The sequence below is a fragment of the Pelomonas nitida genome (assembly GCF_043555975.1).
GTDB classification, from domain to species: domain Bacteria; phylum Pseudomonadota; class Gammaproteobacteria; order Burkholderiales; family Burkholderiaceae_C; genus Pelomonas; species Pelomonas nitida.
Genome location: NZ_JBIGIA010000005.1, coordinates 1 through 55,752, shown reverse-complemented (window position 1 = coordinate 55,752; position 55,752 = coordinate 1). Strand labels below are relative to the sequence as shown.

Sequence of the window (55,752 nt, the reverse complement as noted above, 5' to 3'; positions counted from 1 at the left end):
CGTTGGAAGTGCCGTAGTGGCATTCGAAGACGGGCACGCCGTCCACCTTGGTCTGGATCAGCGGGTCCAGGTCCAGCTCGATGAAGTCGCCTGGCTTGAAGGCCAGCAGTTGCTCCACCGTGGCCGGCGCGGTGCCCAGCTCGGCGATCAGCTCGACTTCGGCGGCCTGGATCTGCGTCTTCATCAGGTTGATCCAGCGCCGGTCGGGCTCGGCGGAGTCGCCCACCGTCGTCGAATACAGCACGTCGCGGATGGGTTCCAGCGTCGAGTAGGGGATGCAGAAATAGATCGTGCCGCTGGTCTCGCCGATCTCCAGCGTGAACGAGGTCGACACGACGATCTCGCTGGGCGTGGCGATGTTGGCGAACTGCGGCTGCATCTCCGAGCGCTGGTACTCCAGCTCCAGCGGGTAGATGCCTTTCCAGGCCTTGTGGTACTCCTGCAGGATGACTTCGACGATGCGCGTGATGACGCGCTGCTCGGTGGGCGAGAAGTCGCGGCCCTCGATGCGGGCGTGGAACTTGCCGATGCCGCCGAACAGCGAGTCGATGACGGCGAACACCAGCGTCGGGTCGCAGACGATGAGCCCGCTGCCGCGCAGCGGCTTCACCGACACGATGTTGAAGTTCGTCGGCACGACGATCTCGCGCAGGAAGGCGCTGTACTTCTGCACCTTGATGCCGCCGATGGCGACTTCCGGGCTCTTGCGGATGAAGTTGAACAGGCCCACGCGGATGTTGCGCGCGAACCGCTCGTTGATGATCTCCATCGTGGGCATGCGCCCACGGACGATGCGTTCCTGGCTCGCGAGGTTGTACTCGCGAATGCCACCAACCTGCTCCTCCTCGGCCTCGAGCTTCTGGCTCTCGCCGGTGATGCCCTGGAGCAGTGCATCGACTTCGTCTTGGGAAAGGATCTGCTGGTTCATGGCTGAACCTCAACGGACGGTGCCGCCGGGCCGCCCCACGGCGACGGCCGCAGCCCCAAGGCATACGAACCTTGGGTGCGGGCAACGAAGAAGGCCGGGGTCGACATGTCTTACTGCACGATGAAGTTGGAGAACAGGACCTGCGTGACGGGGCTCTCGACGCGCACCCTTTTCTTCTTCTTTTTCTTCTTCGCCGCATCGCCCGCCGGGGCTTCGTCTTCGTCGTCGTCGAGCTCGATGCCCATCGGGCGCACCGATTCCCGCATGATGTCGCGCGCCAGCTTTTCCTTGCCCTCGATGGTCAGCAGTTCGACGGCGGTCTTGTGCGACAGCACCATCAGCACATTGCTGCGGATGGCCGGCATGTAGGCCTTGATCTGATCGGCGAACTTCGGGTCGTCGACCTGCAGCGTGACGCCGATCTGCGCGAAACGGTCCACGTCCTTGTCAGCCAGGTTGACGGTGAACGGGTCCAGCGGCACGAAGGTCGGTGGGTGGTCGCTCTTGACGTGGGCCTTGGGCTTGGGCGCGACCTCGGCCGCTTCGGCCCCTTCCTCGCCGTCCTCGGCATGGGCCTTCTTCTTCAGCAGCATGAATGCCGCCGCACCGCCCACCAGCACCAGCACCAGTACGGCGGCCAGGATGATGATCAGCTTCTTGCTGCCGCCACCCTTGGGCGCGGCCTCTTCGGCAGCCGGCGCATTCGCCATGAGAACTCCTTGAACATCGGCGCCCTCCGCACATGCTGGGCGCTGCTATGTCGGATTATTGACTTCGGTGTCGTGGGGCAAGCGTGGATTAGCTGCGGCCTGGCGTGGCTATTTCCGCGTCCGTGGATGTCTGTTGGCGCCGCGGGGCGGGTGGCGGGGGTCAGGCGAAGGTGTCGAGCAGGCCCACGCTGCGCCGGACGGGGGCTGCTGTGGCGTTGCCGGTGGCCGCGATGCTGCCGCCGGCGCCGCGTGTGCTGCGGCCTGGGCCGCTGCTCGACGAGCGATCGTTGCCAGGTTCCGCGTCGCGACGAGACTGCTGGAACACGCCGCCGCCCGACAACGTCAGCCCCTGGCCTTGCAGTGCCGCGGCGAGGTCGGGCAGGCTTTGCTCCAGCGCCTGGCGGGTCTCGGCCTGCGCCGCGTGGAACGACACCTGGGCCTGGCTGCCGTCCACCGTGATCTGCACGGCCACGGGGCCCATGTCGGCCGGGTTGAGCTGCAGCTCGGCCTGCTGCACGCCGTCCACCGCCATCAGGCTGATGCGAGTGCCCAGCTCGGAGCCGAAGCCGCCGTCGTGCAGGTCGGTGTGCACGGCGGCATGGTGGGTTGCCGGCGCGGTGCCCGGTGTGTCGGCGGGCACTGCCGACGCGGGCATGGCCTGGGCCAGCGCGGCGGCAAAGCTCGGCGCACCCGTCTGGCCGGTGACGGCGGCGGGCTCCCCGCCTTGGCGCTCGGCGGAGGCGCGGGTCAGCGGCTCGGCCGCGCGCTGATCGGCCGAGTGCGCGGTGAGTTCGGCCAGCTGGGCCGATTTGGCCGCGTCGGCCCGCTGCTCGCCCGCCTTGGCGGTGCGTGCATCCGCCCGGGTGTCGCGAGGGCCTGCCGTTGGCGCGCCGGTTTGCTCATCGGCGGCGTCGGCGGCTGCCCGGGCCTGGCGGGTGTCAGGCCGGGCGGTCGCGTCGGCTGGCTGGGTGTTCAGGCCAATGAGCTGCGTGAACTCCTTGAGCTGCGGCGTGGCGGTGTCGTCTTGATCGTCGTCGCTGGCGCTGACGGCGTCGTCGGCCCCGGCTTCGGCCCTGCCGGTTTCAGAGGGCTTGGCCTCGGCCTTGGCGGTGCCGTCGCCAGGGGGCTTCGGCGTTGCAGGCTTGGGCGGTTGGGCGGCCTGGCGGCGCTGGGCGGCGACGGTGGCGTTGGTGTCTGGCGAGCGGGCCTCGGGCTCGGGGCTGGGCGGCGGTGGCGCGGTCTGGCTGGTCAGGAAGTGCGCGAACGCGGGGGCGCTGCCGGCCGTGTTCGCCGGTTGTGGCGCCGGGCCGGCTGGTGGCAGCGACGCAGCGGGCTTCGGGGTGGTGATGGCGGTGCTGGCGAGCATGGTGTCAGGCGTGGGCCGTGCGGCGCAGGTGGGCGCGGGCGGCGAATTCGTCGGTGGCCCGCTGTTCGCGGCGCTCGGCGGCCTTGGCGGCTTCGGCCTGGCGGCGTGCGATCAGCTGGCGCAGCGCGGCGCAGCGCAGCTCGGCCTCGCGCAGCGCCTCGCGGGCGCGCACCTGGCGCTGGTCGGCATGGTTGGCGACGTGGTGCTGCGTCTGGACGGCCTGGTCCAGCCGCTGGCCGAAGCTCTGGTAGCAGCCGACGATGCTCATCGTCGTGCCCTGGGCGAAGCTCTGCGTCCAGCGCTGCTGGTAGTCCTGGCGATAGCCGGCGAGCTCGCCGTGCTGCGCGCGCGCGGCCTGCGCCTGCAGGCCGGCGGCGTGCAGCACGCGGGCGGCCGCGTCGCGTTCACCTTCAGCACGTTCGAGCAGCAGGCTCAGCGTGTCGGTCCCGGATCCGTTCATTCAGCTACTCCAGCGCAGCACCGGAGTTCCGGCGCCCCATTCGGTTATCGGCGCGCCCGACCCGCAGGTTTAGGCGCCCTGGACCACGGCCTGCAGCTGGCTGACGCTGGCGTGAAGAAGTGCCGGGCTGTGCATGTCCTGCTGCAGCAGCCGCGTCATGTCGGCGTGCAGGCGTACGGCCAGATCCAGCTCGGGGTCCGCGCCCGGGGCGTAGGCACCGAGCTGGATCAGGTCGCGGGCCTTGTTGTATTTCGCCAGAAGTTGGCGAAACCGACGCGCGGAATCGACCTGGTTTTGGGGTGCAACACTGGTCATCACCCGCGAGATGGAGCGCTCGATGTCGATGGCCGGGTAGTGGCCAGCCTCGGCCAGCTCGCGGCTCAGCACGATGTGGCCGTCCAGGATGCCGCGCGCCGAGTCGGCGATCGGGTCCTGCGGGTCGTCGCCCTCGGTCAGTACCGTGTAGAAGGCCGTGATGGAGCCCTCGCCCGGCAGGCCGTTGCCGCTACGCTCCACCAGCTGCGGCAGCTTGGCGAAGCAGCTCGGCGGGTAGCCCTTGGTGGCGGGCGGCTCGCCGATGGCCAGCGCGATCTCGCGCTGGGCCATCGCGTAGCGGGTCAGCGAGTCCATCAGCAGCAGCACGTGCCGCCCCTGGTCGCGAAAGTGCTCGGCGATGGCGGTGGCGTAGTGGGCGCCCTGCATGCGCATCAGCGGCGGCGCGTCGGCCGGTGCGGCCACGACGACGCTGCGCTTGAGGCCTTGCTCGCCGAGGATGTCCTCGATGAATTCCTTCACCTCGCGGCCGCGTTCGCCGATGAGGCCCACGACGATGACGTCGGCCTGCGTGTAGCGCGCCATCATGCCCAGCAGCACCGACTTGCCGACGCCGGTGCCGGCGAACAGCCCCAGCCGCTGGCCGCGGCCGACGGTCAGCAGCGCATTGATGGCGCGAACGCCGGTGTCCAGCGGCGTGCGCACCGGGTCGCGGTCCATCGCGTTGATGGGGCGGCGGACCATGGGCTCGTTGTGGATGTGGGCCAGCTCGCCGCCGCGGTCCAGCGGATGGCCGTGCGGGTCGACGACGCGGCCCAGCAGGCCGTCGCCCATGGGCAGGTGCAGCCCGCGGTCCTCGCCGCGCCGCCAGGGGTGCAGCGGCTGGCCCAGCTGCGGCGCCAGCGGCGGCAGGTGGCGGGGCACGACGGTGGCGCCGCTGGACAGGCCCTGCACCTCGTCGGTGGGCATCAGGTAGGCACGGTCGCCCGAGAAGCCGACGACCTCGGCGTTCACAGGCGCCAGGCCGCGGCGCGGGTTGTTGCCGCTGCTGGGCATCTGGATGCGGCAGACCGAGCCCAGCGGCACCTTGATGCCGGTGGCCTCCAGCACCAGCCCGGCCACACGCACCAGCTTGCCTTGCGACTCCAGTGGTGCGGCGTTGGCGGCCAGGGCTTCCAGGTCGGCCAGGTAGCGCTGCCAGCGTTCGGCGCGCGGCGGTGTCGTGCTCATTCCTCTTCCTGGCGGCGGTCCTGCCAGATGGACTGCTGGCCGATGGCGCTGACCGCCTGCTGCCAGCGGGCGCCGATGGTGGCGTCGACGCTGGCGATGTCGGCATCGACCTTGACGCCACCGCGCACCACGTCGGCATCGGGGATGAGCTGGGCCTCGCGCGCCTGCAGCTCCTGGCCGGCGCCTTCCTGCACCAGCGGGAAATCGTCGGGGTGCACGCGCACCCGCACATGGCGGGCCGACAGCTGCAGCGCCTCGACGGCGTCATGCGCCACACGGGCGATCAGCTCGGGGCGCTGCTCCAGCTCGCTGCGCACGACCTGCCGGGCCAGCTCGACGGCGATGCGGGCGACGGACTGCGCCATGTCGCCCTCCAGCGCCTGCAGTTCGGCGTCGAAACTCTTCACGACCTGGCCCACCTGGGCGCTGATCTGCTGGGCGAAGCTGTGCTTGAAGGCGTCCAGCGCCGCCATGCCGTCACGGTAACCGTCCTGGTAGCCGGCCTGGCGGGCGGCCTGCACCAGCTCCTGCACGCTGGGTTCGGGTGGCGGCGGGGGCTGCTCCGGCGCGGCCGCGGGCGGCGGCGGTGGGGGCGTGCCGGGGCGCATCGGCGCGAACGGGGAGGGCGCCGGGTCGCCGAGGTTGTCGAGGCTCCAGGCCTTGGCGCCTTGCACCTCCTCGCCGGGGATGAAGCGCGCATAGCTGCCGCGCCGCTCGCCTTCGCGGCGGTCGGGCGGCGGGACTTGCCTAGGCGGTTGTCGTGTGACCATATCAATGACTCCGATCCGCATCGTGCCGCATTTCGGGCCGAGCGCCGGGCCGCTCCCAAGCCGGCCCGCCATGGCGATGTGCTTGCGGCTTGATGCCGCAAGCATCGCCGTCCCCTTGGGGGCTGAGGCCGGACACAGTGCGCCCTGTGGGCGCGCTGTGCCTGCCGAAGCTCTGTGGCTGCCGGCCGCAGAGCGGTCCCGGCCAGGAACGCCCGCGTTCAGCGGTGCGGGACTGGACGAGGGGCGTCATTGCTATACGAATTGGTCGTCGCCGCCGCCGGCCAGCACGATCTGGCCTTCGTCGACCAGGCGACGCACGATCTTGAGCATTTCCTTCTGTTCGGCCTCGACCTCCGACAGCCGCACCGGGCCGCGCGTCTCCAGGTCTTCGCGCAGCGTCTCCGCGGCACGGCTGGACATGTTGCGGAAGATCTTCTCGCGCAGGTCGGCGCTGGCGCCCTTGAGCGCGACGATGAGGCTCTCGCTCTGCACTTCCTTGAGCACGGCCTGGATGCCTTTGTCGTCGATCTTGTTCACGTCGTCGAACGTGAACATGTTGTCCATGATCTTCTGCGCCAGGTCGGAGTCGGCCTCGCGGATGTAGTCCAGCACCGAGGCCTCGACGCTGGAGCCCATCATGTTGATGATCTCGGCCGCCGTCTTGGCGCCGCCCAGCGAGCTCTTCTTCATGCGCTCGCCGCCGGCCAGGATCTGGCTCATGACCTCGTTGAGGTCTTTCAGCGCGGTCGGCTGGATGCCGTCCAGCGTGGCGATGCGGATCAGCACCTCGTTGCGGCCGCGCTCGGTGAACAGCTTGAGCACCGAGCTGGTCTGGTCGAAGTCCAGGTGGGCCAGGATGGCCGCGATGATCTGCGGGTGCTCGTTGCGCAGCAGCTCGGCCACGCTGGCGGCGTCCATCCACTTCAGGCTCTCGATGGAGGACACGTCGCTGCCCTGCAGGATGCGGTCCAGCAGCAGGTTGGCCTTGTCCTCGCCCAGCGCCTTGCGCAGCACGGCGCGCACGTACTCGTCGGTGTCGGTGACCAGCGTGCTGTGCGTCTCGGCCACGACGTCGAACTTGTCGAGCACGTACTCGACCTGGGCACGCTTGATGACCTTGAGCTTGGCGATCGTCTCGCCCAGTGCCTGCACTTCCTTGGGCGACAGATGCTTGAAGACCTCGCTGGCCTCTTCTTCGCCCAGCGACATCAGCAGGATTGCGGCGTTTTCTGTGCCTTTGTCGTCCATATTCAAACCTCACGCCCCGCAAGCGTAGTGCATCGCCTCTCTGGCCGCGCGCATCGCCGTCCCCTCGGGGGATCGGCCGGGCGCGCCCGCATTCAGCGAGGCGAGACCGGACGAGGGGTTCACAGTCACGCAGCCTCTCCCGACATCCAGTCGCGCATGATGTTGGCGACCGCAACCGGATTGTCGCGGGCCAGGGCGCGGGCACGCTCGAGTTTTTCGTTGTGCAGTGGGGCTTCCAGCTTGGGCATGCCATCGGCGCCGGGCAGCAACTCGACGTCGTCCACGACCTCGTCGACGGTCTCGGCCGGCTTTTCCTCCGGCGGCAGCGGCGCGGCGGCCTTGATGGCGGGGCGGATCATGCCGAACACGGCGATCAGCGCGATGGCGACGAAGGCCAGCGGCACGATGGCGCTGCGTGCGAGGTCCAGCAGCCAGGGCTGCTTCCAGATCGGCACGTCCGTCGGCTCGGTCTTGTCGACGATGAAGGGCGCGCTGACGACCTTGACCGAGTCGCCACGGTCGGCGTTGAAGCCCATGGCTTCCTTGACGAGGTCCGTCAGGCGCGCGATTTCCTCGGGCGGCACGGGCTGCGTGGTGGTCTTGCCCTTGGCGTCGGTCTGCGTGCGGTGGTTCACGACGATGGCCGCGTTCAGGCGCCGCACGTTGCCGACCGAGCCGCGCGTGACGCGCACGGTCTTGTCGACTTCGTAGTTCGTCACCTGCTCGCGCCGGCTGCTGTTCGTGCCGGCGCCACCCTGGGCGGCCTGCAGCGGCGCGCTGGCACCGTTGATCGGCGCCGTGGCCGGCACGGGCGGCTGGTTGGTGGCGGCGCCCGGCACGCCGGTGGGCAGCGCGGCGTTGGCGTTCGTGCTCTCGCTGTTCTGGCTGGAGCGCACCGTGGCCTGGGTGTTGGGGCCCTGGTTGGGGCGGTATTCCTCGGCGGTGGCCTCGGTTTGCGAGAAGTCCAGGTCGGCGGTGACGGTGGAGCGCAGGTTGTCGCGGCCCACCACGGGTTCCAGCAGCTCGAAGATGCGCTTGTTGAAGCCGGCCTCCACCTGCTGCTTGAACTGCAGTTGCTGGGTGTCCAGCCCGGTGGCCGTGTCGTTGGCGTTTTGCGAGAGCAGAGCGCCGGTCTGGTCGGAGATGCTGACGGCCTTGGGGTTCAGCTCGGGCACCGCGTTGGAGACCAGGTGGACGATGCCGGCGATCTGGTTGCGGTCCAGCGTGCGGCCGCCGCGCAGTGTCAGCATGACGCTGGCGCTGGGCTTTTGCTGCTCGCGGAAGAAACCGTTCTGCTGCGGGATGGCCAGGTGCACGCGGGCGTCGGCCACGTCGGGCATTTCCTTGATGGTGCGCGCCAGCTCGCCCTGCAGGCCGCGCTGGAAGTTCAGCCGTTCGGCGAACTGCGTCTGGCCGATGGAGGACTTGTCCATCAGCTCGAAGCCGGCGGCGCCGCCGTTGGCGCTGCCCTTGGGCAGACCCTGGGCGGCCAGCTTCATGCGCAGCTCATAGACCTGGCCGGCCGGCACGAGGATGGTGCCGCCGGCCTCGTGCTTGTAGGGCACCTGCATGGCAGACAGCTGGCCGATGACCTCGCCGCCGTCCTTGTCGGCCAGGCCGCTGTAGAGCGGCCGGTAGTCGCCCTGGGACGACCACAACGTGATGGCCAGCACCGAGCCCGCCAGCGCCAGCAGGCCAGCACCCATGGTCAGCTTGCTGCGCAGCGGCAGGCCGTTGAGGCGCTGCACGAAGTTGGGCTGTCCTTCGGTCGGCGAAATCATCACCGGGGCGTTGACAGCGGGGGCGCTCAGGGCGTTGTCCATCGAGGGGTGGGCGACAGGGAAGGTCGGGATTCGACCGATGGCGCAAATTATTCGGGCCCGCCCCCCTCAAGAAAGCGCCGAAGTGGCCGACCCCACCCCGTCATCTCCGCGCTTCGCGCCCGTGACTTGCTGCCACAGTGCCACCCCATGGACATGAAGCTGCGCCCCTTCGACTTCGCCCAGGCGGCCGCCCGAGCCGGCCTGGCGGTGAATGGCACGCCGCTGTCGCCCAAGCCTGCGGCCACGACGGGCGCGAGCTTCGGCGACGCCATGACGCAGGCGCTGAAGAACGTCAGCGCCCAGCAGAACGAGGCGTCGCGGCTGCAGCGCGAGGTGCAGCTGGACAACCCGACCGTGAGCCTGGAAGAGACCATGGTCTCGATGCAAAAGGCGCAGATCGGCTTCCAGGCCACGCTGCAGGTGCGCAACCGCCTGGTCTCGGCCTATTCCGAGATCATGAACATGCAGATCTAGGCGGTTTTCGGGCTTTGGGCGCGCTCCAGGCCCAAAGCCCGACAGCCTCCTGGCGCGGCGCTGACGCGCTCAGCGAGCGGGGTTCAGCAAGTTCCCTTGCGGGAGTCGGAGCCGCAGATGGTGGGCCGGCCCAGCGGGTTGAGGTCCAGGTAGAGCTGCTGGTTGCGGTCGTTGGAGAGGCCGATGCGCGTCCAGTCCAGCGCCCGCCCCAGGCCCGCCTGGAAGGTGACGCCCTGGCCGGACTGCAGCAGCGTGCCCTTGTAGTCGTGGTGCGTCAGGCCACCGACTTCGCAGCGCGGCTGCCCGGTGGCGCAGTCGCACGGCGCGGTGCGGCTGTAGCCCCAGCACCATTGCGGCCCGCTGTGGAAGGTGACGTAGACGTTGCGCCCATCGTTGACGCTGAGCTCGCGGGCGCGGCGCAGGTCTTGTTCCAGCAGCTCGGCCACGTGGCGCAGGCGCTGGCGAGCCAGGTAGCTGACGTAAGTCGGCACGGCCGCCGCCACGATGATCGCCAGCACGGCCGTGGTGACCACGACCTCGATCAGCGTGAACCCGGGCTGGCCAGCGCGCTTCATGCGTCGAGCTTCAACAGCCGGCGGCGCTTCTGCGTCTGGTCGACGTAGAGCTGCAGTGCCCGCATCGTGGTGGTGTCGAGGTCGACGAACGCGCAGCCCAGTTGCAGCAGGCCGCGGACCTCGCCGGAGATGGCGCTGGCATGGTGAGGCAGCAGCGCGACCTGCAGTGTCGTGGTGCGGTCCAGCTCCAGCGTGACGCCGCCACATGCCTGGCCGATGGCCAGTGGCACCGCGCCTGCCAGGCCGGCGGGCAGCGCCAGCGCCACGCCGCCGATGCTCAGGTCCAGGACACGCAGGGTTCGTGCAGGCTGGCTGCCACCCGGCAGCGTGACGCGCGGATAGATGCTGCCGGAGGGTTGCACGCGGAAGGACTGGCGGCGCTGGAAGCGATACAGCCGCGTGGGCACCCGGCTGCGCAGCACGGCGCCTTGGTCACCGCTGACGAGCACGGCGTTGTCAAGCTCGAACTGCAGCTTGATGGTGCCCAGATAGGCCACGGCCGTGATCTCGCCGCCGGCTACCAGCGCCTGGCTGATGCCGCCGGGGTCGGTGCCGAGTTCCACGCCCAGCACGTCGGTGTCGGCGTCCAGTGCGCACACATGTCCGTTCAGGCTGTGACCGGGGGGCGCGTTCAGCATCACGGACGCTCGCTCGCGCTGCAACTGCCTCAGATAGGCCTGGATCTCGGCGATGGACGTCACCCGCAGTTCTTCGGGTGCGGTTTCAGGGAGAGTCATGCGGAAGATCGTAGTCGCGCGGGTCGACGCCCGCTGCGACCCGGCGTTCAGTGAACCAGACGACTCTTGCCTTTCATCACATGGTCGAGGTCTTCGAGCCAGGGCTCGGCGAGGTGGCGGATCTCGGCGTCGTTCAGCAGGATGCGCTGCATGATGCGCGTCTTGAGCTGCGACTCGCCCGGCGCCAGCGGGCTGGCGTTGGCGGCGGCCTTGAGCTGGGAGATCAGCAGCACGCAAGCGCCTTCGAGCTTGACGACTTCGTCCCAGTTGCCAGTACGCGCGGCGGAGAGCATGTCGGCGCTGGCCTGCTCGATGGCTTCGTAGTAGTTCAGCAGTTCAGAGTTCATTGCAGGTTCACCGGTTTTGTGGCGGAGGGCGGCGCTCATGCGGCGCGGGCGGCGTTGCCGAGGGCGGCGGGCGTGTTGCCGATGGCGGCCCAGGCTTCGCGCACCGGACTCAGCAGGCGCTGGCATTCCTCGATGGCGGCCACGTCACCCCGCAGGTTGGCCTGCGTCAGCCGCATGCACACATAGCCGTAGAGCTCGCGCAGGTCGGTGGCCAGCTGGCCGGCCGACAGGTCCAGCCCGGCGCGCAGACCTTCGTCCAGGATGCGAACCGCACGGGACAGCGCGCGACCCTTGAGCTCGACGTTGCCGGCCTGGATGGCCTGCACGGCCTGGGCCATCGCGTCGAAGGCGCCGTCGAACAGCATGGCGACCAGGCGGTGCGGCGTGGCGGCCTGCACATCGGTCTCCAGGCCAACCTTGGCGTACATGGAGGCGCGCTGGTTGCGTGCTGCGAAGGGGGAGGACATGTTGCCGTACATGGGAGTGGGGTGGTGGCGTCGTCGTGTTGACTGTTTTTCGGCCATCTCCGGGGAGAACTTGAGCCGGGGTGTCCCCGGACATGCACTCGACTGTGAAGTTTTTTCTCCGGATTGAAATGCGCCGGCACCCGCGCCGCTGTGGCAGGCAAAAAAAAGCGGCCCGAAGGCCGCGTCGCGTGGGGCGTGGGGCGTCGGGCGCCTCACTTGTTCATCTGCGTGATCTGCTGGTTCAGGTAGTTGGACAAGCTGCCCAGCTGGCTCATCTTGGTGTCCAGCGCGGCGTACTGCGCGCGCAGCCGCTTTTCCATCGACGCCGAACGGTCGTTCAGGTCGTTCACCTGCTTGTTGTTGCTGTCGATGTTGGCCTGGATGCCCTTCTGGCGCGTGGAGACGCTGCCATCCACGCCCAGGGCCTTGGTGACCAGCGTGCTGATGCGAACGGCGAAGCCGTTGTTGCTGTCGTCGTTCTTGTCGACGCCCATGAAGAACTGCTTCAGGTCGCTGAGGTTGGTGAGTGCCTTGTCGAGCTTGGCGCCCGCCGTGGGCAGGTTGCCGTCGGTGCCGGGCGCCAGGCCGATGTCGGCAAGGCGGGAGAGGCTGCCGCCCAGCGAGGTCACGCCGCCCGCCAGGCCGCGCAATTGGTTTTGCAGGCCGATGGCGGTGGCATCGCCTTGCAGGCTGGACGCGCGCGCCGCCTGTGCCGCAGCGATGGCATCGCTGGTCATGTTGCTGGTCAGCGCGGATGTGTCGACCTTGGTCTGGTTGCGCAGCAACTGGTTGACGGCGTTGTAGGCGGTGGTGAAGTCGGTGATGGCCTTCTTGATGGCGTCCGCATCCTGGGTCACGCTGAGCACGACCGGCGTGGTGGGCGGGATGGTGCGCAGCAGCGTGATGTTGAGCCCGTCGATGGCCGAGGTCAGGGAGTTGGTCTCGGAGCTGATCGGCAGGCCGTTCAGGATGGCGCGCGCGTTGGCCGCCGGCAGCGTCTGCGTCATCTGGCTGGCGGAGGCACTGGGGTCGTAGGCCAGTTGCGACAGCCCGGTGGCGTCGCCGTTGGCGCCGTCGGTATCGCTGACGGTGACCCGGAACCCGTTGGTCTCGCCGCTGTTGCGGGAGGTGAGGGTCAACCGGGAGCCGGTGGCGTCGGTGACGATGGAGGCCAGCACGCCGGCGCCGGCGGCGTTGATCTGGTCGCGAATCTGCGTCAGCTGGTCCTGCCCCGGGCCGATGGTGATGGTGACCGGGGTGGTGTTGGCCTTCGACGTGAAGGTGGAGGCGCCGGCGCCGTCCGTGCCCCAGCTGCCGAGTTCGATGGTGAGGGTGCCCTGGCCCACGGTGCTCGTGGCGCTGGAGAAAGTGCTGGAGGCCAGGGTCTGCGGTGCCGCCAGCTGGCTGACGCTGATCGACGTGCTGCTGATCGCCGCGCCGCTGGACGCCGTGACGCTCACGGACGTGGCGTCGCTGGACGTGGCCTTGGCGCCCGCCCAGGTGTCGGGGTTGGTGAGCTTGTTGGCGGCATCCTTCAGCGTCGACAGATTGCTCTGCAGCGTGCCGTAGGTCGACAGCTTGGTCTTGAGACCGCTGGTTCGCGTGTTGATGTCCGTGATCGGCTGCTGCTGGACCGCCATCAACTTGGTGATGAGCGATTCAACGTCGAGGCCGCTTCCGAGACCGAGTGATGAGATGGTGGCCATGGCTCAACAATGCAAAAAAGGCCGATATGCCAGGGGGATATCGGCCTGAGTTTTCCGGAACTTTAGGCCCCGGGCTGAAATTTTTTGAGATTTTCAGCGTTGCAGCAGCGACAGCACCTGCTGCGGCAGCTGGTTGGCCTGCGCCACCATGGCGTTGCCGGCCTGCTGCAGGATCTGGGCCCGGCTCATGTTGGAGGTTTCCTGGGCGAAGTCGGCATCCATGATGCGGCTGCGGGCGGCCGTCTGGTTCTCGACGGCGACCTGCAGATTCGAAATCACCGCGTCGAAGCGCGACTGCATGGCGCCGAACGTGGCCCGTGTGTTGTTCACGAAGTCCAGCGCCCGGTCGATGTTGTCGATGACCGTGCCGAGTGTGGCGAAGTCGGCGGTGTTGTCGATCGGCGTCGGGACGGCTGTGCCGGTGCCGACGATGACGCTCATCGTCGGTTCGTTGGTCAGGTCCAGTGCAGCGACGGAGATCGAGTCGTTGCTCGTCGTGTTCGCGCCGATCTGGAAGGTCTGCGGCTGGCCGCTGGCGTCTGCCAGGATGGGTTTGCCGTTGAACGTCGTGGCGTTCATGATCCGCCAGATTTCCGAGGCCAGCTGCTCGAATTCCTTGTTCAGCGAATCCTTGTCCGAGTCGCTGTTGGTGGAATTGCGGGCCTGGACGGTCAGTTCCCGCATGCGCTGCAGGTTCTCGCCGACCTTGCCCAGCGCGCCTTCAGCCGTCTGGGCCAGCGAGATGCCGTCGTTGGCGTTGCGCACGGCGACGTTCATGCCGCGCACCTGGGTGTTCATGCGTTCCGCAATCGCCAGACCGGCCGCATCGTCCTTCGCGGAGTTCACCCGCAGGCCGGAGGACAGGCGCTGCATCGACGTCGACAGCGATGACTGCGAAGCGTTCAGGTTGCGCTGCGCGTTCAGCGAGACGATGTTGGTGTTGATGGTCTGGGGCATTACGCACTCCTCGGCAATTCGGCCGGATCGCATGAAGCGTCGATCCGATGGGCTGAATTCTGAAAGTGCGCGTCGTTGCCGAAAGCTCGATCAACGGGCCAAACCGGGCCTAATCAAAACCTCTGAGCGGTGCGGAGGCGGGGTGGGAGTGGGGGTGTCGGGGTGCTCACCACGGCGCCGGATGGCCCGGCGCCGTGGGAGTTGCCTCGTCGAAAAAAAGGGCGTTCAAGCCCGCGGTGGTTGCGTCAGCTGCGCAGCAGGGCCAGCACTTGCTGGGGCAGCTGGTTGGCCTGCGCCACCATGGTGTTGCCGGCCTGCTGCAGGATCTGCGCGCGGCTCAGGTTGGCCGTTTCGGCGGCGAAGTCGGCGTCCATGATGCGGCTGCGCGAGGCGCTCTGGTTCTCCACGGCCACCTGCAGGTTGGAGATGACGGCGTCGAAGCGGTTCTGCGAGGCGCCCAGCGTGGCGCGCTCGCCGTTGACCTTGTCCAGCGCGGCGTCGATGCCGGTGATCACCGTGTCGATGTCGGCGCCGGTGGCCGTGCTGTCGATGGTGGAGCGGCCCGCGCCGGTGTTGTCGGTGCCGGCGACGGACGTGATGGTGGCATCGGCCGTCATGTCGGTCGTGACGATGTCGATGCGGTCGTTGCCGGTCGTGTTGGCGCCGACCTGGAAGGTCTGCGTGCCCGCGTCGGACGCGGCCAGCACGGCCTTGCCGTTGAAGGTGGTGCCGGCCAGCACGCGCTGGATTTCCTTGGCGAGTTCGCCGAATTCCTTGTCCAGGGAATCCTTGTCGGCGCTGGTGTTGGTGGCGTTGCGGGCCTGGACCGCCAACTCACGCATGCGCTGCAGCGAGTCGCCGACCTTGGACAACGCACCTTCGGCCGTCTGCGCCAGCGAGATGCCGTCGTTGGCGTTGCGGATGGCGACGTTCATGCCGCGCACCTGGGCGTTCATGCGCTCGGCGATGGCCAGGCCGGCGGCGTCGTCCTTGGCCGAGTTCACACGCAGGCCGGAAGACAGCCGCTGCATGGAGACCGTGAGCGACGACTGGGACATCGCTGTGTTGCGCTGGGCATTCAGCGAGGCGAGGTTGGTGTTGATGACCTGGGGCATGGCTCAATCCTTTCGTTGACGAGGCGTCTGGTACGTAGTCCTCGAATGAATCGCGAACCCGTTGAGATGCTTATCGTCGAGACGATGGACTGACTTGAATCCTTTTTGCACGGCGCCTCAAAAGCGCCCCCCGCGGTGGCGGGGCGGCGTTCAAGGTGCTTGTGCTGGTGGCGTGAGGACTTCCGTCTTCAGCGTGGACGTTTCACTCAGGGCCAGCGGTGCTGGCCCGGCGTCATCGAAGCAACGACAGCACTTGCGACGGCACCTGATTCGCCTGGGCGATCATGGCGTTACCGGCCTGCTGCAGGATGTTCGCTCGGGACATGTTGGCGGTTTCCTGGGCGAAGTCGGCATCGGTGATGCGGCTCTTCGCAGCGCTCTGGTTTTCCACCGAGATCTGCAGGTTGGAGATGACCTGGTCGAGGCGGTTTTGCGATGCGCCCAGCGTTGCGCGCTCGGAGCTGACCGTGTTGATGGCGGTGTCGATGTCATCGATGACGGTGTCGATGTCGGCGCCGGCGGCGCTGTTGTCGATGACCGCGCGGCCTGCGCCGGTGTTGTCGGTGCCGGCCACGGCCGTGATGGTGCCGTCCGTCGTCATGTTCGTCGTCACGACGTCGATGCGGTCATTGGAGGTCGTGTTGGCGCCGACCTGGAAGGTCTGCGTGCCCGACTCGGTGGCCAGGATGGCGCGGCCGTTGAAGGTGGTGCCGCCCAGCACGCGCTGGATTTCCTTGGCGAGTTCGCCGAATTCCTTGTCCAGCGAGTCCTTGTCGGCGCTGGTGTTGGTGGCGTTGCGGGCCTGGACCGCCAGTTCACGCATGCGCTGCAGCGAGTCGTTCACCTTGGACAGCGCGCCTTCAGCCGTCTGCGACAGCGAGATGCCGTCGTTGGAATTGCGGATGGCGACGTTGGAGCCGCGCACCTGGGCGTTCAGGCGCTCCGAGATGGCCAGGCCGGCGGCGTCGTCCTTGGCGGAGTTGACGCGCAGGCCCGACGACAGGCGTTGCATGGACGTGGCCAGCGACGATTGCGTGGCTGCCGTGTTGCGCTGCGCGTTCAGCGACAGCAGATTGGTGTTGATGACCGAGGCCATGATGCGCTTCCTTTAGCTAGAGATATCCCGGCAACAGCGCCGGACGAAGACCCAGGTGCCCGGGTGCGGCACCCGTGCGATCCGCGCGGGCCCACCTTGCGGCAGGCTCTTGCGGCGACGCCCGACGCTGGTCTTCCGCCGAGGTGCGGCCCCGCCCTAGAGCGATTCCACACATCGTTAGCTTTCCAGCCGGACCACGGAACTGTTTTCAGCGCCGTTGGGATGGCTATCGGTGTGCGGCTGATGTTTCTTTAGGCCGATTTGTCAAGGTCGTGATCTTTTGAATAAAAGAAGTTCCAACCGGCTGTTCGTTGGATCGGCCGCTGGCGCGAAAACCGTACCGGGATCGCCCGGCTTTTCGTTGGATCGACGGCCCGGGCGCTTCCTAAAGTGCGACCCATCCCGGCCGAACCCCTGCGCCGGTCTGGAGCATCGTCATGCGAGCCCTGTCCTCGTCCAACCGCGCCAAGAACGCCCACCGCCCCGTTGCCGTGCCCAGCAACGACCCCAAGCTGTTGCTGGCGCGGGCCCGCAATGCGGCGTTCGCCGAAGCGGCCAAGGGCAACATCGGTGGTGGCCTGGGCCTGCTCTATGACGCACTGCAGGACGAGCCGCTGAGCCACGACCTGCTGTCGGACATGGCGGCGCTGCTGCTGGCCGCCGGCAAGCTGGAGCATGCGGCGGGCTATGCCGACCGTGCGCTGCAGTCCCGGCCTCTGCACGGCCCGAGCCTCTACACGCTGGCGTTTGCGCTGTCGGGGCGGGGCGAGGTCGACCGGGCCATCGGGGTGCTCAACGAACTCCAGCAAGGCCCGGGGCGCGACAGCCTGCAGGCCGAGGCGCCGGAGCTGCTGCCGGTGGCGATGATCGAGCTGGAGCGCCTGCGCCGCACCCGCGACTGACACCTGTCACAGCATCCCCTCACAGGGCCCCGCCAGCGAAAGCTGCGGGGCCCTGGTGTTTGAGCGATTCATTTCATGCTTGCCGCGTGTGAAGCCGTCCCCCGCGGGCCGACCGGGCACGCCTGTGTTCGACAGGGCGGCGCTGGGCGAGGGGTGGACAGCCTTGTAGGAATTTGCCTGACAAGCCCTTCCTGCCAGGGTGACGCGGCGCACCGACAGAGCCTGATATCGCCGGAGAAGCCGGGTCAACACAATCCGTTTCACTGACCTGCAACTCCCCGCTACCTCTGAAAACGGAGACCCGCCATGAACGCCGACCAAATGCTCGCCGAGATCCGTGAAGCCAACCTGTCCTACCTGATGCTGGCCCAGAGCCTCATCCGTGCGGACCGCGAGCAGGCGCTCTACCGCCTGGGCATCAGCGAGGAAACGGCCACGTTGATCGGCACGCTGAGCCCGGCGCAGATCATGAAGATCGCCTCCGGCAACACGCTGCTGTGCGCCTTCCGCATGAGCGACGACCTGGTGTGGGGCCTGCTGACCAACCACAGCAAGCCGGGCGTGAACGAGTCGGTGTCGCGTCTGCATGCGTCCATCCTGATGGCTGGCCGCCACGAACACGCCTGAACTGTTGACCCCCGGCGGGGTGGCGATCGCTCAGGGGCTGACCCCTTCGCGACATCCCCTGACCGAACACCGAACTCATACCGATTCCAGGAGCCCACCATGCGCGTCAAGAGCATCCTCACCGAAGCCAAGCAGATCGAACGTGCCGTTCAGCTGATCCATCTGGGCGCGCGGCTGCAGGTTCTGGAGTCGGAGACCGACCTGTCCTACGAGCGCCTGCTGCGCCTCTATAAAGAAGTGAGCGGCAAGTCGCCGTCGAAGGGCCAGCTGCCGTTCTCGACCGACTGGTTCATGACCTGGCAGCCCAACATCCACGCCAGCCTGTTCCTGAACATCCACGAGTACCTGAACAAGGCTGCCGAGATGGACGAGATCGACACCGTCATCAAGGCCTACCAGCTCTACCAGGAGCAGACGCAGGCGCAAGGCCTGGAGGCGATGCTGTCGGTCACCCGAGCCTGGCGTCTCGTCAAGTTCGTCGACAACGGCATGCTGTCGCTGACCAAGTGCTCCAAGTGCGGCGGTCAGTTCGTGACGCATCCGCACGAGATGTCCCGCCACTTCATCTGCGGCCTGTGCAACCCGCCGGCGCGCGCTGGCAAGGGCCGTGCGCAAGGTTCCATCCAGATGCACTGAGCTCCCGCCCGGCGCCTGACCCACACCACAGGCCCGCCGCATGAAGCCCGCACGACCCGGCGCCAGCGCGGCCCTCGTGCAGCGGGCTGCCGCGCTGCAGGCAGCCGGTCAGGCGAGCGAGGCGGCGCAGTTGCTGACGCAGGCCGTCAGCCGTTTCCCGCGTGAGCCCGAGGCCTGGCTGCGGCTGGGCAACCTGCTGGCGGGCGCCGGCCAGTGGGCGCGTGCCGAGCGCTGCTACGCCACGCGCTGCCAGCTGCCGCCGGCGGCAGCCGCGCCGTTCTACAACTGGGGCGTGGCGCTCACCGAACTGGGCCGGCCGGCCGAGGCCAGCCAGGCCTACCAGCGCGCCGTGGCGTTGCAGCCCGGCCATGCGGCCGCCCACCACGCGCTGGCCCTGGCGCACATCGGTCGCGGCGAGCTGGACGCCGCGCTGGCAGCGCTGGACCGCGCCGTTCAGGCCGCCCCCGAGGTGCCGGCCTATCGCATCGAGCGCGCCCGCGTGCGGCTGAAGCAGGGCCAATGGGCCCGCGCGCTGGCCGAGCTGGACACCGTACCCGAGACCGCCGAGGCGCTGAACCTGCGCGGCATCGCGCTGCGCCAGCTGCACCGGGGCACCGAGGCCTTGCAGGCCTACGACCGCGCGCTGGCGCTGCAGCCCGACCTGGCCGAAGCGCTGAACAACCGCGGCAACCTGCGCCTGCTGGCGCGCCAGTTCCCTGCGGCGCTGGCCGACCTGGACCGCGCCGCCGCGCTGCAGCCCGCAAGCGACTGGCTGCCGGGGCTGCGCCTGTATGCGGCGATGCACCTGCACCGCTGGGAGCAGTTCGATGCCCGCGTGGCCGCCCTGCGCGAGGCCGTCGGCCAGGGCCGGCGCGTCATCCAGCCGCTGGCCTTGCAGGCCGTGCTGGACGACCCGGTGGCGCAGCAGCAGGCCGCCCGCATCTGGGCGGCGCAGGCGTTCCCGCCGCGCGCCGGGGCCGCGCCGTGCCCCACACCGGGGCCGCGCGTGCGGGTGGCCTATGTGTCACGGGACTTCCGCGAGCACCCAGTGTCCTTCCTGATGGCCGAGGTGATCGAGCTGCACGACCGCGCGCGCTTCGAGGTCATCGCGCTGAACTACGGCGCCGCCGTCGACGACCCGATGCAGCAGCGGCTGCGCGGGGCCTTTGATCGCTTCGTGGATGTGGAGTCGCTGTCCGACGTGGAGATCGCCGAGCTGGCCCGCAGCCTGGGCGTCGACGTGGCGGTGGACCTGACCGGCCTCACCGACGGCGCCCGCTGCGGCATCTTCGCCGCGCGTGCGGCGCCGGTGCAGATGCAGTACCTGGGCACGCTGGGCACGGCCGGGTCGCCGGCCTATGACTATCTGTTGGCCGACGCGACGCTGGTGCCGCCCGAGGTGCGCGACGCCTATGACGAGCGGCTCGTGCTGCTGCCGAGCTACCAGGCCAACGACCGGCGCCGCCCACGGCCGGCTGCGCTGTCGCGTGCGGCGGCCGGGCTGCCGGCGCAGGGCTTCGTCTACGGCTGCTTCAACAACCCCTGCAAGATCGCGCCGGCGCAGTTCGCGGCCTGGGTGGACATCCTGGCGGCCGTGCCGGGCAGCGTGCTGTGGTTGATCGAGGAGGACGACGAGGCCGCCGCCAACCTGCGCCGCCAGGCGCTGGCGGCCGGGCTGGACCCGCAGCGCCTGGTGTTCGCGCGCCGCATGCCGCGCGAGGCCTACCTGGCCCACCTTGCAGCGGCGGACTTGTTCCTCGACACCTTGCCCTACAACGCCGGCACGACGGCCAGCGATGCGCTGTGGATGGGGGTGCCGGTGCTGACACAAGCCGGCCGCTCGTTCGCCGCGCGCGTGGCGGCCAGCCTGCTGCAGGCCGTGGGCCTGCCGGACCTGGTGGCCGCAGACCGCGTGGCCTATGTGGCGACCGCCATCCGCCTGGCTCGCGAGCCGGGCGCGCTGGCGGCCGTCCAGCAGCGGCTGGCCGGCCGTGACGCGTCGCCGCTGTTCGACACGCCGCGCTTCACGCGGCATCTGGAGGCGGCCTACGTCGAGGCGCTGCGCCGCGCGCAGGCGGGTGAGGCGCCGCGCGACCTGGTCGTGCCTGCCGAGCCGCGTTGACCGCTTGCTCGGCCGCCGCGCTTATGCGCCCGTCTCGCTCGAGGCGGGCCGGCTGCAGGCGCCCAGCAGCGACATGCCGTTGAAGAAGAACATGCCGTCCAGTTGCCACGGCGTGTACTTGCGGATCACGTTGGCCAGCGTGAAAGGCGTGTACCAGCAGTTGTGGTCGGGGTGGACGACCTCGACGAAGGTCTGGGCGCCGCTGTTGTAGTCGAAGTGGCGGCGAAAGCAGGAATAGGCGTCGGGCACCGTGAGCAGGTACTGGTCGGCGCCCAAGGCATCGAGCTGCCGCAGGAAGCCCTGCACATCGGGCACGTGCTCCATGACTTCCGGTACCAGCACGGTGTCGTAGCGGCCCGTCACGTCGGCCCAGTCGCTGTAGAGCTGGCCCTTGAGGTGCGGGCGCATCAGCTCGAAGGCTTCGCCGTGGATGTCGAAGCCGTCGAGCGTGCAGTGCGCGTCCAGCTGCAGGTGCAGCGAGCGCTTCAGGTCGGTGATGGGCCAGTCCACGCAGCCGACGTGCAGCACGCGTTTGTCGGCGCACAGCGCGACGAAGGCGTCCAGGCGCGGCACGCCGATGAAGTCCTCGCCGACCTTGACCTTCTGCACGAAGTATTTCTGGTGCGCGAATTCAAGCGGAGAGACGGGCAGGTCGTCCATGGTCTTGCGCTCCGTGGCGAGTACCGCGCTCATGCGACTTTCCTCTTGTGCAGCTCGTCGTACTTGCCCAGCGTGCTGCCCCATTCCTGGGCCGCGAACACGGGGCCGCCGCCGGTGTAGGCCTGGCCCGTGAAGTGGCGGGGGATGAAGAAATGGCTGGGCCAGACGGTCAGGCCCGCGTAGCGCTGCATGCGCACCTGCTCCGTCAGCAGCAGCGGGCCGACGCTCTGCCAGGCCATGCGGTCGACGACCGTGGGCTCTTTCTGCAGGTCCAGGATGATCTGGCCGAAGAAGGGGTTCTCGGGTTTGGAGGCCACGTAGCCCGCCGCGATGAGGCCGGGGCGGACCAGCTCGTTTTCCCAGCAGGCGCAGGCCTCGCCCTCGAACAGCCAGGGCGCCAGCGGCCGCTTGCAGATGCTGTCGGCATCCACGACGAAGCCGCCCTCGTGGTAGAGGATCTCCCAGCGCATCAGGTCGGCCACGCCGTTGAGTTCGCGCTTGGACATCTCGCGCATGTGGGCGGCGTTCACCCAGCCGTAGTTGGCGAGCTCGTCATTGCCCCAGACGCGCACGGTCCAGTCGGGGTTGTGCTGGCGCCAGGTGGCGATGCAGTTGTCGGGGCGTTTGGATTCGTCGCCGACCCAGATCACATGCAGGGTGCGGGGGATCATGGACAGGCCTCGCGGACGTTGCTGAGGTTGTCACTCTAGGGTGGCGCTCGTGGCGGTGAACCGCGTTGGAGCGGGGGAAATCCGGCCCTGAATCGGCGACGCCCACCGGCCGGCGCAACCGCACAATCGTGGCATGACCGCCGCCGCCCCCTCGCGCCGCCTGGCCCTTGTCGTGATTGCGCGAGACGAGGCGCCGCGCATTGGCCGGCTGCTGGACAGCGTGCGGCCCTGGGTGGACGACATGCTGGTGCTGGACACCGGTTCGGTGGACGAGACGGTGCAGGTGGCGCGGTCCCATGGGGCGCGGGTGGAGGCCTTCGCCTGGTGCGACGACTTCGCGGCGGCGCGCAATCGCGCGCTGGCGCTGGCTGACGCGGACTGGCATCTCGTGCTGGATGCCGACGAGTGGCTGATCTCCGGCGGCGAGGCACTGCAGGCGCTGCGCCAGGCGCCGCCGCAGTTCGTCGGCGCCCTGCAGCTGCGCGACCGCTTCGATCAGTCGCCCGGGCAGCAGGCGCAGGCCACCGCCTGGCTCAGCCGCGTGCTGCCTGGCACGGTGCGCTACGCCGGCCGGGTGCACGAGCAGCCGCAGCACGCGCTGCCCGTGCAGCGGCTGGCACTGGTGGTGGGGCACGACGGCTATGTCGCCGACCGGCTGGCCGACAAGCGCGGCCGCAACCGCCGGCTGCTGGCCCGCGCGCTGGCCGACGCGCCGGGCGACGCCTACCTCTGGTATCAGCTGGGCAAGGACTGCGCCGTCTACGACGAGCACCAGGCGGCGGAGGACGCTTTCTCGCAGGCCGCCGCATGGCCCGCCGCGGCCGTGGCGCCATGGTGGCTGGACCTGGTGGCGCGCCGCCTGTACGCACTGAAGTGCCTGGGCCGGCATGCCGACGCGATGGATTTCGCGCAGGCCCAGATGGTGGCGGGGGCCGAATCGCCCGACTTCTTCTTCACCATCGGCGACGTGCTGCTGGACCTGGCGGCCTCGCAACCCGCCCAGGCCGGCGAAGCGCTGCCGATGGCCGAGGCCGCCTGGCGGCAATGCCTGGCGCTGGGCGAACGCGCCGAGCAGCCGGGCGCGGTGGCCGGGCGCGGCAGCTTTCTGGCGGCGCACAACCTGGCGGTGGTGCTCGACGGCACCGGTCGCGCCGACGAGGCGGCCGCGCTGCGCGCCGCCCACCCCTGGCCGTGCTGAGGCGGCTGGCCGCTGCCTGGCCGATGCCGGCGCTGCTGGCCTGGCTGGCCGCGTGGCTGGCCTATGCAGCCGCGCTGGCGGCGGGGCTCTCGCCCGGGCCGGCGCTGGGCGTGGCGGCCGCGCTGGGCGCGCTACTGGCCTGGCGGCAGCCGCAGCGCTGGCGGCGGCTCATCGTGGCGCTGGGCTTCCCGGCGTCGGTGCTGGCGCTGGGCTGGCAGGGCGGGGCGACCTCGCTGCTGTGGCTCGCGCCGCTGGCGCTGCTGTGGTGGCTGTATCCGCGGCGCAGCTGGGGCGATGCGCCGCTGTTCCCGACACCGCGTGGCGCGCTCGCGCCGTTGCCAGGCCACGCGCCGCTGCTGGCCGGCGCGCGCGTGCTGGACGCGGGCTGCGGCGCCGGCGACGGGTTGCGCGAGTTGCTGCGCGCCTATCCCGATGCGCGCGTGGAGGGTGTGGAGTGGAGCCGCCCGCTGGTGTGGCTGGCCCGCTGGCGTGCGCGCGGGACGGCGGTGCGGCGCGGCGACCTGTGGGCCGACGACTGGGCGCCGTTCGCGCTGGTCTATGTATTCCAGCGCCCGGAATCCATGCCGCGCGTGTGGGCCAAGGCCTGCGCGGAGCTGACGCCCGGCGCCTGGCTCGTGAGCCTGGACTTCGCCGTGCCCGGCGTTGCGGCAGCGGCGAGCTGGCAACTGCCGAGCGGCCAGATCGTGTGGCTTTACCGCCCGGCGCGGAAAGCTGCGTCAATCCCGGTCATTTGATGCGTTCCAGCGGCCGGCAGCGGGGCATACTTTCTCAAGCCCCCCGGCATCGGGCCGATATGGTCTGAACACCCTCAACCCCACACCGCATGTTTGTCATCATCGGCTGGGCCGTCTCCATGGCCTGCATCTTCGGCGTGTTCATCGCCCACGGCGGGAACATCGGCGTCATCCTGCACGCCTTGCCCTTCGAGATGATCACCATCTTCGGCGCCGCCATCGGCGCCTTCCTGGCCAACAACCAGATGAAGGTCGTCAAGGCCACGGCCGCCGGGCTGGGCCTGTGCTTCAAGGGCAGCAAGTACAGCAAGGCTCGCTACATGGAACTGCTGGCGCTCATGTACGACATCCTGCAGAAGGCGCGCAAGGAAGGGCTGATGTCCATCGAGAAGGACGTCGAGGACCCGCACAGCTCGCCGCTGTTCCAGAAGTACCCGGTCGTGGGCAACGACCACCATGTCACCGAGTTCATCACCGACTACCTGCGCATGATGGTGTCGGGCAACCTGAACGCGCACGAGATCGAGTCGCTGATGGACAGCGAGATCGAGACTCACCACCAGGAAGAACACGCCGCCGTGGCGGCGCTGCAGCGCCTGGCGGGCGGCCTGCCGGCCTTCGGCATCGTGGCGGCCGTGCTGGGGGTCGTGAACACGATGGGCTCGGTCGGCCAGCCGCCGGCCGTGCTGGGCGGCATGATCGGCTCGGCGCTGGTGGGCACCTTCCTGGGCATCCTGCTGGCCTACGGCTTCGCCGAGCCGCTGGCCGGCCTGCTCGAGCAGAAGGTCGAGGACGGCGGCAAGGAGTTCCAATGCATCAAGACCACGTTGCTGGCCAGCATGCAGGGCTATGCGCCGCAGGTGGCCATCGAGTTCGGCCGCAAGGTGCTGTTCTCGGGCGACCGCCCGTCATTCAGCGAACTCGAAGGCCACGTCAAGAAGAAATGACCCCCCCCCGAAGCGCCTTCGGCGCTCCCCCCCAGGGGGGCGCACCCAGTGGCCTGGCAAAGCCAGTTCCAAGGCTGCTGCTTGATGTCGGCGGCGCTGCGCGCGCCGCGAAGTCCGGGGGAGTTTGATGGCCGGCGATGCGAAAAAGTTGCAGCCCATCATCATCAAGAAGGTGAAGAAGGGCGGCCATGCGGCGCATGGCGGCGCGTGGAAGATCGCGTATGCGGACTTCGTCACGGCCATGATGGCCTTCTTCCTGCTGATGTGGCTGCTCGGCTCCACGACCGAGGGCGACAAGAAGGGCATCGCCGACTTCTTCCAGTCGCCGCTGAAGGTGGCGATGCTCGGTGGCTCCGGCTCGGGCGATTCGTCCAGCGTCGTGCGCGGTGGCGGCAAAGACCTCACGCGCGAGACCGGCCAGGTCAAGGAAGGCCAGAGCGAGGCCAAGAAGTCCAGCTACACGCTGCGCGCCTTGAAGGAGGAGCAGCGCAAGGCGGAGCGGGCGCGGCTGGAGCAGCTCAAGACCAAGGTCGAGTCGGTGCTGGCCGAGAACCCCAAGCTCGCCGCCCTCGGCGGCCAGATCCGCCTGGGCATGACCAGGGAAGGCCTGCGCATCCAGATCGTCGACGAGGGCAACCGGCCCATGTTCGACAGCGGCAGCGCCGTCGTGAAACCCTATATGCGCGAGCTGCTGCAGGAGCTTGGCAGCGTGCTCACCGAGGTGCCCAACCGGCTCACGGTGGAAGGCCACACCGACGCCCAGCCCTTCCCGGCGGGCGAGCGCGGCTACAGCAACTGGGAACTGTCGGCCGACCGGGCCAACGCGTCCCGCCGCGAGCTGGTGGCCGGCGGCCTGGCCGAGACCCGCATGCTGCGCGTGCAGGGCCTGGCGGCCAGCAAGCTGCTCGATGCGAAAGACCCCAACGGTGCCCTCAACCGGCGCATCAGCATCATCGTCATGAACCGCGATGCGGAGGATGCGGTGCTGAAGAACGTCGTCGACGAACCCGAGGCGCCGGCCGCTGCAGACGGCGGCGGCGCCCCTAGCGCGCCGCCGGATGCCACGCAAGTGCCGGGGACCGGCAAAATGCCGCAAACTCGGTCAGCGGCGCCTGCCCACTAGAAACTAGACTGCGGGCTGCCCCCTGAAATCCCGCCCCCTGAGAGAGGATCGCCATGAGCGCTGACATGAAATTCCTGGTCGTTGATGACTTCTCCACCATGCGCCGCATCGTGCGCGGCCTGCTCAAGGAGATTGGCTACAACAACTGCGAAGAGGCCGAGGACGGCGTCGAAGCGCTGAACATGCTGCGTGGCGCCAAGTTCGACTTCGTCGTCAGCGACATCAACATGCCCAACATGACGGGCTTCGAGCTGCTGAAGGCCATCAAGGAAGACGCCAACCTGAAGCACCTGCCGGTGCTGATGGTGACCGCCGAGGCCCGCAAGGAAGACATCGTGCTGGCCGCCCAGTCGGGCGCAGCCGGCTACATCGTCAAGCCGTTCACGAAGGCCACGCTGGAGGAGAAGGTCCTCAAGATCATGCAGAAGCTGGCTGCAGCGGCCTGACGAACGAACAACAACGAGGGGACTGCCATGTCGATGGACCAACTGGACCAATTGGGCAAGGCCCAGGAGCCGCTGCTCGTTTCGCCCGAGGTGTTCCAGCAGCTCGGCACGATCACGCGGACACTGCATGACACCATGCAGCGCCTGGGCGTCATGCCCAAGCTGCAGGTGGCCACCGACGGCCTGCCCGATGCGCGCAGCCGCCTGAGCTACATCGCCAGCAAGACGGCCGCTGCGGCCGAGAAGGTGCTGAACTCCGTTGATCAGGCCAAGGCCGAGCACGCCGGCATCAGCCAGGCCACCAAGGATCTGGCCGCCGCCATCGTGGCCGACCCGGTCCGTGCCGTGGCCAGCGGCATGGTCATGAATTTCGTCAAGGACGTCGAGACGCGCACGCAGAGCATCGACAACCACCTGACCGACATCATGCTGGCGCAGGACTTCCACGACCTCACGGGCCAGGTGGTCGCCAAGGTCGTGAATCTCGCCAACGACCTGGAAGATAGCCTCGTGAAGCTGCTGGTGCAGGTGGTGCCGCCCGAGCAGCGCGAGAAGGTCGACCCGACCATCCTGCAGGGCCCGGTCGTCAACGCCGAAGGCCGCACTGACGTCGTCACGAACCAGGGCGAGGTCGACGACCTGCTCGCCAGCCTCGGCTTCTGATCTCTCGTTGCCTCGCACCAGGCCGGCCTTGCGCCGGCCTTTTGCTTTTCAGCGAGCCGCAGGCTGCTGAATAGCGGGCTTGGCGCGCCGCTTTTCTCGCCCCGGGCGGCGGGGCGGCCGCGAACAATGCGGCCAGTGCCTCGCCAGAGGCCACCCACGCCATGGCCGATCAAGACGCACAAGACCGCAACCTACCTGCCTCGCCCAAGAAGATCGAGCGATCTCGGGCCGAGGGGCAGTTGCCGCGCTCGCGCGATCTGCCGCACTTCGCGATGATGGCCGCCGGTGGTGTGGTGCTGGCGGTGGGCGGCCCGCGCATCGTGGAGCGGCTGCGCGAGATGCTCGTGAGCGGTCTGCACTTCGACGCCAGCTTGCTGGCGCGGCCCGGCTTCATGGGGGAGCGCATCGCCGAGATGACGCTGGCCTTCGCCGCCGTCATGGGGCCCATCGCGGCGCTGCTGATCCTGGCCGCCATCGCGAGCAACATCGCCAGCGGCGGCTGGAACTGGACGATGAAGCCGCTGGCGCCGAAGTTCACGCACCTGAACCCCTTGCCGGGTATCAAGCGCCTGTTCTCGGGCCAGGGCTTGGGAACGGCACTGAAGGCGGTGCTGTTGGCCCTCGTGCTGGGCGCCATCGGGGTGATGGTGCTGAAGAACCGGCTGTCGGCCTATGTGAGCATCATGTCGGTGCCGCTGCCGTCGGCGCTGGCCTATGCCGGCGAGCAGCTCATGGGCGGGCTGGTGCTGCTGGGTGTCGCGCTGGCCGTGTTCGCCGCCATCGATGTGCCGCTGCAGCGCCAGCTGTGGCTGCGGCGCATGCGCATGAGCCGCGAAGAGGTCAAGCAGGAAATGAAGGAGATGGAGGGCAACCTCGAGGTCAAGGCCAGGATTCGCGCCAAGATGCGCGAGATGGCCAAGCGCCGCATGCTGGCCGCCGTGCCGCAGGCCGACCTCGTCGTCATGAACCCGACCCACTACGCGGTGGCGCTGAAGTACGAGGAAGGCAAGATGGCCGCGCCCAAGGTGGTGGCCAAGGGTGCCGACCTGCTGGCCATGAAGATCCGCGACCTGGCCAAGGACAGCAAGGTGCCGGTGCTGCAGCAGCCGGTGCTGGCGCGGGCGCTGTATGCGCATGCCAAGGTGGACCACGAGATCCCCGCTGCGCTGTTCAGCGCCGTGGCTCAGGTGCTGGCCTATGTGTACCAGCTGCGCGCCGCGCTGGCCTCGCGCCATGTGGCCCGCCCCGACATGCCGCGGCCGCATGTGCCGCCGGAGCTGGACCCGCACAACAAGCCGGGCTGGCAGCCCGAGCCCGACGAAGATTTTGCGGAATAGCCTGGGCGAAAGATCGGGCCAGGTGAGCTGAGAACAGGCGGGGATTCCCCCCGCTAATTCGCCTCAAGTTTGGCGGCCGGCCGCGAAGAATGCGGCAGACCCCGGCCTCGCCTTGCCCGATCTCCGCATGAACGCCCTCACCAGCAAACTCCAAGCCCTGCTCGGCCCACGCGCCGGCGTCATTGCCGCGCTGGGGGCGCCGACCGCCGTGCTGCTGGTGCTGTCGATGATGGTGCTGCCGCTGCCGCCGTTCGCGCTGGACCTGCTGTTCACCTTCAACATCGCGATGGCGGTGATGGTGACGATGGTGGCGGCCAACATGATCCGGCCGCTGGACTTCGCGGCCTTCCCGACCGTGCTGCTGCTGACCACCTTGATGCGCCTGTCGCTGAACGTGGCCTCCACACGCGTCGTGCTGCTGGAAGGGCACACCGGCACCGGCGCGGCCGGCAAGGTCATCGAGGCCTTTGGTCACTTCCTGATCGGCGGCAACTTCGCCGTCGGTCTGATCGTGTTCGCCATCCTGGTGGTCATCAACTTCATCGTGGTCACCAAGGGCGCGGAGCGCATCGCGGAAGTTGGTGCGCGCTTCACGCTGGACGCGATGCCCGGCAAGCAGATGGCCGTGGACGCCGACCTGAACGCCGGCCTCATCAACGAAGCCGAGGCCAAGCGCCGCCGCGCCGAGCTGGGCGACGAGGCAGACTTCTTCGGCTCCATGGACGGTGCCAGCAAGTTCGTGCGCGGCGACGCCGTGGCGGGCATGCTGATCCTGGTCATCAACATCGTCGGCGGCTTCATCATCGGCGTGGCGCAGCACGGCCTGTCGGCCGCGCAGGCCGCCAACAGCTACATCCTGCTGGCCGTGGGCGACGCGCTGGTGGCGCAGATCCCGGCGCTGCTGATCTCGGTGGCGGCAGCGATGGTGGTGTCGCGCGTGGGCACGGACAAGGACATCGGCAGCCAGATCGGCAAGCAGGTGTTCGGCTCGGCCAAGAGCATTGCCATCACCGCCGGCGTCATCGGGGCGCTGGGGCTGATCCCGGGCATGCCGCACGTCGTCTTCCTGCTGATCGCGGCCGGCCTGGGCTACCTGGCCTGGTGGCTGCGCACCAAGGAGCAGGCGGCGGCGGTGGCTGAGGCCATCAGGCCCGCCGCGCCGGCCGCCGAAGGGTCGGGCGAAGCGACCTGGGAAGACCTGGTGCCGGTGGACACGCTGGGCCTGGAAGTGGGCTACCGGCTCATCACGCTGGTCGACAAGAGCCGCGAGGGCGACCTGCTGAGCCGCATCAAGGGCGTGCGCCGCAAGTTCGCGCAGGAGGTGGGCTTCCTGCCGCCGCCGGTACACATCCGCGACAACCTGGAGCTGCGGCCCAGCCAATACCGCATCTCGCTGCGTGGCGCCGTCGTCGGCGAGGCCGAGGCCTACCCGGGCATGTGGCTGGCCATCAACCCCGGCCACGCGACGCAGAAGCTGCTCGGCACGCAAACCACCGACCCCGCCTTCGGCCTGCCGGCGGTGTGGATCGAGGAACGGCAAAAGGAGATGGCCCAAATGAGCGGGTTTACGGTCGTTGATTGCTCGACCGTCGTGGCCACCCACCTTTCACACTTGATGCAAGTGCACGCGGCCAAGTTGTTGGGCCGCGTGGAGACCCAGGCCCTGGTGGAACACCTGACCAAGCAGGCGCCTCAACTCATCGAAGACGTGATTCCCAAAATGGTCAGCATCGCCACCCTGCAACGCGTCCTCCAACTGCTGCTGGAAGAGGGCGTGCATGTGCGCGACATGCGCTCCATCGTGGAGTGCCTGGCCGAGAACGCCGCCGCCGTGACCGACCCGCAGGAGCTGTCGCGCCGCATCCGCACCCACATCGCGCCGGCCATCGTGCAGCAGATCTACGGCAGCGTGAAGGAGCTGGACGTCATCGCGCTGGAGCCCGAGCTGGAGCGCCTCGTCACCCAGGCCCTGAATTCGCCCCATGGCGCCGCGCTGGACCCCGGCGTGGCCGACACGCTGGCCCGCAGTGCCGCCGAGACGGCGCAGAAGCAGGAAGACCGCGGCGTGCCGGCCGCGCTGCTGGTGCCCGACCTGATCCGCGCGCCCATGGCACGGCTGCTCAAGCGCGCCGCGCCGCGCCTGAAGGTGCTGGGCCACAGCGAGATCCCCGAGACCCACACCATCCGCATCGGCTCCATCATCGGAGGTGCGGCATGACCCCCACGCGCATTAACGCGAGCCGCCCTCAGCGGGCGCTGGCCTCGTTCGAGGCGGCTCGGCAGGAGGCCCCATGAACGTCCGCAAATTCACCGCCCGCACCTCGCGTGAGGCCCTCGCGCTCGTCAAGCAGGCCTTTGGTCCCGACGCCGTGGTGCTGTCCAACAAGAACGTGCCCGAAGGCGTGGAAGTGCTGGCCATGGCGCCGGAAGGCATGGGCCAGATCGAGCAGATGGCCGCCAGCGCGCCGCGCACCGTGGCCCGCGCGCCGGTGCAGGCGCCCGCGCAGCCGCAGGGCCGCGCCCCGTTCGCCGAGCGCGTGCGCCGCGAGCCGAGCTTCGGCGCGCCGGAAGTGCAGGGCGACGTGGAGCAGCTGGCGATGAGCACGCTGAGCTTCCAGGACTATGTGCGCGAGCGCGTGCTGCGCCGCCGCCAGGCCGAGATGACGGGCCAGCCCGACCCGGTTGCCGCTCGCGCGGCCCCGCCACAACCGCAGCAGCCTCGCGAGCCGTCGGCCGTGTCGCTGGATGCCGCACGCGCCCAGCGCGAGCGCCGCGCGGCCGAGGCCATCGCCGCGATGGCGCCCCGCCGCGCCGCCGCGCCTGCGGCCGCCCAGGCGCCCGCCCGGACGATGCCGCCGGTGCTGCGCGACGAAATCCGCATCCCCACGGCCGCTGCGCCGGCGCGCCAGGTGCCGCACCTGGGCGACATCGGCACCACCGAGCCACAGCCGCTGCCGGGTCAGCCCACGCAGGTGCAGCGCAGCCAGATGGACATGGCGGCCGAGCTGCGTCAGATGCGCGGCCTCATCGAGGAGCGCTTCTCGTCGCTGGCCTTCATGGAAAAGCTGCAGCGCCAGCCCGTGCAGGCCCGCCTGACGCAGAAGCTGCTGGAGCTGGGCTTCTCGCCCGCACTGGTGCGCAAGCTGGCCGAGAGCTGCCCGTCCGACTTCAAGGCCGGTTCGCCCACCGACCCGGCCGACGAGACCGCCTGGGCGGCCCATGTGCTGTCGCGCAACCTGCAGACCGACGAAGGCGCCCCGGCCATCGAGGACCGCGGCGGCGTGTTCGCGCTGATCGGCTCCACCGGCGTCGGCAAGACCACCACCACTGCCAAGCTCGCCGCCCACTTCGCCACCAAGTACGGCGCCGGCCAGCTGGGCCTGATCACGCTGGACGCCTACCGCATCGGCGCCCATGAGCAACTGCGCGCCTACGGCCGCATCCTCGGCGTGCCGGTCCACACCGCGCACGACCGCGCGTCGCTGGACGACCTGCTGGACCTGCTGTCCAGCAAGAAGCTCGTGCTGATCGACACCGCCGGCATGGCGCAGCGCGACAGCCGCACGCAGGAGCTGCTGGAGATGCTGGCTCACCCCCGCATCAAGAAGCTGCTCGTCATCAATGCCGCCCAGCAGGGCGAGACCATCGAGGACGTCGTCAACGCGTGGAAGGGCGCGGCCTGCGAGGGCGTGGTGCTCAGCAAGATCGACGAAGCCGTCAAGCTCGCGCCGGCCCTGGACACGCTGATCCGCCACCGGCTCAAGGTGCTGGGCGTGGCCAACGGTCAGCGCGTGCCGGAAGACTGGCATCGCCTGTCCGGTACGGCACTGGTGCATCGCGCGCTGAAGAGCCCCGCCGCGGGCGCCTGGCGCATGGACAACACCGACATCAACCTGATTTTCGCCGGCGCTCCGCTGGCCGATGCGGGCCTGAGGGCGATCCACTGATGTCGACGACAACACGCAATTCGTTGAGCGGGCCGAGCGCCGGGTCGCTCCCAAGCCGGCCCGCCTTGGCGATGTGCTTGCGGCTCGATGCCGCAAGCATCGCCGTCCCCTCGGGGGACCGGTCAAGGTACTCCTTGGACGAGGGGCAAACATGATGCAAGACCAAGCCCACGGCCTGCGCCGCCTGTTCGCGGCATCCAAGACGCGCTTCGTGCCTGTCGTCAGCAACCCGCGCGTGATGGGTGCCGGCGTGCTGCTCGAAGGCCTGTGCGCGGCGTTTGCCGAACTCAACCTGCAGACGCTGGTCGTCGACGCGGGCGAGCTGTCGCCAGCGCCGTCGGAGCTGGCGCATGTGGACCTGTCCAACTGCATCGAGCGCCTGTCGCCGCGCGTGTCCTACCTGGCGGCACGCGGCCTGCCGCTGCGCCACATCAACGCCAACGGCTCGGCCGCCGCCTTCCTGGATGCGCTGGCCGCCGCCGCGCCCGAGGCCGACGTCATCCTGCTGCACGCGCCTGCCGCCGAGCTGGCGCGCGTCGTCGCGCAGCGCGAGGTGCGCCCGCTGCTGCTGGCCGATGCCGAGCCGGCCAGCGTCACCGAGGCCTACGCCGGCATGAAATGGCTCACACAGCGCGCGGGCCTGATGGTCTACAGTCTGTTGATGGCCTGCCACCCACAGTTGCGCGTGGCCACCCGCATCGCGCAACAGCTCCACTCCTGCGCCGACGGCTTCCTCGGCGCGGTGTTGCGCGACTGGGCCTGCCTGGACCCGCGCAACTCGCAGCACATGCCGCTCAGCCCGGAGCTGCGCCACCTTGCCCGCGAGCTGTTGCTCGCCGCGCCGCCCGGCGCCGCGCTAGATGCCGCGTCCGACGTGACACCGTTGCGCCCGGCACGTGCCGTGGCCCGCCCGTTTGTTGCAGCGCACTGACTCCCGCCGGAGATGACAGATGCCCCCACGTACTCTGCGTTCATTGCCCCCCGAGGGGGCGCTTCAGCCCCTTCGGGCGGCCGTGCGGAGCTGACCATGTACACGCCCAAAGGCAGACTCGACAACAACACGCTGATCAAGCAATACAGCCCGTTGGTCCGACGCCTGGCGCACCAGATGATCGCCAAGCTGCCGGCCAATGTGGAGGTGGACGACCTCATCCAGGTCGGCCTCATCGGTCTGACCGACGCGCTGTCACGCTTCGATGCCGAGCAGGGCGTTCAGTTCGAGACCTTCGCGACGCAGCGCATCCGCGGCGCCATGCTCGACGAACTGCGGGGCGGCGACTGGATGAGCCGCGGCACGCGGCGCCAGCAGCGCGAGATCGAGGCAGCCGTCCACAAGGTCGAGCAGCGTCTGGGCCGTGCGCCCAACGAGGCCGAGATCGCCGCCGAGATGGGCCTGGCGCTGGCCGACTACCAAGACCTGCTCTCCAAGGTGCGGGGCACTCAGCTCGTGTATCTGGAGGACATGTCCGGCGACGACGGCGACGATGACTATCTCGACCGCCACGTGGCCGACGAGAGCAGCAACCCCGTGGCGATGCTGCAGGACCACCGCATGCGCGAGGCACTGGTGGCCGCCATCAAGAACCTGCCCGAGCGTGAGCAGTTCGTGATGAGCATGTACTACGAGCACGACATGAATCTCAAGGAGATCGCGGCCGTGCTCAAGGTCACGGAGTCCCGGGTCTGTCAGCTACACAGCCAGTCGATCGCAAGGTTGCGCGTTAAGCTCCGCGACTGGTGAGGCCCTCGCGTGCGGTCCCGCCGTAGAAGAACGAGGGACAAGCGCGATGGTGAAATGGTTCAAGGCCACAGGTTCGCCCCCATCGGACGCCCGCGAGGTGCCGACGCGTCACGACGATGACGCGGCGCTGAACGTGGTGAAGCGGCTGTCGCGCTCGCTGTCCACCGTGGGCCGCGATGCCGCCGAGGTGCGTGGCGTGCTCGAGGACACGCAGCGTGTCGTGCAGGCGCAGGGCCAGGCCATGCAGGCGCTGGCCCAGCAGCTGGGCGACATCGGCCAGGCGCAGGCGGCTATCGCGGCGGCCACGGTCGAGAGTTCTGCGGCCGTGCAGAGGGCGCGCGGCGCACTGGGCGTCGTCGGCAACGAGGTGGTGGGCATTGCGTCCACGCTGGGCAAGGTCTCCGAGGCGGCCGCCGACATCACGAGGATTTCCCTGCAGACGCGCCTCGTGGCGTTCAACGCCGCCGTCGAGGCCAAGCACGCCGGTGACGCCGGCCGTGGCTTCGCTGTCGTGGCCGAGGCGGTGAAGGACCTCGCGGGCCAGGTGGAGGCCTCGTCCAAGGCCATCATCAGCGCCGTGACCAGCCTGCAGGAGCGCATCGACCGTTTCAGCGTCGAGCTCATCGAGGTGCCCGGCAAGCCCAGCCAGATCCACGCGGCGTTTCATGAAGTCGAGGACGATGTGCAGCGCATCTCGTCGTCGGCCGCCGAGAGTGGCCGGCAGATGGGGCTGCTCAACGAGCGCGCCCAGCTGCTGGAGCGCGAGGTGCTGCAGGCCACTCATGGGCTGAAGGCGGCGTTCGATGGCAGCGACCGCTTCCTGCGCATGTCCGAGGAACTCGTCGAGCAGATCGCCGAGAGCGGCGTCGAGGTCGACGACATGCCCTTCATCCGCGCGGCCCAGGCGGCTGCGGCCGAGATCGGCGAGTTGCTGGCCGCCGCGCTGCGTGACGGCCAGATCAGCGAGGCGGACCTGTTCGACGAGAACTATCGCCCCATCGAGGGCACGCTGCCCGCGCAGCACCTGACGCGCTTTTGCGCGCTGACCGACCGGCTGTTTCCGGCGGTGCAGGAGAAGATGCTGGGCTTCAGCGACAAGATCGTGTTCGCCATCGCGGCCGATCGCAACGGCTACATCGCCACGCACAACCGCAAGTACTGCCAGCCGCAGCGCCCGGGCGACACGGTCTGGAACACGGCCAACAGCCGCTACCGCCGTATCTTCAATGACCGCACCGGCCTGGCGTCGGCGCGCAACCAGCGCCCCTTCCTGCTGCAGACCTACCGCCGCGACATGGGCGGCGGCCGTTTCGTGCTGCTGAAGGAGGCCGCCGCGCCCATCGTCGTGAATGGCCGCCATTGGGGTGGCCTGCGCCTTGCCTTCAACTTCTAAGCGCGCCCGCTGGTCTGGCGCTTCGGCCCGCCGGTGGCGTTGCTCCTTCTAGCGGGCGCGAGCCCGCGTCGTCGTCGCGCCTTGCCAGCGGCCCGCCTCGCCAGCCCTTCGGGCACGCTTACCGCCCGCCTGTCACTCGGCGATGCACGCCCGGTTCTTGCCGGTGTGCTTGGCCTCATAGAGGGCCACGTCAGCGCGGTCCAGCGCGGCTTCCAGCGTCTCGCCGGGGCGGTACAGCGTGACGCCGGCGGAGAAGGTCACGAAGACATCCTTGCCCTCGTGATTGAACAGCGCAGACGACAGCGACCGCTGCAGCCGCACCAGCACCTGCTGGGCTTCGTCCAGCGGCGTGTCGGGCAGCATCAGCACGAACTCCTCGCCGCCGTAGCGCGCGACCATGTCGCCGGGCCGCAGCGAGGCCTGCGCCCGTTCGGCCAGTGACTTCAGCGCGATGTCGCCGGCGTGGTGGCCGAGGCTGTCGTTGAGCTTCTTGAAGTTGTCGATGTCCAGCAGCGCCAGTGCGACCCGTGTCGATTCGCGCTCGGCCCTGGCCTGTTCGATGCCGAACGCCTGAATCAGCCCGCGGCGGTTGGCCACTTGCGTGAGCTGGTCGGTGTGGACCTCGTTGGACAGTCGGCGCAGCTCGCCCTCCAGCTCGTCGACACGCTGGGTCAGCGCGGTCGCGCGGTCATGCTCCAGCGTCAGCCGCGCCTGCGTCTGGGCCACCAGCCCCTGCACGCTGCGGCTCTCCTCGACCATCTCGCGCACGGTGCCGGTCAGGCTCTCGAGGGAGTCCGCCTGTTCGATGGCGTCGGCGTAGCGGCCCACGCTGTTCTGGAAGCGGTCGGTGTGCTGGCCCAGCTCGCCCAGTTCGGCGAGCATGCGCTGGATGAGCGTCTTCAGCGAGTCGCGGGCCTTGGAGCGCTCGTCGCGCAGCGCACGCTGGCGCTCGCGCGTGCCGGCCAGCAGCTCCGACACCGTGCGCACGCCGCGGCCCGACAGGCCTTGGGCGAGTGTGTTGTTCATCGCCTCCGCCTGGCCGCGTGCCCAGGAATCGTCTTCGGCCAGGTCCACGAGGCTGCTGCTGAGCTCGCGGCACAGGCCGCCGAGTTCGTCGAACAGGTGGCGGCGGTGGTCCAGCAGGTGGCGGGCGCGCAGGCACAGCGCGGCCATCTGTGTGGCGCGCTCGGGGCTGGCGCCGCCGGCCTTCAGCTCGGCCTGTGCGGCCTCCAGTTCGCGCATCAGCGCGTCGGCCGGCGTGGCCTCGGTCTGCGGCGAGCGAAGTGCGTGGCGCACGGTGCCGCCGAGTTCGGCGCTGATGGCATGCCAGGGCGCGAGGTCCACCGATGGCGGCAGGCTGTCGCGTGGCGCGTCGCCGAGGCCCAGGCTGGCGCTGTCGTGGAAGTCCGGGGGCGCGAAGTCGCTGTCGGCGAAAAGCTGGCTGGGCGTGCCACCGTCGTCGTCGGTCTCGACCTCGCTGCCGTCGCCGTCCTTGTCCCAGCTGGCGATCAGCTGCTGCAGCCGCTTGACGAGCTTGCCGTTGTCGGCGCGGCCGAGCTCCAGTGCGCGTTGGAGGCCTTCCTTCTTGCGTGCCAGTGTCCAGTGCTGGCCGCCGCGCTCCAGGCCGCGCACGAGGCGCTCGATGGCCTGGGCCAGGGCGTCGGCCTGCGCTGCAGGGCCGGCCGTTTCCAGCAGCTTGTCGACCTGCCGCTGCAATTCATCCAGCCGTTGCTCGCGCAGCGCGGCTTGCAGTTCCTGCCGCGTGGCGCCCGATGGCAGCGCGAGGCTGATGAGCCGCGACAGCAGTTGCTGCAGGCGCTCCGGCACCGCGCCGCTGCCGGCCGCAGGCGCTTCGCCGCCGGCCTCGATGGCGTAGGCGCGGGCGTAGTTCTCGGGTGTGGGTTCGAGCCGGGCCTGGGCCAGGCGCTGAAGCGCCGCCTTGGCGAGCTGGGCCGGCGGGAGGGTGGATCGCATCGGCGGAAAACGGGGTTAGCGCTGGCTGCGGGCGAGGTCGGGGCTGCCTTCGGCCTGCGTGATCCACGGGGCCTTGCGCGGCAATACCGTCTGCGAGATCCAGCGCTCCAGTTCATCCGGCGGCAGCGGCTTGCTGAACAGGAAGCCCTGCATCAGCGAGCAACCCAGGCGGTGCAGCACTTCCATCTGGCGCAGGGTCTCGACGCCTTCGGCAATGACGCGCAGGCCCAGTGCGCGCGCCAGCGCGATGATGGCGGTGACGACGGCGGAGCTTTGCGGCGTGATGCCCAGGTCGCGCACGAAGGTGCGGTCGATCTTGACCTCGGAGATCGGCAGCGTGGTCAGGTAGGCGAGGGACGAATAGCCGGTACCGAAGTCGTCGATGGAGATTTCCACGCCGACTTCGTTGAGGCGATGCAGAGACGGGATGACGTTCTGCAGGTCCTTCATCAGGTTGTTCTCGGTGATCTCGAGCTGGATGGACCGGTGCGGCACGCCATAGGCGCTGACGCATTGGTGGATGTGCTCGACGAGATCGGTGCGCTCGAACAGCCGGCTGGGCAGGTTGACGGCGATGGAATCGGAGAAGCCGAACTGCAGTGACCACAGCTTGGCCTGGCGGGCTGCTTCCTTCAGCGCCCATTCGGACAGCGGCACGATGAGGCCGGTTTCCTCGGCCAGTGGAATGAAGTCGGCCGGCGGCACCAGGACATTGCCTCGCTGCCAGCGCATCAGCGCCTCGGCGCCCACCATGCGGGCGGCACGCACGTCGATCTTGGGCTGGTAGTGCAGCACGATCTCGTTGCGCTCCAGCGCCTTGTGCAGTGCGGACTCCAGCTCCAGCTTCTGCTTGCCGTGACCGGCCAGCTGCGGCGAGTACACCGCCGAGGCGTTGCGGCCCTGGCTCTTGACGGCGTACATGGCCACGTCGGAGTTGCGCAGCAGGTCGGCCATGCTCTGGCCATCGCGCGGGTAGATCGCGATACCGACGCTGGCCGTCACGAAGCATTCCTGGCCGCCGACGAAGATGGGCTCGCGCATGGCGTCCAGCACGCGTTCCGCGACGCGCTCGGCGTCGCGCTCATCGGCCACCTCGGGCAGCAGCGCGACGAACTCGTCACCGCCCAGGCGGCCGACGGCCTCGAGCCCGCGGTGGCTGCGGTTGCCCAGGCCTTCCAGCACGCCTTCCATGATCTGGTCGGAATGGCGCACGCAACTGCGCAGGCGCCGGCCGACCTCGATGAGCAGTTCATCGCCGGCCGCGTGGCCCAGCGTGTCGTTGATGACCTTGAAACGGTCCAGGTCGATCAGCAGCAGGCCCACCTCATGGCCACCGCGCCGCGCGCTCTCGATGGCCCGCTCGACACGCCAGATCAGCTGGCGCCGGTTGGGCAGGCCGGTGAGGGCGTCGAAATGGGCCAGTTGCCGGATGCGGTCCTCGGCCTGACGGCGGTCGGTCACGTCCTGCAGGATGCCGGTGTAGCCGCTGACGCTGCCCTGCTCGTTGAATTCGGGCTCCGCCTCGATGTGGACGACGCGCTGGCGGCCGTCGGGCAGCGTCAGCGGCAGGTCGGTGATGAGGACGGCGGTGTGGGCGACGACGTCACGCAGCAGGCGCAGGAAGACATGCCGGTCGTCGGGCGGCACCATGCGCATGACGCTGACGAAGTCCAGCCGGTCCTGCGGGCCGCGGCCGAACACGCGCAGGCCTTCGGCCGAGATGGCGAAGCTGCCGGCCACGTCGCGCCGCCACTCGAAACTGCCCATGCGCGCCAGATCCTGCGCGCGGGCGAGCTTGGCCTTGCTGCGTTCGAGCTCATGGCGCGTGCGCGAGCTGCGCAGCAGGTAGCGCAGCCGGCCGTCGAGCAGGCTCCATTGCGGCGACTTGACGAAGAAGTCCGTGGCACCTGCCTGGTAGGCGCGGTTGATCGAGGCCTCATCGTCGAGCCCCGTGAGCATCAGCACGGGCAGCGACTCGAAGCCGGGTGTGGCGCGCAGCAGCGCACAGGTCTCGAACCCGTCGAGTTCGGGCATCAGCGCATCGAGCACGACGACGTCGGGCGCGCGCACGGACAGCTTGGCGAGCGCGTCGGTGCCGCTGGGCGACTCGGTCACCTCGAACCCGCGCTCGCGCAGCGCGGCGGCGGTCAGCAGCAGGTTGACCTCGTCGTCGTCGACCAGCAGCACGCGCGGGCGGGGCGGCAGATCGTCGATGTCTTGACCGGTGGACACCATGAGGCGGGGTTCAGAAGCGGTGGAGGCGCCGCGCGACGCCGCGCGGTTGCCGATCTGGGTGCTTGATCGCACCACAACGCAGGCAGGAACGAGCGTCTGCAGCGCTGCGGGGCGGCGTTGAGGCAGGTCGGGCGAGCGTGATCGGCTTGTTCACAGCGTCTCAGAGCAGCGCGGCCAGGGCCGTTTGCACCTGTTGGATGTCCGCAAGCATAGCGTCCAACTGCTCGGAGAGGCCGGTATGACGACCCTCGCGGGCCATTGTTTCGATGTCTGCGCAACGGGCTGATAGCGCAACGGCGCCCAGGCTGGCCGACGAAGACTTCAAGGTGTGGCTGACATGGCGGATGACCGTGAGATCCAGCGTGTCGCCTTCCCGGGCCCGCTCGAGCTCGGGCATCAGCCGCTCCAGTGAGCTGGCGAAGGCCGCGACAACGCGCTCCAGCAGCTTGTTGTTGCCGCTCGGGTCGAGCTCGCGCAGACGCTTGATCGCCTCGGGATCGAGCAGGGCGGCAGGCGATGGAGCAGTCATGTGCGGCGGGCTGGGGGCATTCCCGCAAATGTAGCTTGGGCCGCAGGGGGTGTTGGCGCGAAGAAATGCACAGTTTTCCAGGGCGCGCAACAGAGCGCGAGGGAGTCTGGCATGGGAGATGCGCTGCCTACAATGACCGCCATGAACAGCCTCAGCGACGACAGCGCGCCATCGCGCCGCCTGGAGCGGCGGATGCCGATGCGGCTGCTGATCCTGGCGCTGGGCGGCGCGGCGCTGTTGCTGCTGTTGCTCGGAACGCTGGTGCTGCTCGCCTTGATGCGGGTGTGGGGCGGCGAGGTCGGGCTGGTGCACGCGGCTCTCGTGCTGACGGCATTCTTCACGGGTGTCATGGTGCTGGTGGCTGCGGCGCTGGGCTGGCATGCCGGCGTGCGGCTGACCCGGCAGCGGCTGTCCGAGCAACTGCGCGAGGCGCGGCTGCAGCTGCATCTGCAGGCCCAGCTGCAGCGCGACTGGCAATGGGCCACCGATGCGACGCACCGGCTGGTGCGCTGGCAGGCCCCGCAAGGCGCGCCGTCCTCGAACTGGGTGGGCGCCGGCGCCAGCACGCAGCGTTTGTGGGAGCGTTTCGCGCCGGCCCAGGCCGCGACGGTGCAGTTGCGCGAGCGGCTGGACGCCCACCAGCCCATCGCCGAACTGCAGCTGTGCGGCGCAGACGGTGAGGTGAGCTGGTCCTTGCGTGGGCTGCCTTGCATCGACGCCCAGGGCCACTTTGCCGGCTACGTCGGCACGGCCAGGCCGCCGGACACGCCGGGTGCGGCGCAGGCGGCGCTGCCGTCACCGGATCTGGCCGCCGAGCAGGAGTCGTTCAGCTACAGCGTCTCGCACGACCTACGCGCACCGCTGCGCGTGGTGGAGGGGTTTGCGCGCATCCTGAAGGAAGACTACGGCAGCCGGCTCGACCGCGTCGGCAATGATCACCTCGATCGCGTCATGAGCGCCGCCGCGCGCATGAACAGCATGATCGACGCCCTGCTGTCGCTGAGTCAGTTGTCCACGCGGCCGCTGGCGCGTCAGCCGGTCAACCTGTCACAGCAGGCGGCATACATCATGGAGGAGCTGCGTCGTGCGGCGCCCCAGCGGGAGCTGGAGCTGGACGTCGAGCCGGGGCTGACGGTGCAGGGCGACCCGACGCTGCTGCGCATGGTGCTGGAGAACCTGCTGGGCAACGCGTGGAAATACAGCGCCAAGGGCGACTGCACACGCATTCGCTTTGCGAGCCTGGAGCAGGGAGGGCGGCGCGTTTTCGTCGTGCAGGACAACGGGGCCGGCTTTGACATGCGTTTCGCCGAGCGCCTCTTCGGCGTCTTCCAGCGCCTGCACAGCGCCAGCGACTTCCAGGGCACCGGTGTCGGGTTGGCGCTGGTGCGCCGCATCGTGCGCCGGCATGGCGGCGACATCTGGGCCGAGTCAGCGGTGGGTGAAGGCGCGCGCTTCTACTTCACCTTGAACTGATGCCTCGAGGGGCCGGCGAGGCTCGCGGCACGACGGCCGCGTCGGTCAGCGTTGTGCCGGCCGGGCCAGCAGTTCGATCGCGTCGACGATGCGCCGCGCCTGCTCCGGCAGGCTGTGCCCGTCGGCCGCCGCCAGGCCCATGAGCCGCGTCAGCGCTTCGTCTCGCGCAAGCGAGTAGCGGTGCATCAACACGCCGACGGCAAGGGCCGTGGCGTCCAGCGGAGGCAGCTCCGACGGCGCCTGGAATGCATCGGTCGGCGCAGCCGTTGCCGGTGCGGTGGCGGCCGAGTGCGCGAAGGCGGCTTCCACGGCGGGCACGATCTGCGAGATGTCCAGCGGCTTGACGAGGTAGGCCACGGCGCCGAGTTCCTTGACCTTGGCCACGGTGGCCTCGTCGGTGAAGGCGGACAGGAACATGAACGGCGTCTGCAGGAACTCGCGCAGGTAGGCGGCGACGTCGAAACCGGTCAGGCCTTCCATGCGGATGTCCAGCAGGGCCAGCTGCGGGCGGTGCTCACGGGCCAGCAGGATGGCGTCGTCGCCGTTGTCCGCGTCGATGACGTCGAAACCGGCCTGGGTCAGGCCGTAGCTCAGTGTCGCCAATACCAGACGGTCGTCGTCGACGACCAAGATCTTGCCCTTGCTCACCGTGTCCCTCGCTCGACCATTCAAGAACCTGGTTTTATGGCTGGATTGTGAACCACGCTTGGCGGGATCAATTCCAGACGGCAAAGCACGTCGTCTCCCTGCTGCGCCAGGCTGAGGCTGGCGCTGCGGCGCGGCAGCAGCGCGCGCACCAGGCCCAGCCCCGACACGCCGCTCCTGACGTTTTGCAGCTGGAAACCGGGCGGCAGCCGGCCCGGGTTGGCGATCTCGACGACGACGCCGCGCGGGTCGCAGATGAGCTGGCAGCGCACCTGTGCATCGTTGGAATGCTTCAGCGCGTTGCCCAGCAACTCGTTGAGGCTCAGTGCGATGGGGATGGCTTCGGCTTCGGCCAGACGCCAGTCCTCCAGCAGTGCGCCGCCTTCGGCGGCGGTCGTGATGACGCGCCCCTGCATGCGTTGCACGGAGCCGACGATCGCGTCAAACACGCGCTTGAGCACCAGCGGCCCGGTCGCGCCCACCTGCAGGCCGTAGACCTGCGCGATGGCCTGCACCTGGCCCACGGCTTCCTTCAGCACGGGGGCCACTTCCGGGCGGCGCGCGGCGATCTGCTGCAGCAGGCCCGCCACGCCCTGCAGGTTGTTCTTGATGCGGTGGTGCACCTCGCGCACGAGCAGCTCGCGCTGCGAGATGGCGGCCTGCAGGCGTGCCTGCTCGGCGGCGCGCTGCTCGGTCACGTCGCTGGCGACGAACAGCAGCAGTTCGGGCGTGTCATGGCCGGCGGCCAGGTGCAGCAGCCGCGCGTCCCAGATGCGCGTGGCGGGGCCGGCCTGCACCTGGTATTCGCGCTGCACGACGGTCTGTGAGACGAGGGCCTCGCGCATGTCGGCGACGACGCGCGCGCCCTGTTCGGGGCCGAACAGTTCCACGGGCGTGCCCCCCAGTAGCGCGCTCTCGGGCTGGGCGGCCAGCGTTGCGGCCACATGGTTGAGCTGGACGATACGCAGGCTCGACGCCTCGTGCAGCGTGATGGCCAGCGGCGCGCCTTCGATGATGCGGGCCAGCGAGGCCTGCGCGAGCCGGCTCTGCGCCTCGGCCTGGCGGCGGCGGTCGATGTCCAGCAGCGCATAGGTGGTCTGCAGCTGGCCGTTCTCGCGCGGCGTCTGCACGGCATTGCCGATGACCCAGAACACGCGACCGTCCCGGCCGCGCAGCCGGCACTCGAACACCTCGCTGCCGGGCTCGCCATGGAAGACGTGGCCGTCGTCCTCGGGGGCGAGCACGCCCATGGGCTGGCTCAGCACGTCGTCGAGTTCGCAGCTGAACATGCGCCGTGCGGAGCGATTCATCCATTCGATGCCGTCCGGCCCGACGGTGACGATGCCCACGAGCACCGAGTCGAGCACTGCGCGCTCGCTTTCGGCGCGCAGCAGCAGGGCGTTCTCGGCCTGGGCCTGGGCGGTCACGTCCAGCGTCACGACGGACGTGGAGCGCCGCCCGCCCGCCAGCAGGCCCGGCGCCACGCGCGTCAGCAGCCAGCGCCGCCCGAGCTCGGGGTGGCGCACCGCGTAGCGCACCTCGACGCCGTCGCCCTTCTTCAGCGCGCGTTGCAGCCGTTCGTATTCAGGCAGTGACGCGGGCTCCACGATGTCGCGGCTGATGCCCTGCAGCGATGCGACCGGTTGCTTGCCACCCGTCTTGAAGGGCGAACCCTTGCGGTGAGTCTTGACCCAACCGGCTTCGGGCTGGAAGGTCGCCAACCCCACGGCGGCGGTGTCCATGAGGGCATCCAGCTGATGGTGGGCGAGGTCGCGCTCGTGCTGGATGCTGTGGTCTTCCAGCTGCATCAGCAGCAGCGCGCGACCCGCGTGGCGCCACAGGCGCAGCCGTGCCTGCAGCCAGCGCTGGCCCCCTTGTGCATCGACGAACTCGGTCTCGGTCACCAGCGGCGGGTCTTGCTGCTGCTGGGCAGCCAGCGCCGGCAGCGGTGCGCCGCAGTGCCAGCCCAGCAGTGCCTGCAGCAGATCGGGCAGCTCGTGCAGGTAGCGTGGCGAACCCGGGCACAGCGCGTCGAAGGCGGCATTGCGCTGCAGCAGGGCGCCACTGCCGGCGTCGGCCAGTGCGGCGGGTTGCGGCGACAGCGCCAGCCATTCGGCCAGCGGCGGCTCCGCTGCGTCAGCGGCGCTCAACCGTGCGTGCAGCAGCCAGTTGGGGCGGTCACGCAGCAGCCGCAGCGTGGCCCGTTGCCCGTCGGGGAGTTTGAGCGGCGGGGCCGGCGGGGCGGGCCGGTCGGCCTCGATGGCCAGGGCCGCCTCGCGCAACCAGGTCTCCAGCCGGGCGCCGGCCGCCCGGCGCAGCAGTCGCCAGCCGTCCGCCGCGTTGCCCCCCAGCCATTCCCGTGCGGCCGGGTTGGCGCGCAGCACGGAGAGGTCTGCGCGCAGCGTCAGTACCGGATCGCCGACCAGGTCCTGCAGCGCGGCAGAGGCGGGTGGGCCGAACATCGTTCAGCAGGCGGGCAGATGCGCGTCAGGCATCGGGTGCCGCCGCGCCTGTCCGGCCGAGCGCCGGGCTGCCCCAAGCCGGCCCGCTTGAGGCAGCTCGCGGCTGTATGCCGCGGGTGGTGCGAGGAGGGGCGAGAGGCGCAAGCGTCACTCGAGCTGGGCGGCCTTGTGCAGCGCGCGCAGCACGCAGGCATTCACCTCGCCGGCACCGAGCATCAGTGCTTCCGTGCAGTCACGGTAGTCGAACACCGATTCCGACTCGATGGCCTGCACCAGTTGCAGATAGGGCAGGAAGGGCCCCGTGCCGTCCACCAGCGCCTGGCGCACGCGCTCGGGCACGGGAATGCTCTGCAGCAGCTTGTCGAACGGCTGCTTGAGCATGTGGTCCAGCAGCGAGAACAGGCCGCAGATGAACATCTCGTCGCGCTGCTCGCGGTCGTTCATGCCGGCCGCCAGCTCTTCCATCAGCAAGCCGCGGCGCACCGCGCCGTACATGATGGGCCGCATGGCGTGATCGCTGCTGGCCGTCGTCAGCAGCAGCGCCAGCCAGCGCTTCAGGCGGGCGTAGCCCAGCAGCATGATGGCGTGGCGGAAGCTCGACACCTCCACGGGCAGGCCGAAGGCGGCGGAGTTCATGTAGCGCAGCAGCTTGAACGCCAGGCTGGGGTCGCGCTTGAGCGTTTGCTCCAGGCGCTCGACGTCTTCGCCCTCGTCCACGCGCGAGATCAGCTCCATGATGACCTGCAGGTCGCCGGCGATCTCGGTCTTGGCGCCATCGCTGGCTTCGTAGGGGCCGTCCATGGGCCAGCCGATGACGGCGGCTGCGCCGGCCTTGAAGGCGGCTGCGACGGCGTCGGCGCCGCGGACACCGGCGCAGACGTGCTCGATGCCGGCCGGCGCGCTCTGGCCGGGTTCCAGTGCAATCTGCTTGAACATCGCGGCGACGGGCGCCGGCAGCGGTGCGCTGGGCAGGCCCTTGAGCAGGCCGCGGTGGCCGGTGCCCTTGAGCGCAGCGATAGCGTCGGCGAGCGCGGGATCGGCGGCCATGAAGGCCGGCACTTCGATCTGCATCGGCTGCGCGGGCGGCTGGGCCAGCACGGCGCCCAACAGGGTTTCGCCTTGCGGGCTCAGCACGATGCCGCCCTTGGGCCAGGTGGCGGCGAGCGCGGCCAGCAGTTCGGCCTGGTCGATGCGCGCGTCTGGGCGCAGTGGCACCAGGGTGAGCCGCGTCCCGGCAATGCCATGCTGGCGGTCGATGACCGGGGCGTAGCCAAGGGCGACACCGGGCAGGATGGCGTGATCGAGGGCGGCGGGGGTGTTGTCGGACATTTCGCGACGCAGGGTCTGGCAGGGAAAGTGGCAGTCTGCCATGCCGCCTCGCTGCCCGTGCCGCCAATTCGTGACAGCTTCACGCCAGCCACCCTTGCAAGCGCTGCCTGGGCATTGTTCACCGTGCGGCGGTCGCACCCGTCTTCATCGGGCGATCGGCCCTAACCGCGCCGTCCCGGGCCGTAGCCGCCCGGGCGATGGCCCCGTCGTGGACGGTCGATCAGGTGAGGTATTGGAACAACGACATCTTCTGCACCATCGCGTAGGTCTTCAGCGCGGTGTCGTAGCCGGTCTGCTGGTTCTGGAAATCGGAGATGCCCTGCACCATGTCCAGGTCTTCGGCGGCGCTCCGCTCCTCGGTGCTGTACTGCTTCAGTGCCGCCAGGCGCGTCTCGGTGCCATCGAGGTTGTTGAGCTGCTCGCCGACCTGGGTGCGGACGCTTTGCAGGTTGCCCATGGCGGCATCGATGTCCCGCACGGCGGACGCATTGCCCTGGCTGACCTGGGTGGGTGTGCGCAGCGGCGTGTTGAGGTCGACGATGGCTTTGTCGAGCGCGTCGAAGAGCTTGAGGCTGCGCTGCGAGCCGGCCACGGCGAAGGCGTCGCCGTCGGCGGGCTTGCCGGTGACGGTGAGCGCCATGCCATCGGCGACGATGGCCTCGCCGACCTTGAAGGCGCCGGCGGAGACGATGCTGCCGAGGTCCTGGTCCGTCAGCGTGTAGGTCTGGCTGGGCGCCGTGCCGGTCACATCCAGCCGGTAGTTGTGCCCGGTCAGCAGCGAGGGGTCCGTGACGCGGCCGCTGTCGATCCAGCCTGAAGCGGCCTGGCCGGTGTTGGCGTTGACCAGCGGCACCGGCACGCCGCCGTTGGCTGCGGTGGCACCGGGGTCGATCAACTGCACGCTGGGTGCGCCGGTGACGGGGTCGGTGACGATGGCGCTGGGCGCCGTCTCGAAACTGCCGTTGCCGCTGGCGGCCTGCTCCCAGGCCGAGCGCCCGTCCACGGTGAGCTGGAAGTTTTCCATGTTGCCGGTCTGGATCTGCCCGCCGACGCCGACATAGGCCACGCCGCCGGCCTGGTCCAGGAAGGGCGGGCTGGACGAGCCCTGGCCCGAGAACAGGTAGCCGCCCGCGCCGTCGGCGCGGTTGGCGATGGCCAGCAGCTGGTCGCGCAGGCCTTGCAGCTTGTTGGCCAGGCCCTTGCGCTCGGCATCGGAATAGCTGCCGTTGCCAGCGGCGACCAGCGTCTCGCGGGCCTGCTGCAGCAGTTCGCCCGCGTCGCCCAGCGCCGATTCGGCCAGCGTCATGCTGTTGCGGCTGGCCTCCAGCGCGCGCTGGTTGGCGTCGACGCGGCCGATGGTGGCCAGCGCCCGCTCCGCGCGTGCCGCGCCGGTCGGGTCGTCGCTGGCCTGGGCGACGCGCTTGCCGGACGTGAGTTGTTCCTGCTGCTGCTGCAGGGCGTTCTGGCGCCGTTGCAGGTTGGCAATGGAGGTGTCGTAGAGATTGGCGGTGGAGAGTCTCATGAGCGCTCCCGGGGGAAATCGGCGAGGGCTGCACGTTGGCGGCGTGCGGTGTCAGCGGCCCGGTCGGTGGTGCGGTGTGCGGGGTGTCTCATCGGGCGGCGATGCGCATCAGTTCGTCGAACAGCGTCTGTGCCGTCTGCAGCACCTTGGCCGCGGCCTGGTAGCTCTGCTGGAACTGCATCAGGCGCGAGGCTTCTTCGTCGAGGTTGACGCCGGCCTGCCCGGCGCGGTTGGCTTCGGCGTTGGTCGCCACCGTGGTGGAGACGCCCGACAGATAGGTTGCGCTCTGCACGCGTGCGCCCACCTCGCTCATCGAGGCCGCGTAGGCGTCGCTGATCGTCGAGCCAGCCGTGATGGAGCCGTCGGTCAGCACCTGGCGGCCGATGAAGGCTTCCGTCTGGATGTTCAGGAAGGCCTTGGCGTTGCCGTTGTTGGTGGCGGTGTAGGTGGTCTTGTCCAGCGTCAGCTTGTCGCCCTTGCGCGGCACGCCATTGGTGCGCAGCTCGAAGCCGAGGTCGATGCCGGCGGCCGGGTCGTTGCCGATGGGCTTGCCGGCGCTCCAGATGCCGTTCATGACCGTGCCGTCGGCCAGCGTCAGCGTGTACTGGACGTTGGCGCTGTTGGCGGGGTCGGGGTCGCCGAACTCGATGCTGATGGGCGCGTTGGCCGTGTCCATCGTGCGGTTGACGGCATAGATGCTGTCGATGGTCAGTGTGCCGTTGTTGGTGGCGAGCGTGGAGGCCGTCAGCGGGGACGCGGCCGCGATGCCGTTGGGGTTGTCGAGCACGCGGCGCATCTCGGTCGCGGCGGCCCCCACGGGCTCGATGAGGAAGCTCTCGCCCGCGGCCGGGGCCGACGGCGTGAAGCTGACCTGGAAGCCGTCGATCGTGTCGCCGTCGTTGACCGAGCGCACCAGCCCGTCGGACAGCCGGGTCAGCTGGTAGCTGCCTGCCGAGTCGGAGGTGAGCATGTAGCTGCTGGCTTGCAGCTGGCCGGCGTCGACGATGCTGGCCTGCACGCCGCTGACGAAGGCGCCGTTGGCGTCACGCGCATTGGTGGCGGCGGGCAGCGTGCGCGGCGTCGCCACGTTGAAGATGGCGGCCCCCTGGCCCGGCGGGTTGGACAGGTCCAGCCCGAGGGCGTTTTGGTCGTTGACGCGTGTGCCGATGGCGGCCGCCAGCTGCCCGAGCATGTTGCGGGCGTCTTGCAGGTCGTGGTTCTGGAAGCTCAGCAGCGCGCTCATGGAGCCACCGGTCAGCACGCTCTCGTCCAGCGCACGGTTGATGTTGCCTTCCTTCAGCGACAGCACGGCACGCTGCGGGTCGTACGCATCGGCCGTGACCTGCAGCGCCGATGCCTGGTTGCCCAGCACCAGGCGCTGGCCACCGCCGATGAAGACGCCCACCGTGCCGTCGTCGGCCGGAACGGTCGTGACGGCGATGTATTCGCCCATTTGCGAGATCAGCTTTTCGCGCTGGTCCAGCAAGTCGTTGGGCGTGTGGCCGCTGCCGCGGGTCTTGGCGATCTGGTCGTTGGCGTTGGCGATCTGCTGCGCGAGCTGGTTGACGACGGTGACCGAGGCCTTGAGGTCGCTGACGACGCCGGCCTGCAGATCGGTGACCTGCTGGCCGGCATTGGAGAAGCGCGTGGCCAGCTCCGAGGCACGGCCCAGCGCCACCTGGCGCGCGGACGGGTCGTTGGGCCGGCTGGTCACGTCGACCATGGCGTTGAGGAACTGGCTGGCCGCGTAGCCCAGGCCGTCGGTGCCGGTGGCGAAGATCTTCTCCATGCGGCTGAGCTGCTCGGCGCGCGTGGCGTCGGCGGAGGCGGTGGACTTGGCGCTCACGGCCTCCTTGGTCAGGAACTCGTTGTGCGAGCGCACGACGGTCTCGACGTCCACCCCCTTGCCGAAGAAGCCTGCGCCGGTGAACTGCCCCGGCGACGTCGTCAGCACGACGGACTGGCGCGAATAGCCGGCCGTGTTCGCGTTGGCGATGTTCTGGCCGATGGTCTGCAATGCCGCCTGGTTGGCGAACATCGCACGGGCGCCGAGGGTCAGGAGACCAGCCATGAGCGCGCGTCCTCAGGCCATCAGCGTGCTTTGCACACGCTGGGTGGTTTGAATGGTCTTGGCGATCTTCTCGGCATAGGCCGGGTCGGTCGCGTAGCCGGCCTGCTGCAGGCCGCGGGCGAAGCCGGCGGCGTTGCCGCTCTGGGCTTCGGCCACGACCTTGGCGTAGCGGTCGTTGCTGCCGAGCAACCGGGCGTAGTCCTTGAAGGCCTCGTCGTAGCTGCCGTAGGCGCGGAACTTGGCCACCACCTTGTGGGCCTGACCGTTGATGACCTCGGTCGTCTGCACGTCCACCGTCTTGCCCGTCCAGCCCGGCGTGGCCTTGATGCCGAACACGTTGTGGCTCTTGGTGCCATCCGCGCCGGTGATCTCGCGCTTGCCCCAGCCGCTTTCGTGCGCAGCCTGCGCGACCATGAAGCTGGCCGGAATGCCCGTGGCCGCCGACGCGGCGCGGGCGGCGGCGTCGTGCTTCTGGATGAAGCTCTGCACATGGTTGGGGATGCCCTTGGTCGCCAGCGCGGGCAAGGCCTGGGCCAGCGTCGTCTGGCTGGCCTTCTGCACGCTTTCTGGCGAGAGATCCTTGACGCCCATCTGGCGTTGCAGCTGCTTCTGGATGGCGTCTGACAGCCCACCCGGCAGGCCGGACATCTTGCCGGCGAACTGCGTGTCCAGCATCTCGGTGCCGAGCTGCGTCGCGCTGTTGTCCAGCATGCCGCTGGACAGCGTGGACGCCCGCATGCTCTTCATCACTTCCTGCATGAACAGCGACTCGAACTGCTTGGCGGTTTCGCGGATCGTGCCCTTGGGGTCACGCGAGGCCTGGGCCTTGAGCGCGTCGAGGCTCCCGAGGCTCTGACCGGAGATGGATTGAAAGCTGCTGGCCATGTCAGTGGTCCATCGCGTGGTGTCGGGCCGAGCGCCGGGCCGCCCCCAAGCCGGACCGTCGGGCGATTTCGGCTGGGCTCGAGGCCCGGCCAATCGTCGTCCCCCCGGGGGACCGACAAGACATGCCCGCGTTCAGCGGGGCGTGGCTGGGCGAGGGGCGGTTGGCTTTCATCAGATCACCTCGAGCTCGGCGTTGAGGGCGCCCGCACTCTTCATCGCCTGCAGGATCGCGAGCAGATCCTGGGGCGTGGCGCCGAGCGAATTCAGCGCCTTGACGACGTCCGACAGCCGCGCGCCGGCGGGCAGCTGGATGAGGCTGCCGGGATCCTGGCGGATGGCGATGTCGGCCTTTTCGGCCACCGTGGTCTGCCCGCCAGACAGCGCGTTGGGCTGGCTGATCACCGGCGTCGAGCTGATGGTCACGGACAGGTTGCCGTGGGCGACCGCGCAGGACGACAGCGTGACCGCCTGGTTCATGACGATGGAGCCGGTGCGGGCGTTGATGACGACGCGGGCGGCGGCGGGCGCCAGGTCCACCGGCAGGTTCTCGACGTCGGCCAGGAATGCGACGCGCTCATCGGGCGCCGTCGGCGCCTTCACCCGCACGACGCGGCCGTCCATGGCCTGGGCCGTGCCCGCGCCCTTGGCCTTGTTGATGGCCTGCGCGACGGCGCGGGCCGTGGTGTAGTCGCTGCTGTTGAGGTCCAACTGCAGGATGTCGCCCTGGGCCAGCGGCGTGGGCACGGAGCGCTCGACCAGCGCGCCGGACGGGATGCGCCCTGCGCTCAGGTGGTTGATCTGCACCTTGGAACCGCCGGCCGAGGCACCGGCACCGCCGACGACCAGGTTGCCTTGTGCGATGGCGTAGATCTGCCCGTCCGCGCCGCGCAGTGGCGTCGCGATCAGCGTGCCGCCACGCAGGCTCTTGGCATTGCCGATGGACGAGACATTGATGTCGAGCTGCTGGCCGGGCTGCGCGAAAGGCGGCAGCGAGGCCGTCACCATGACGGCGGCGATGTTGCGAGGCTGCATGGTCACGCCCTGGGGCAGCAGCACGCCGAACTGCTGCAGCATGGCTGTGAGGCTCTGGCCGGTGAAGGGCGCCTGCGTGGTCTGGTCGCCGGTGCCGTCCAGACCCACGACCAGGCCGTAGCCCGTCAGCGGGTTGGAGCGCACGCCGGCCACGGCCGCGACTTCCTTGATGCGGGCGGCATGGGAAATCGGCGCCAGCACGACGGCGAGGCTGAGGAGGAGGGCTTGCAGGGTCTTCACTCGGCAAATTCTGCGGACCCTTGAGCCTGCGAAGCCGTTGAAAAGGACGCGGACCGCCCCGCTTTTCTGCGCCGAGCGGCCGCGTCGGGCGGACAGCGCGGCTTTGTTCACGTGGCGCTGTCATGCAGATGTCGGGCGGGCGAAAGCTGCCCCTCAGTTTCGCGGGAGCCCGCGTGCCATCCTGCCTGGGGCTGTGGCGTGGCTGTTGTGCCCGCCGCGCCACAGGCTTGTGATGCGCTGGCCGTCGATCGAGGTCAGCGACGCCGCGGGCATCGACGCAGCTTGCGCGGCATGGCGCGTTATCTGAGCAAGGCGCCCACAGGCCTGTACGCGCAACCGAGGGGAACTGACAGGTTTCTGAATGTGTCGCTACGTAAAGTTTTTAATGCTTCCCGCGTATTCGAATCGTTATCAAAAGCTGCCATGCCTCTCCCGTTCGAGCCGTTGACCCTGGTCCATGTCGTCTTCTCATCGCGCATTGCCGGCGGCGAACGGCATTGCATCGATCTCGCCAACGCCCAGGCGGCACTCGGCCATCGAGTCCATGTCATCGGCTCTGCCGGGTCTGCCGTGGCGGGCGCCTTGAGCGCCGCCGTGACCTTCCATGGCCTCAAGCTGCCGTTGATGCGTGGCTGGCGCGTCGCGTCGCTGGTGCGCCGCCTGCGGGCCGATGTCTGCCATGGCCACCTCGGCCCCGCGTGCAAGGCCGTTGCCCGGTCGTGCGATGTGGCACGCATCGGCACGCTGCACGTCGGCTACAAGGCCCATCACCATGCCGAACTGGACGGGCTCATCTGCGTGAATCGCGCCCAGCATGACGGGCTGCCGAAGTCGCGGCAGCTGGCCAGCGTCATCTACAACTGGGCGCCGGAGCGTGAGGCCACCGCCTGCCGGACCGATCTGCGCGCCGAGCTGGCCCTGCAGCCCGAGCAGTTGCTGGTTGGCAGCGTGGGCCGGCTGCACAGCAGCAAGGGCATGGACCTGCTGATCCAGGGTTTCAAGGCCCATGCGCCGGCCGACGCGGTGCTGGCCATCCTGGGCGAGGGTCCCGACGCGGATCGCCTGCAGGCGATGGCGGCGGGCGATGCTCGCATCCGGCTGCTGGGCTACCGGACCGACGTCGACGAGGCGCTGCAGTCGTTTGACCTCTTCGTGTCGCCGTCTCGCGAGGAAGCCTTCCCGCTCGCCATCCTGGAAGCCATGCGTGCCGGCCGGCCCGTGCTGTCCACCGCCACCCAGGGGCCGCAGGAGATGCTGCTGGGGCAGCCCGCGCGGCTCGTGCCGGTAGGCGACGCGGATCAGCTGGGCCGGGCCATCGACGAAGAGCTGGCTCGCCTGCGCCCGCTGCCCCGCGAGGCACGCACCGTGAGCTATGCAACAGCCGCCTATGACCGCGGCAACGCCGTGGCGCGGACGCTCGGGTTTTACCGCGATGTCATGGCCCACCGCACGGCACGGGCACCGATGCTGGATGAAGACAAGACCGCCGTCGCCGCCTGACGGCCGCGTGCTATGGCGGCAACGCCGGTGAGGCCGGCCCAGCCCTTGCGTTGAGAATGCAGGCCGCCGCGTGGCGGCTTGTTCATTTGATGGTCCATCGCGCGGCTGCTCAGCTGCGGCAGCCCCTATTCCTGCATGTTCAAACGCCCCCGCACCGACTTCTGGCAGGTCGGCATCGTTCCGGTCACGGTTCAGGATGTCGACGCTGCCACCTTGCGTGCCGCGCGCGAGCGCATCACCTGGCTGCCCGACGCCGGCCACTGGCGCTACCTGGCCGATCCCTTCGGCCTCGTGCGCGGCGACGCGCTGCACGTCTTCGTCGAGGCCTTCGACTACCGCATCAAGCGCGCCAACATCGAGCGCCACGAGTTTGCGCTGGCCGACCTGCGCTGGCGCGGCCAGGTCACGGTGCTGGACAAGCCATTTCACCTGTCCTACCCGCAAGTCTTCGAGCACGGCGGCCAGACCTGGATGGTGCCGGAGAGCTTCCAGGCCGGCGAGGTCGCGCTCTACCGCGCGACCGACGCGTCACTCGACCGCTGGGTGCGCGAATCGGCCCTGCTCACCGGGCAGCCCGTTGCCGATGCATCGCTTGTCGAGCACGGCGGGCGCTGGTGGATGTTCTATGCGCTGGTGGGCCCGGGCGCGCGCGACCAGCGTGAGCTGCATGTGGCGCACGCACCCCGGCTGATCGGCCCGTGGACGCCGCTGGCGAGTAACCCGGTGCGTGTCAGCCGCGACGGCGCCCGCCCGGCCGGCCGGCCCTTCGTGGGCCGTGACGGCGTGCTGACGCTGCCGGTGCAGGACAGCGCCACTGGCTATGGCAGCGCCACCCGGTTGCTGCGTTTCACGTCGCTGACGCCCGAGCGTGTGGTGCTCGAGGCCGGTGTCGAGCGCCTGACGGGCGACCTCGTCAGCACGACGCACGTCGCTGGTCTGCACACGCTCAACGGCTGTGGCGATGGCCTGTCGCTGATCGACGTGAAGCGCATCGACCGCTCACGCACCAAGCAGTGGCTGGACTTCAAGCGCCGGCTGCGGCGGCTCATGGGGTGCCAGGACTTGACCAAGCTTCCTGCGCGAGCGCTCTAGCCCGGATATCTCGCGAGGTACGTGGGACTTGCCTTGCGCGGCACAGACGTTGTCTCAGCGGGTGCTGCCGTTGCTTGGGCGCAGCCGCCTGCCGCCATACTTGCGCAGCACTTCTTCGGGCCTTTGCATGAACCTCACCGACCGCATCGACGCCGCAGCCGCCGCTCTCGAATCCCAGGTCATCGCCTGGCGCCGCGACCTGCACCAGCATCCCGAGCTGGGCAACCGGGAATTCCGCACTGCCAGCATCGTCGCCGAGCACCTGCGCTCGCTGGGCTTCGACGAGGTCAAGACGGGCGTGGCGCACACCGGCGTCGTCGGGCTGCTCAAGGGCGGTAAGCCCGGCGGCGTGGTCGCGCTGCGCGCCGACATGGACGGGCTGCCCGTCACCGAGGCCGTGGACCTGCCCTTCGCCTCCAAGGCGCGTGCGGTGTGGAACGGCGAGGAGGTGGGCGTCATGCATGCCTGCGGACACGACTGCCACGTCGCCATCCTGATGGGCGTGGCCAGCATCCTGGCCGGGCTGCGGGAGCGGATTCCGGGCAGCGTGAAGTTCATCTTCCAGCCCGCCGAGGAGATGCCGCCCGAGGGCGAGGAGGGCGGGGCAGCGCTGATGATCAAGGAGGGCGTGCTGGAGCACCCCACGCCCAGCGCCATCTTCGGCCTGCACGTCACGTCGCGCCAGCCGGTCGGCGTCATCGGCTACCGGCCGGGTCCGACGATGGCGAGCAGCGACCGGCTCAAGATCACCGTGCGCGGCAAGCAGACGCATGGCGCAGCGCCGTGGCTGGGCGTGGACCCCATCGTCACGTCGGCGCAGATCGTGCTGGGCCTGCAAACCATCGTCAGCCGCACGCTGGACCTCAACCGCGAGCCGGCCGTCGTCACCATCGGCGCCATCAGGGGTGGCGTGCGCGAGAACATCATTCCGGATGCCGTCGAGATGCGCGGCACCATCCGCAGCTTCGACGAGGGCATGCGCGACGACATCCACGCGCGCGTCACGCAGCTGGCCGAGGGCATCGCCACCGCGTCGCGCGCGAGCTGCCAGGTCTGCATCACGAAGAACTACCCCGTCACGCACAACGACCCGGCGTTGACTGAAGCCATGCTGCCCACGCTCACGCGCGTGGCCAGCACCGGCCCGCGCCCGATGGGCATCGAGGTCGTGCCCAAAGTGACCGGCGCCCCCGAGTTCGACACCAACCGCCGTAAGTGCCTGATCCGTATAGGCTGGCCCTTCGGAATTGCCACTACAGCAGGGTCAGTTGGGTGTCGATGGTCGGTTTCTTGATGCGAAGTGCGGCCAGGGC

General features: G+C 69.2%; 49 protein-coding genes (1 of these 49 only partly in view). 21 read left to right on the top strand and 28 right to left on the bottom strand.

The genetic code is table 11. The features are described 5' to 3' along the window. The 8 genes from fliM to fliF all read right to left on the bottom strand — a co-directional run. A protein-coding gene (gene fliM, locus ACG00X_RS07710; RefSeq protein WP_394487494.1) for a flagellar motor switch protein FliM crosses the window boundary here: on the bottom strand, positions 1-928 show its 5' portion. It extends 77 nt beyond the left edge of the window; 928 of the gene's 1,005 nt are visible here — the first part of the coding sequence; it begins with the start codon at positions 926-928; its stop codon lies beyond the left edge, outside the window. Positions 929-1,038: 110 nt separating this feature from the next. Next, positions 1,039-1,638, bottom strand: coding sequence for a flagellar basal body-associated FliL family protein (locus tag ACG00X_RS07705; protein WP_394487493.1), 600 nt, complete (start codon positions 1,636-1,638; stop codon positions 1,039-1,041). Between the two features lie 160 nt (positions 1,639-1,798). Further along, the gene (locus tag ACG00X_RS07700) at positions 1,799-3,004 is read right to left on the bottom strand and encodes a flagellar hook-length control protein FliK (RefSeq protein ID WP_394487492.1); all 1,206 of its coding nucleotides are present in this window, start codon (positions 3,002-3,004) and stop codon (positions 1,799-1,801) included. 4 nt (positions 3,005-3,008) lie between these two features. Then, positions 3,009-3,464 (bottom strand): flagellar export protein FliJ, encoded by a 456-nt coding sequence (fliJ, locus tag ACG00X_RS07695; protein WP_394487491.1) that lies wholly within the window; start codon positions 3,462-3,464, stop codon positions 3,009-3,011. Positions 3,465-3,533: 69 nt separating this feature from the next. After that, a complete protein-coding gene (gene fliI, locus ACG00X_RS07690) occupies positions 3,534-4,967 on the bottom strand; it encodes a flagellar protein export ATPase FliI (RefSeq protein ID WP_394487490.1) in 1,434 nt (477 codons plus the stop codon). Continuing rightward, the gene (locus ACG00X_RS07685; RefSeq protein WP_394487489.1) at positions 4,964-5,737 is read right to left on the bottom strand and encodes a FliH/SctL family protein; all 774 of its coding nucleotides are present in this window, start codon (positions 5,735-5,737) and stop codon (positions 4,964-4,966) included. Before ACG00X_RS07685 ends, fliI begins: the two co-directional genes overlap by 4 nt. 252 nt (positions 5,738-5,989) lie before the next feature. Further along, entirely contained in the window at positions 5,990-6,985 is a 996-nt protein-coding gene (gene fliG / locus ACG00X_RS07680) for a flagellar motor switch protein FliG (protein WP_394487488.1), read from the bottom strand. 125 nt (positions 6,986-7,110) lie between these two features. After that, the gene (gene fliF, locus ACG00X_RS07675; RefSeq protein ID WP_394487487.1) at positions 7,111-8,808 is read right to left on the bottom strand and encodes a flagellar basal-body MS-ring/collar protein FliF; all 1,698 of its coding nucleotides are present in this window, start codon (positions 8,806-8,808) and stop codon (positions 7,111-7,113) included. Positions 8,809-8,955: 147 nt separating this feature from the next. Between fliF and fliE the strand changes: the two genes are divergently transcribed. After that, positions 8,956-9,282, top strand: coding sequence for a flagellar hook-basal body complex protein FliE (gene fliE, locus ACG00X_RS07670; protein WP_394487486.1), 327 nt, complete (start codon positions 8,956-8,958; stop codon positions 9,280-9,282). An 83-nt stretch (positions 9,283-9,365) separates the two neighbouring features. Here the strand turns inward: fliE and ACG00X_RS07665 are convergent, their stop codons facing one another. The 8 genes from ACG00X_RS07665 to ACG00X_RS07630 all read right to left on the bottom strand — a co-directional run bounded on the left by ACG00X_RS07665 (position 9,366) and on the right by ACG00X_RS07630 (position 16,282). After that, on the bottom strand, positions 9,366-9,857 hold the full coding sequence (locus ACG00X_RS07665; protein ID WP_394487485.1) for a pilus assembly FimT family protein: 492 nt from the start codon (positions 9,855-9,857) through the stop codon (positions 9,366-9,368). Further along, positions 9,854-10,594, bottom strand: coding sequence for a flagellar brake protein (locus ACG00X_RS07660; protein ID WP_394487484.1), 741 nt, complete (start codon positions 10,592-10,594; stop codon positions 9,854-9,856). The genes ACG00X_RS07665 and ACG00X_RS07660 overlap by 4 nt, the downstream gene beginning before the upstream one ends. A 47-nt stretch (positions 10,595-10,641) precedes the next feature. Further along, positions 10,642-10,941, bottom strand: a complete 300-nt coding sequence (locus ACG00X_RS07655) for a flagellar protein FliT (protein WP_394487483.1) — start codon at positions 10,939-10,941, stop codon at positions 10,642-10,644. 35 nt (positions 10,942-10,976) lie between these two features. Then, positions 10,977-11,408: a flagellar export chaperone FliS gene (gene fliS, locus ACG00X_RS07650; RefSeq protein ID WP_394487482.1), complete on the bottom strand. Its 432-nt coding sequence runs from the start codon at positions 11,406-11,408 to the stop codon at positions 10,977-10,979. A gap of 212 nt (positions 11,409-11,620) precedes the next feature. Then, positions 11,621-13,114, bottom strand: coding sequence for a flagellar filament capping protein FliD (fliD, locus tag ACG00X_RS07645; RefSeq protein WP_394487481.1), 1,494 nt, complete (start codon positions 13,112-13,114; stop codon positions 11,621-11,623). 93 nt (positions 13,115-13,207) lie between these two features. Next, positions 13,208-14,071, bottom strand: a complete 864-nt coding sequence (locus ACG00X_RS07640) for a flagellin N-terminal helical domain-containing protein (protein WP_394487480.1) — start codon at positions 14,069-14,071, stop codon at positions 13,208-13,210. Between the two features lie 245 nt (positions 14,072-14,316). Next, positions 14,317-15,186, bottom strand: a complete 870-nt coding sequence (locus ACG00X_RS07635) for a flagellin N-terminal helical domain-containing protein (protein WP_394487479.1) — start codon at positions 15,184-15,186, stop codon at positions 14,317-14,319. A gap of 232 nt (positions 15,187-15,418) precedes the next feature. Further along, the gene (locus ACG00X_RS07630; RefSeq protein ID WP_394487478.1) at positions 15,419-16,282 is read right to left on the bottom strand and encodes a flagellin N-terminal helical domain-containing protein; all 864 of its coding nucleotides are present in this window, start codon (positions 16,280-16,282) and stop codon (positions 15,419-15,421) included. A gap of 437 nt (positions 16,283-16,719) precedes the next feature. Here ACG00X_RS07630 and ACG00X_RS07625 point away from each other — a divergent pair, with 437 nt between their 5' ends. From ACG00X_RS07625 to ACG00X_RS07610, 4 genes are all read left to right on the top strand, one after another. Continuing rightward, positions 16,720-17,184 carry a hypothetical protein gene (locus ACG00X_RS07625; protein ID WP_394487477.1) on the top strand — a complete coding sequence of 155 codons (465 nt, stop codon included), beginning with the start codon at positions 16,720-16,722 and terminating at the stop codon, positions 17,182-17,184. Between the two features lie 306 nt (positions 17,185-17,490). Further along, complete coding sequence (gene flhD, locus ACG00X_RS07620) at positions 17,491-17,811, top strand: flagellar transcriptional regulator FlhD (RefSeq protein ID WP_394487476.1); 321 nt, start codon at positions 17,491-17,493, stop codon at positions 17,809-17,811. 99 nt (positions 17,812-17,910) lie between these two features. Beyond that, positions 17,911-18,447 (top strand): flagellar transcriptional regulator FlhC, encoded by a 537-nt coding sequence (gene flhC / locus ACG00X_RS07615; protein WP_394487475.1) that lies wholly within the window; start codon positions 17,911-17,913, stop codon positions 18,445-18,447. Between the two features lie 40 nt (positions 18,448-18,487). Then, positions 18,488-20,569: an O-linked N-acetylglucosamine transferase, SPINDLY family protein gene (locus tag ACG00X_RS07610; RefSeq protein ID WP_394487474.1), complete on the top strand. Its 2,082-nt coding sequence runs from the start codon at positions 18,488-18,490 to the stop codon at positions 20,567-20,569. 21 nt (positions 20,570-20,590) lie between these two features. Here the strand turns inward: ACG00X_RS07610 and ACG00X_RS07605 are convergent, their stop codons facing one another. Both ACG00X_RS07605 and ACG00X_RS07600 read right to left on the bottom strand, forming a co-directional pair. Then, the gene (locus ACG00X_RS07605; protein WP_394487473.1) at positions 20,591-21,262 is read right to left on the bottom strand and encodes a methyltransferase domain-containing protein; all 672 of its coding nucleotides are present in this window, start codon (positions 21,260-21,262) and stop codon (positions 20,591-20,593) included. After that, positions 21,259-21,900 (bottom strand): glycosyltransferase family 32 protein, encoded by a 642-nt coding sequence (locus ACG00X_RS07600; protein ID WP_394487472.1) that lies wholly within the window; start codon positions 21,898-21,900, stop codon positions 21,259-21,261. The genes ACG00X_RS07605 and ACG00X_RS07600 overlap by 4 nt, the downstream gene beginning before the upstream one ends. Before the next feature lie 133 nt (positions 21,901-22,033). Here ACG00X_RS07600 and ACG00X_RS07595 point away from each other — a divergent pair, with 133 nt between their 5' ends. The 12 genes from ACG00X_RS07595 to ACG00X_RS07540 all read left to right on the top strand — a co-directional run bounded on the left by ACG00X_RS07595 (position 22,034) and on the right by ACG00X_RS07540 (position 35,450). Continuing rightward, a complete protein-coding gene (locus ACG00X_RS07595) occupies positions 22,034-23,098 on the top strand; it encodes a glycosyltransferase (protein WP_394487471.1) in 1,065 nt (354 codons plus the stop codon). A 23-nt stretch (positions 23,099-23,121) separates the two neighbouring features. Next, positions 23,122-23,853 (top strand): class I SAM-dependent methyltransferase, encoded by a 732-nt coding sequence (locus ACG00X_RS07590; protein WP_394487469.1) that lies wholly within the window; start codon positions 23,122-23,124, stop codon positions 23,851-23,853. An 89-nt stretch (positions 23,854-23,942) separates the two neighbouring features. After that, entirely contained in the window at positions 23,943-24,800 is an 858-nt protein-coding gene (gene motA / locus ACG00X_RS07585) for a flagellar motor stator protein MotA (RefSeq protein WP_394487468.1), read from the top strand. Positions 24,801-24,927: 127 nt separating this feature from the next. Beyond that, positions 24,928-25,923: a flagellar motor protein MotB gene (gene motB, locus ACG00X_RS07580; protein ID WP_394487467.1), complete on the top strand. Its 996-nt coding sequence runs from the start codon at positions 24,928-24,930 to the stop codon at positions 25,921-25,923. 53 nt (positions 25,924-25,976) lie between these two features. After that, positions 25,977-26,369 carry a chemotaxis response regulator CheY gene (cheY, locus tag ACG00X_RS07575; protein WP_394487465.1) on the top strand — a complete coding sequence of 131 codons (393 nt, stop codon included), beginning with the start codon at positions 25,977-25,979 and terminating at the stop codon, positions 26,367-26,369. A gap of 33 nt (positions 26,370-26,402) precedes the next feature. Continuing rightward, complete coding sequence (locus tag ACG00X_RS07570) at positions 26,403-27,032, top strand: protein phosphatase CheZ (RefSeq protein ID WP_394487774.1); 630 nt, start codon at positions 26,403-26,405, stop codon at positions 27,030-27,032. A gap of 161 nt (positions 27,033-27,193) precedes the next feature. After that, complete coding sequence (gene flhB / locus ACG00X_RS07565; RefSeq protein WP_394487464.1) at positions 27,194-28,369, top strand: flagellar biosynthesis protein FlhB; 1,176 nt, start codon at positions 27,194-27,196, stop codon at positions 28,367-28,369. Positions 28,370-28,496: 127 nt separating this feature from the next. Continuing rightward, a complete protein-coding gene (flhA, locus tag ACG00X_RS07560; RefSeq protein ID WP_394487463.1) occupies positions 28,497-30,587 on the top strand; it encodes a flagellar biosynthesis protein FlhA in 2,091 nt (696 codons plus the stop codon). Between the two features lie 73 nt (positions 30,588-30,660). After that, positions 30,661-32,316, top strand: coding sequence for a flagellar biosynthesis GTPase FlhF (flhF, locus tag ACG00X_RS07555; protein ID WP_394487462.1), 1,656 nt, complete (start codon positions 30,661-30,663; stop codon positions 32,314-32,316). 151 nt (positions 32,317-32,467) lie between these two features. Further along, on the top strand, positions 32,468-33,247 hold the full coding sequence (locus ACG00X_RS07550; RefSeq protein ID WP_394487461.1) for a flagellar biosynthesis protein: 780 nt from the start codon (positions 32,468-32,470) through the stop codon (positions 33,245-33,247). Between the two features lie 96 nt (positions 33,248-33,343). Next, on the top strand, positions 33,344-34,057 hold the full coding sequence (locus ACG00X_RS07545; RefSeq protein WP_394487460.1) for an RNA polymerase sigma factor FliA: 714 nt from the start codon (positions 33,344-33,346) through the stop codon (positions 34,055-34,057). Positions 34,058-34,103: 46 nt separating this feature from the next. Further along, entirely contained in the window at positions 34,104-35,450 is a 1,347-nt protein-coding gene (locus ACG00X_RS07540) for a methyl-accepting chemotaxis protein (RefSeq protein ID WP_394487459.1), read from the top strand. A gap of 132 nt (positions 35,451-35,582) precedes the next feature. Here ACG00X_RS07540 and ACG00X_RS07535 read toward each other — a convergent pair whose 3' ends face one another. From ACG00X_RS07535 to ACG00X_RS07525, 3 genes are all read right to left on the bottom strand, one after another. After that, positions 35,583-37,424, bottom strand: a complete 1,842-nt coding sequence (locus ACG00X_RS07535) for a GGDEF domain-containing protein (RefSeq protein WP_394487458.1) — start codon at positions 37,422-37,424, stop codon at positions 35,583-35,585. 15 nt (positions 37,425-37,439) lie between these two features. Then, positions 37,440-39,659, bottom strand: a complete 2,220-nt coding sequence (locus ACG00X_RS07530) for a putative bifunctional diguanylate cyclase/phosphodiesterase (RefSeq protein WP_394487456.1) — start codon at positions 39,657-39,659, stop codon at positions 37,440-37,442. A 160-nt stretch (positions 39,660-39,819) separates the two neighbouring features. Beyond that, entirely contained in the window at positions 39,820-40,188 is a 369-nt protein-coding gene (locus ACG00X_RS07525) for an Hpt domain-containing protein (RefSeq protein ID WP_394487455.1), read from the bottom strand. Between the two features lie 141 nt (positions 40,189-40,329). On the opposite strand from ACG00X_RS07525, the gene ACG00X_RS07520 reads away from it, so the two are divergent. After that, complete coding sequence (locus tag ACG00X_RS07520; protein ID WP_394487453.1) at positions 40,330-41,661, top strand: sensor histidine kinase; 1,332 nt, start codon at positions 40,330-40,332, stop codon at positions 41,659-41,661. Between the two features lie 45 nt (positions 41,662-41,706). Here the strand turns inward: ACG00X_RS07520 and ACG00X_RS07515 are convergent, their stop codons facing one another. The 7 genes from ACG00X_RS07515 to ACG00X_RS07485 form a co-directional block, all read right to left on the bottom strand. Further along, positions 41,707-42,309, bottom strand: a complete 603-nt coding sequence (locus ACG00X_RS07515) for a response regulator (protein ID WP_394487452.1) — start codon at positions 42,307-42,309, stop codon at positions 41,707-41,709. Positions 42,310-42,329: 20 nt separating this feature from the next. Continuing rightward, complete coding sequence (locus tag ACG00X_RS07510; protein WP_394487451.1) at positions 42,330-44,768, bottom strand: PAS domain-containing sensor histidine kinase; 2,439 nt, start codon at positions 44,766-44,768, stop codon at positions 42,330-42,332. Between the two features lie 147 nt (positions 44,769-44,915). Continuing rightward, positions 44,916-46,097 carry an EAL and HDOD domain-containing protein gene (locus tag ACG00X_RS07505; RefSeq protein WP_394487449.1) on the bottom strand — a complete coding sequence of 394 codons (1,182 nt, stop codon included), beginning with the start codon at positions 46,095-46,097 and terminating at the stop codon, positions 44,916-44,918. A 220-nt stretch (positions 46,098-46,317) separates the two neighbouring features. Continuing rightward, positions 46,318-47,619 (bottom strand): flagellar hook-associated protein FlgL, encoded by a 1,302-nt coding sequence (flgL, locus tag ACG00X_RS07500; protein ID WP_394487448.1) that lies wholly within the window; start codon positions 47,617-47,619, stop codon positions 46,318-46,320. A gap of 88 nt (positions 47,620-47,707) precedes the next feature. After that, complete coding sequence (gene flgK / locus ACG00X_RS07495; protein WP_394487447.1) at positions 47,708-49,690, bottom strand: flagellar hook-associated protein FlgK; 1,983 nt, start codon at positions 49,688-49,690, stop codon at positions 47,708-47,710. Between the two features lie 12 nt (positions 49,691-49,702). Next, positions 49,703-50,575: a flagellar assembly peptidoglycan hydrolase FlgJ gene (gene flgJ / locus ACG00X_RS07490; protein ID WP_394487446.1), complete on the bottom strand. Its 873-nt coding sequence runs from the start codon at positions 50,573-50,575 to the stop codon at positions 49,703-49,705. 171 nt (positions 50,576-50,746) lie between these two features. Further along, the gene (locus tag ACG00X_RS07485; RefSeq protein WP_394487773.1) at positions 50,747-51,838 is read right to left on the bottom strand and encodes a flagellar basal body P-ring protein FlgI; all 1,092 of its coding nucleotides are present in this window, start codon (positions 51,836-51,838) and stop codon (positions 50,747-50,749) included. A 432-nt stretch (positions 51,839-52,270) separates the two neighbouring features. Between ACG00X_RS07485 and ACG00X_RS07480 the strand changes: the two genes are divergently transcribed. From ACG00X_RS07480 to ACG00X_RS07470, 3 genes are all read left to right on the top strand, one after another. Beyond that, positions 52,271-53,347: a glycosyltransferase gene (locus ACG00X_RS07480; RefSeq protein WP_394487445.1), complete on the top strand. Its 1,077-nt coding sequence runs from the start codon at positions 52,271-52,273 to the stop codon at positions 53,345-53,347. 135 nt (positions 53,348-53,482) lie between these two features. Continuing rightward, positions 53,483-54,439, top strand: coding sequence for a glucosamine inositolphosphorylceramide transferase family protein (locus ACG00X_RS07475; protein WP_394487444.1), 957 nt, complete (start codon positions 53,483-53,485; stop codon positions 54,437-54,439). Between the two features lie 127 nt (positions 54,440-54,566). Then, positions 54,567-55,733 (top strand): amidohydrolase, encoded by a 1,167-nt coding sequence (locus ACG00X_RS07470; protein ID WP_394487443.1) that lies wholly within the window; start codon positions 54,567-54,569, stop codon positions 55,731-55,733. The last annotated feature ends 19 nt before the right edge of the window (positions 55,734-55,752 follow it).

Bases quoted from the DNA above. Each gene is read 5' to 3' on its own strand.
- ACG00X_RS07705 (WP_394487493.1), bottom strand. From the start codon at position 1,638: ATGGCGAATGCGCCGGCTGCCGAAGAGGCCGCGCCCAAGGGTGGCGGC.
- ACG00X_RS07700 (WP_394487492.1), bottom strand. From the start codon at position 3,004: ATGCTCGCCAGCACCGCCATCACCACCCCGAAGCCCGCTGCGTCGCTG.
- fliJ (WP_394487491.1), bottom strand. From the start codon at position 3,464: ATGAACGGATCCGGGACCGACACGCTGAGCCTGCTGCTCGAACGTGCT.
- fliI (WP_394487490.1), bottom strand. From the start codon at position 4,967: ATGAGCACGACACCGCCGCGCGCCGAACGCTGGCAGCGCTACCTGGCC.
- ACG00X_RS07685 (WP_394487489.1), bottom strand. From the start codon at position 5,737: ATGGTCACACGACAACCGCCTAGGCAAGTCCCGCCGCCCGACCGCCGC.
- fliG (WP_394487488.1), bottom strand. From the start codon at position 6,985: ATGGACGACAAAGGCACAGAAAACGCCGCAATCCTGCTGATGTCGCTG.
- fliF (WP_394487487.1), bottom strand. From the start codon at position 8,808: ATGGACAACGCCCTGAGCGCCCCCGCTGTCAACGCCCCGGTGATGATT.
- fliE (WP_394487486.1), top strand. From the start codon at position 8,956: ATGGACATGAAGCTGCGCCCCTTCGACTTCGCCCAGGCGGCCGCCCGA.
- ACG00X_RS07665 (WP_394487485.1), bottom strand. From the start codon at position 9,857: ATGAAGCGCGCTGGCCAGCCCGGGTTCACGCTGATCGAGGTCGTGGTC.
- ACG00X_RS07660 (WP_394487484.1), bottom strand. From the start codon at position 10,594: ATGACTCTCCCTGAAACCGCACCCGAAGAACTGCGGGTGACGTCCATC.
- ACG00X_RS07655 (WP_394487483.1), bottom strand. From the start codon at position 10,941: ATGAACTCTGAACTGCTGAACTACTACGAAGCCATCGAGCAGGCCAGC.
- fliS (WP_394487482.1), bottom strand. From the start codon at position 11,408: ATGTCCTCCCCCTTCGCAGCACGCAACCAGCGCGCCTCCATGTACGCC.
- fliD (WP_394487481.1), bottom strand. From the start codon at position 13,114: ATGGCCACCATCTCATCACTCGGTCTCGGAAGCGGCCTCGACGTTGAA.
- ACG00X_RS07640 (WP_394487480.1), bottom strand. From the start codon at position 14,071: ATGCCCCAGACCATCAACACCAACATCGTCTCGCTGAACGCGCAGCGC.
- ACG00X_RS07635 (WP_394487479.1), bottom strand. From the start codon at position 15,186: ATGCCCCAGGTCATCAACACCAACCTCGCCTCGCTGAATGCCCAGCGC.
- ACG00X_RS07630 (WP_394487478.1), bottom strand. From the start codon at position 16,282: ATGGCCTCGGTCATCAACACCAATCTGCTGTCGCTGAACGCGCAGCGC.
- ACG00X_RS07625 (WP_394487477.1), top strand. From the start codon at position 16,720: ATGCGAGCCCTGTCCTCGTCCAACCGCGCCAAGAACGCCCACCGCCCC.
- flhD (WP_394487476.1), top strand. From the start codon at position 17,491: ATGAACGCCGACCAAATGCTCGCCGAGATCCGTGAAGCCAACCTGTCC.
- flhC (WP_394487475.1), top strand. From the start codon at position 17,911: ATGCGCGTCAAGAGCATCCTCACCGAAGCCAAGCAGATCGAACGTGCC.
- ACG00X_RS07610 (WP_394487474.1), top strand. From the start codon at position 18,488: ATGAAGCCCGCACGACCCGGCGCCAGCGCGGCCCTCGTGCAGCGGGCT.
- ACG00X_RS07605 (WP_394487473.1), bottom strand. From the start codon at position 21,262: ATGAGCGCGGTACTCGCCACGGAGCGCAAGACCATGGACGACCTGCCC.
- ACG00X_RS07600 (WP_394487472.1), bottom strand. From the start codon at position 21,900: ATGATCCCCCGCACCCTGCATGTGATCTGGGTCGGCGACGAATCCAAA.
- ACG00X_RS07595 (WP_394487471.1), top strand. From the start codon at position 22,034: ATGACCGCCGCCGCCCCCTCGCGCCGCCTGGCCCTTGTCGTGATTGCG.
- ACG00X_RS07590 (WP_394487469.1), top strand. From the start codon at position 23,122: ATGCCGGCGCTGCTGGCCTGGCTGGCCGCGTGGCTGGCCTATGCAGCC.
- motA (WP_394487468.1), top strand. From the start codon at position 23,943: ATGTTTGTCATCATCGGCTGGGCCGTCTCCATGGCCTGCATCTTCGGC.
- motB (WP_394487467.1), top strand. From the start codon at position 24,928: ATGGCCGGCGATGCGAAAAAGTTGCAGCCCATCATCATCAAGAAGGTG.
- cheY (WP_394487465.1), top strand. From the start codon at position 25,977: ATGAGCGCTGACATGAAATTCCTGGTCGTTGATGACTTCTCCACCATG.
- ACG00X_RS07570 (WP_394487774.1), top strand. From the start codon at position 26,403: ATGGACCAACTGGACCAATTGGGCAAGGCCCAGGAGCCGCTGCTCGTT.
- flhB (WP_394487464.1), top strand. From the start codon at position 27,194: ATGGCCGATCAAGACGCACAAGACCGCAACCTACCTGCCTCGCCCAAG.
- flhA (WP_394487463.1), top strand. From the start codon at position 28,497: ATGAACGCCCTCACCAGCAAACTCCAAGCCCTGCTCGGCCCACGCGCC.
- flhF (WP_394487462.1), top strand. From the start codon at position 30,661: ATGAACGTCCGCAAATTCACCGCCCGCACCTCGCGTGAGGCCCTCGCG.
- ACG00X_RS07550 (WP_394487461.1), top strand. From the start codon at position 32,468: ATGATGCAAGACCAAGCCCACGGCCTGCGCCGCCTGTTCGCGGCATCC.
- ACG00X_RS07545 (WP_394487460.1), top strand. From the start codon at position 33,344: ATGTACACGCCCAAAGGCAGACTCGACAACAACACGCTGATCAAGCAA.
- ACG00X_RS07540 (WP_394487459.1), top strand. From the start codon at position 34,104: ATGGTGAAATGGTTCAAGGCCACAGGTTCGCCCCCATCGGACGCCCGC.
- ACG00X_RS07535 (WP_394487458.1), bottom strand. From the start codon at position 37,424: ATGCGATCCACCCTCCCGCCGGCCCAGCTCGCCAAGGCGGCGCTTCAG.
- ACG00X_RS07530 (WP_394487456.1), bottom strand. From the start codon at position 39,659: ATGGTGTCCACCGGTCAAGACATCGACGATCTGCCGCCCCGCCCGCGC.
- ACG00X_RS07525 (WP_394487455.1), bottom strand. From the start codon at position 40,188: ATGACTGCTCCATCGCCTGCCGCCCTGCTCGATCCCGAGGCGATCAAG.
- ACG00X_RS07520 (WP_394487453.1), top strand. From the start codon at position 40,330: ATGAACAGCCTCAGCGACGACAGCGCGCCATCGCGCCGCCTGGAGCGG.
- ACG00X_RS07510 (WP_394487451.1), bottom strand. From the start codon at position 44,768: ATGTTCGGCCCACCCGCCTCTGCCGCGCTGCAGGACCTGGTCGGCGAT.
- ACG00X_RS07505 (WP_394487449.1), bottom strand. From the start codon at position 46,097: ATGTCCGACAACACCCCCGCCGCCCTCGATCACGCCATCCTGCCCGGT.
- flgL (WP_394487448.1), bottom strand. From the start codon at position 47,619: ATGAGACTCTCCACCGCCAATCTCTACGACACCTCCATTGCCAACCTG.
- flgK (WP_394487447.1), bottom strand. From the start codon at position 49,690: ATGGCTGGTCTCCTGACCCTCGGCGCCCGTGCGATGTTCGCCAACCAG.
- flgJ (WP_394487446.1), bottom strand. From the start codon at position 50,575: ATGGCCAGCAGCTTTCAATCCATCTCCGGTCAGAGCCTCGGGAGCCTC.
- ACG00X_RS07480 (WP_394487445.1), top strand. From the start codon at position 52,271: ATGCCTCTCCCGTTCGAGCCGTTGACCCTGGTCCATGTCGTCTTCTCA.
- ACG00X_RS07475 (WP_394487444.1), top strand. From the start codon at position 53,483: ATGTTCAAACGCCCCCGCACCGACTTCTGGCAGGTCGGCATCGTTCCG.
- ACG00X_RS07470 (WP_394487443.1), top strand. From the start codon at position 54,567: ATGAACCTCACCGACCGCATCGACGCCGCAGCCGCCGCTCTCGAATCC.